General features: G+C 75.1%; 53 protein-coding genes and 1 tRNA gene. 42 read left to right on the top strand and 12 right to left on the bottom strand.

What is annotated here, in order from left to right; translation table 11 throughout:
- Nucleotides 1-583: 583 nt before the first annotated feature.
- Entirely contained in the window at nt 584-1,834 is a 1,251-nt protein-coding gene (locus BLT39_RS22625) for a tetratricopeptide repeat protein (RefSeq protein WP_091069394.1), read from the top strand.
- A gap of 84 nt (nt 1,835-1,918) precedes the next feature.
- Nucleotides 1,919-2,299: a single-stranded DNA-binding protein gene (locus tag BLT39_RS21685; RefSeq protein WP_091069391.1), complete on the top strand. Its 381-nt coding sequence runs from the start codon at nt 1,919-1,921 to the stop codon at nt 2,297-2,299.
- A gap of 5 nt (nt 2,300-2,304) precedes the next feature.
- Here the strand turns inward: BLT39_RS21685 and BLT39_RS21680 are convergent, their stop codons facing one another.
- A complete protein-coding gene (locus BLT39_RS21680; protein WP_091069389.1) occupies nt 2,305-3,570 on the bottom strand; it encodes a DUF1015 family protein in 1,266 nt (421 codons plus the stop codon).
- A gap of 60 nt (nt 3,571-3,630) precedes the next feature.
- On the opposite strand from BLT39_RS21680, the gene BLT39_RS21675 reads away from it, so the two are divergent.
- Nucleotides 3,631-4,722 carry an HAD-IIA family hydrolase gene (locus BLT39_RS21675; RefSeq protein ID WP_242658613.1) on the top strand — a complete coding sequence of 364 codons (1,092 nt, stop codon included), beginning with the start codon at nt 3,631-3,633 and terminating at the stop codon, nt 4,720-4,722.
- 79 nt (nt 4,723-4,801) lie between these two features.
- Here the strand turns inward: BLT39_RS21675 and BLT39_RS21670 are convergent, their stop codons facing one another.
- The gene (locus tag BLT39_RS21670; protein ID WP_091069385.1) at nt 4,802-5,140 is read right to left on the bottom strand and encodes an SCP2 sterol-binding domain-containing protein; all 339 of its coding nucleotides are present in this window, start codon (nt 5,138-5,140) and stop codon (nt 4,802-4,804) included.
- A 411-nt stretch (nt 5,141-5,551) separates the two neighbouring features.
- Here BLT39_RS21670 and BLT39_RS21665 point away from each other — a divergent pair, with 411 nt between their 5' ends.
- From BLT39_RS21665 to recN, 3 genes are read left to right on the top strand one after another with little or no spacing between them, the layout of a single operon-like run.
- Entirely contained in the window at nt 5,552-6,349 is a 798-nt protein-coding gene (locus BLT39_RS21665) for a TlyA family RNA methyltransferase (RefSeq protein WP_091069382.1), read from the top strand.
- Nucleotides 6,346-7,383 (top strand): NAD kinase, encoded by a 1,038-nt coding sequence (locus tag BLT39_RS21660; protein WP_091069378.1) that lies wholly within the window; start codon nt 6,346-6,348, stop codon nt 7,381-7,383. Before BLT39_RS21665 ends, BLT39_RS21660 begins: the two co-directional genes overlap by 4 nt.
- A complete protein-coding gene (gene recN, locus BLT39_RS21655) occupies nt 7,370-9,169 on the top strand; it encodes a DNA repair protein RecN (RefSeq protein WP_091069431.1) in 1,800 nt (599 codons plus the stop codon). Before BLT39_RS21660 ends, recN begins: the two co-directional genes overlap by 14 nt.
- 21 nt (nt 9,170-9,190) lie before the next feature.
- On the opposite strand, the gene BLT39_RS21650 is transcribed toward recN, so the two are convergent.
- Nucleotides 9,191-9,979 (bottom strand): TetR/AcrR family transcriptional regulator, encoded by a 789-nt coding sequence (locus BLT39_RS21650; RefSeq protein WP_242658612.1) that lies wholly within the window; start codon nt 9,977-9,979, stop codon nt 9,191-9,193.
- Nucleotides 9,980-10,293: 314 nt separating this feature from the next.
- Here BLT39_RS21650 and steA point away from each other — a divergent pair, with 314 nt between their 5' ends.
- Genes steA through BLT39_RS21610 form a run of 8 tightly spaced genes read left to right on the top strand, consistent with a single transcriptional unit; the run spans nt 10,294 to nt 20,733 of the window.
- Entirely contained in the window at nt 10,294-11,478 is a 1,185-nt protein-coding gene (gene steA, locus BLT39_RS21645) for a putative cytokinetic ring protein SteA (protein ID WP_091069369.1), read from the top strand.
- Nucleotides 11,475-12,452 (top strand): copper transporter, encoded by a 978-nt coding sequence (locus tag BLT39_RS21640; protein ID WP_091069365.1) that lies wholly within the window; start codon nt 11,475-11,477, stop codon nt 12,450-12,452. The genes steA and BLT39_RS21640 overlap by 4 nt, the downstream gene beginning before the upstream one ends.
- Nucleotides 12,452-13,282: a hypothetical protein gene (locus BLT39_RS21635; protein ID WP_242658611.1), complete on the top strand. Its 831-nt coding sequence runs from the start codon at nt 12,452-12,454 to the stop codon at nt 13,280-13,282. Before BLT39_RS21640 ends, BLT39_RS21635 begins: the two co-directional genes overlap by 1 nt.
- A 1-nt stretch (nt 13,283) precedes the next feature.
- On the top strand, nt 13,284-14,966 hold the full coding sequence (gene murJ / locus BLT39_RS21630; RefSeq protein WP_091069361.1) for a murein biosynthesis integral membrane protein MurJ: 1,683 nt from the start codon (nt 13,284-13,286) through the stop codon (nt 14,964-14,966).
- Complete coding sequence (locus BLT39_RS21625) at nt 14,963-16,090, top strand: glycosyltransferase family 4 protein (RefSeq protein ID WP_242658610.1); 1,128 nt, start codon at nt 14,963-14,965, stop codon at nt 16,088-16,090. Before murJ ends, BLT39_RS21625 begins: the two co-directional genes overlap by 4 nt.
- Nucleotides 16,087-18,447 carry a hypothetical protein gene (locus tag BLT39_RS21620; protein ID WP_091069357.1) on the top strand — a complete coding sequence of 787 codons (2,361 nt, stop codon included), beginning with the start codon at nt 16,087-16,089 and terminating at the stop codon, nt 18,445-18,447. The genes BLT39_RS21625 and BLT39_RS21620 overlap by 4 nt, the downstream gene beginning before the upstream one ends.
- The gene (locus BLT39_RS21615) at nt 18,431-20,155 is read left to right on the top strand and encodes a CTP synthase (RefSeq protein ID WP_278247028.1); all 1,725 of its coding nucleotides are present in this window, start codon (nt 18,431-18,433) and stop codon (nt 20,153-20,155) included. Before BLT39_RS21620 ends, BLT39_RS21615 begins: the two co-directional genes overlap by 17 nt.
- Nucleotides 20,155-20,733 carry an NUDIX domain-containing protein gene (locus BLT39_RS21610; RefSeq protein WP_091069354.1) on the top strand — a complete coding sequence of 193 codons (579 nt, stop codon included), beginning with the start codon at nt 20,155-20,157 and terminating at the stop codon, nt 20,731-20,733. Before BLT39_RS21615 ends, BLT39_RS21610 begins: the two co-directional genes overlap by 1 nt.
- On the opposite strand, the gene BLT39_RS21605 is transcribed toward BLT39_RS21610, so the two are convergent.
- Complete coding sequence (locus BLT39_RS21605) at nt 20,698-21,312, bottom strand: hypothetical protein (RefSeq protein ID WP_091069351.1); 615 nt, start codon at nt 21,310-21,312, stop codon at nt 20,698-20,700. The two genes, BLT39_RS21610 and BLT39_RS21605, sit on opposite strands and share 36 nt — an antisense overlap.
- 77 nt (nt 21,313-21,389) lie before the next feature.
- On the opposite strand from BLT39_RS21605, the gene xerD reads away from it, so the two are divergent.
- The 10 genes from xerD to BLT39_RS21555 all read left to right on the top strand — a co-directional run bounded on the left by xerD (nt 21,390) and on the right by BLT39_RS21555 (nt 29,010).
- Nucleotides 21,390-22,346, top strand: a complete 957-nt coding sequence (gene xerD / locus BLT39_RS21600) for a site-specific tyrosine recombinase XerD (RefSeq protein WP_091069346.1) — start codon at nt 21,390-21,392, stop codon at nt 22,344-22,346.
- Nucleotides 22,347-22,487: 141 nt separating this feature from the next.
- On the top strand, nt 22,488-23,402 hold the full coding sequence (locus tag BLT39_RS21595; protein WP_091069342.1) for a ParA family protein: 915 nt from the start codon (nt 22,488-22,490) through the stop codon (nt 23,400-23,402).
- Nucleotides 23,399-23,887 (top strand): hypothetical protein, encoded by a 489-nt coding sequence (locus BLT39_RS21590; protein WP_091069339.1) that lies wholly within the window; start codon nt 23,399-23,401, stop codon nt 23,885-23,887. The genes BLT39_RS21595 and BLT39_RS21590 overlap by 4 nt, the downstream gene beginning before the upstream one ends.
- A gap of 25 nt (nt 23,888-23,912) precedes the next feature.
- Nucleotides 23,913-24,743, top strand: a complete 831-nt coding sequence (locus BLT39_RS21585) for a segregation and condensation protein A (protein WP_091069335.1) — start codon at nt 23,913-23,915, stop codon at nt 24,741-24,743.
- Complete coding sequence (gene scpB, locus BLT39_RS21580) at nt 24,740-25,579, top strand: SMC-Scp complex subunit ScpB (protein ID WP_091069331.1); 840 nt, start codon at nt 24,740-24,742, stop codon at nt 25,577-25,579. Before BLT39_RS21585 ends, scpB begins: the two co-directional genes overlap by 4 nt.
- A 12-nt stretch (nt 25,580-25,591) precedes the next feature.
- Nucleotides 25,592-26,434, top strand: a complete 843-nt coding sequence (locus BLT39_RS21575; protein ID WP_242658608.1) for a pseudouridine synthase — start codon at nt 25,592-25,594, stop codon at nt 26,432-26,434.
- 45 nt (nt 26,435-26,479) lie between these two features.
- Nucleotides 26,480-26,842, top strand: a complete 363-nt coding sequence (gene aroH, locus BLT39_RS21570) for a chorismate mutase (protein WP_091069328.1) — start codon at nt 26,480-26,482, stop codon at nt 26,840-26,842.
- A complete protein-coding gene (gene cmk / locus BLT39_RS21565; RefSeq protein ID WP_091069324.1) occupies nt 26,839-27,519 on the top strand; it encodes a (d)CMP kinase in 681 nt (226 codons plus the stop codon). The genes aroH and cmk overlap by 4 nt, the downstream gene beginning before the upstream one ends.
- The gene (gene der, locus BLT39_RS21560) at nt 27,516-28,862 is read left to right on the top strand and encodes a ribosome biogenesis GTPase Der (RefSeq protein ID WP_091069321.1); all 1,347 of its coding nucleotides are present in this window, start codon (nt 27,516-27,518) and stop codon (nt 28,860-28,862) included. Before cmk ends, der begins: the two co-directional genes overlap by 4 nt.
- Nucleotides 28,863-28,936: 74 nt before the next feature.
- Nucleotides 28,937-29,010, top strand: a tRNA-Pro gene (locus tag BLT39_RS21555).
- Between the two features lie 646 nt (nt 29,011-29,656).
- Here BLT39_RS21555 and BLT39_RS21550 read toward each other — a convergent pair.
- Nucleotides 29,657-30,301: a TetR/AcrR family transcriptional regulator gene (locus tag BLT39_RS21550; RefSeq protein ID WP_165640366.1), complete on the bottom strand. Its 645-nt coding sequence runs from the start codon at nt 30,299-30,301 to the stop codon at nt 29,657-29,659.
- A 120-nt stretch (nt 30,302-30,421) separates the two neighbouring features.
- On the opposite strand from BLT39_RS21550, the gene BLT39_RS21545 reads away from it, so the two are divergent.
- The 7 genes from BLT39_RS21545 (at nt 30,422) to BLT39_RS21515 (ending at nt 38,169) form a co-directional block, all read left to right on the top strand.
- Complete coding sequence (locus BLT39_RS21545; protein ID WP_165640365.1) at nt 30,422-31,894, top strand: flavin-containing monooxygenase; 1,473 nt, start codon at nt 30,422-30,424, stop codon at nt 31,892-31,894.
- The gene (locus BLT39_RS21540; protein WP_091069311.1) at nt 31,891-32,742 is read left to right on the top strand and encodes a patatin-like phospholipase family protein; all 852 of its coding nucleotides are present in this window, start codon (nt 31,891-31,893) and stop codon (nt 32,740-32,742) included. The genes BLT39_RS21545 and BLT39_RS21540 overlap by 4 nt, the downstream gene beginning before the upstream one ends.
- A 24-nt stretch (nt 32,743-32,766) precedes the next feature.
- On the top strand, nt 32,767-33,240 hold the full coding sequence (locus BLT39_RS21535; RefSeq protein ID WP_091069308.1) for an SRPBCC family protein: 474 nt from the start codon (nt 32,767-32,769) through the stop codon (nt 33,238-33,240).
- On the top strand, nt 33,233-34,642 hold the full coding sequence (locus tag BLT39_RS21530) for an aldehyde dehydrogenase family protein (protein ID WP_091069304.1): 1,410 nt from the start codon (nt 33,233-33,235) through the stop codon (nt 34,640-34,642). Before BLT39_RS21535 ends, BLT39_RS21530 begins: the two co-directional genes overlap by 8 nt.
- A 228-nt stretch (nt 34,643-34,870) precedes the next feature.
- On the top strand, nt 34,871-35,500 hold the full coding sequence (locus BLT39_RS21525; protein ID WP_207508328.1) for an SDR family oxidoreductase: 630 nt from the start codon (nt 34,871-34,873) through the stop codon (nt 35,498-35,500).
- A 91-nt stretch (nt 35,501-35,591) separates the two neighbouring features.
- On the top strand, nt 35,592-36,551 hold the full coding sequence (locus BLT39_RS21520) for an alpha/beta hydrolase (RefSeq protein ID WP_091069301.1): 960 nt from the start codon (nt 35,592-35,594) through the stop codon (nt 36,549-36,551).
- A gap of 1,183 nt (nt 36,552-37,734) precedes the next feature.
- Complete coding sequence (locus tag BLT39_RS21515) at nt 37,735-38,169, top strand: VOC family protein (RefSeq protein WP_165640363.1); 435 nt, start codon at nt 37,735-37,737, stop codon at nt 38,167-38,169.
- 126 nt (nt 38,170-38,295) lie between these two features.
- On the opposite strand, the gene BLT39_RS21510 is transcribed toward BLT39_RS21515, so the two are convergent.
- Complete coding sequence (locus BLT39_RS21510; RefSeq protein WP_091069294.1) at nt 38,296-39,438, bottom strand: glutathione-independent formaldehyde dehydrogenase; 1,143 nt, start codon at nt 39,436-39,438, stop codon at nt 38,296-38,298.
- A gap of 375 nt (nt 39,439-39,813) precedes the next feature.
- Here BLT39_RS21510 and BLT39_RS21505 point away from each other — a divergent pair, with 375 nt between their 5' ends.
- The 6 genes from BLT39_RS21505 to BLT39_RS21480 all read left to right on the top strand — a co-directional run bounded on the left by BLT39_RS21505 (nt 39,814) and on the right by BLT39_RS21480 (nt 46,212).
- Nucleotides 39,814-41,931 carry a SpoIIE family protein phosphatase gene (locus BLT39_RS21505; protein WP_242658607.1) on the top strand — a complete coding sequence of 706 codons (2,118 nt, stop codon included), beginning with the start codon at nt 39,814-39,816 and terminating at the stop codon, nt 41,929-41,931.
- A gap of 293 nt (nt 41,932-42,224) precedes the next feature.
- Nucleotides 42,225-42,719, top strand: coding sequence for an ATP-binding protein (locus BLT39_RS21500; RefSeq protein ID WP_091069291.1), 495 nt, complete (start codon nt 42,225-42,227; stop codon nt 42,717-42,719).
- 200 nt (nt 42,720-42,919) lie between these two features.
- Entirely contained in the window at nt 42,920-43,150 is a 231-nt protein-coding gene (locus BLT39_RS21495; protein WP_131801541.1) for a hypothetical protein, read from the top strand.
- A complete protein-coding gene (locus BLT39_RS21490) occupies nt 43,147-43,869 on the top strand; it encodes a helix-turn-helix domain-containing protein (protein WP_091069284.1) in 723 nt (240 codons plus the stop codon). Before BLT39_RS21495 ends, BLT39_RS21490 begins: the two co-directional genes overlap by 4 nt.
- Before the next feature lie 296 nt (nt 43,870-44,165).
- On the top strand, nt 44,166-45,131 hold the full coding sequence (locus BLT39_RS21485) for a helix-turn-helix domain-containing protein (protein ID WP_091069280.1): 966 nt from the start codon (nt 44,166-44,168) through the stop codon (nt 45,129-45,131).
- Between the two features lie 151 nt (nt 45,132-45,282).
- Complete coding sequence (locus BLT39_RS21480) at nt 45,283-46,212, top strand: helix-turn-helix transcriptional regulator (protein ID WP_207508326.1); 930 nt, start codon at nt 45,283-45,285, stop codon at nt 46,210-46,212.
- A gap of 63 nt (nt 46,213-46,275) precedes the next feature.
- Here the strand turns inward: BLT39_RS21480 and BLT39_RS21475 are convergent, their stop codons facing one another.
- The 3 genes from BLT39_RS21475 to BLT39_RS21465 all read right to left on the bottom strand — a co-directional run bounded on the left by BLT39_RS21475 (nt 46,276) and on the right by BLT39_RS21465 (nt 50,275).
- The gene (locus tag BLT39_RS21475) at nt 46,276-48,924 is read right to left on the bottom strand and encodes an ATP-binding protein (protein ID WP_091069410.1); all 2,649 of its coding nucleotides are present in this window, start codon (nt 48,922-48,924) and stop codon (nt 46,276-46,278) included.
- 211 nt (nt 48,925-49,135) lie between these two features.
- On the bottom strand, nt 49,136-49,585 hold the full coding sequence (locus BLT39_RS21470; protein ID WP_165640362.1) for an ATP-binding protein: 450 nt from the start codon (nt 49,583-49,585) through the stop codon (nt 49,136-49,138).
- A gap of 84 nt (nt 49,586-49,669) precedes the next feature.
- Complete coding sequence (locus BLT39_RS21465) at nt 49,670-50,275, bottom strand: TetR/AcrR family transcriptional regulator (RefSeq protein WP_091069273.1); 606 nt, start codon at nt 50,273-50,275, stop codon at nt 49,670-49,672.
- A 49-nt stretch (nt 50,276-50,324) separates the two neighbouring features.
- Between BLT39_RS21465 and BLT39_RS21460 the strand changes: the two genes are divergently transcribed.
- Nucleotides 50,325-51,770, top strand: coding sequence for an MFS transporter (locus tag BLT39_RS21460; protein WP_091069270.1), 1,446 nt, complete (start codon nt 50,325-50,327; stop codon nt 51,768-51,770).
- Between the two features lie 104 nt (nt 51,771-51,874).
- Nucleotides 51,875-52,543, top strand: coding sequence for a TetR/AcrR family transcriptional regulator (locus BLT39_RS21455; RefSeq protein WP_165640361.1), 669 nt, complete (start codon nt 51,875-51,877; stop codon nt 52,541-52,543).
- On the opposite strand, the gene BLT39_RS22615 is transcribed toward BLT39_RS21455, so the two are convergent.
- The 3 genes from BLT39_RS22615 to BLT39_RS21440 all read right to left on the bottom strand — a co-directional run bounded on the left by BLT39_RS22615 (nt 52,522) and on the right by BLT39_RS21440 (nt 55,537).
- Nucleotides 52,522-53,970, bottom strand: a complete 1,449-nt coding sequence (locus BLT39_RS22615; RefSeq protein ID WP_091069263.1) for a hypothetical protein — start codon at nt 53,968-53,970, stop codon at nt 52,522-52,524. The genes BLT39_RS21455 and BLT39_RS22615 overlap by 22 nt on opposite strands.
- Nucleotides 53,967-54,500, bottom strand: a complete 534-nt coding sequence (locus BLT39_RS21445) for a SigE family RNA polymerase sigma factor (protein WP_091069405.1) — start codon at nt 54,498-54,500, stop codon at nt 53,967-53,969. Before BLT39_RS21445 ends, BLT39_RS22615 begins: the two co-directional genes overlap by 4 nt.
- Nucleotides 54,501-54,661: 161 nt before the next feature.
- On the bottom strand, nt 54,662-55,537 hold the full coding sequence (locus tag BLT39_RS21440) for an oxidoreductase (RefSeq protein ID WP_091069260.1): 876 nt from the start codon (nt 55,535-55,537) through the stop codon (nt 54,662-54,664).
- Between the two features lie 117 nt (nt 55,538-55,654).
- On the opposite strand from BLT39_RS21440, the gene BLT39_RS21435 reads away from it, so the two are divergent.
- The 3 genes from BLT39_RS21435 to BLT39_RS21425 form a co-directional block, all read left to right on the top strand.
- The gene (locus BLT39_RS21435; RefSeq protein ID WP_091069257.1) at nt 55,655-56,101 is read left to right on the top strand and encodes a winged helix-turn-helix transcriptional regulator; all 447 of its coding nucleotides are present in this window, start codon (nt 55,655-55,657) and stop codon (nt 56,099-56,101) included.
- A 72-nt stretch (nt 56,102-56,173) separates the two neighbouring features.
- A complete protein-coding gene (locus tag BLT39_RS21430; protein WP_207508324.1) occupies nt 56,174-57,103 on the top strand; it encodes a helix-turn-helix transcriptional regulator in 930 nt (309 codons plus the stop codon).
- 108 nt (nt 57,104-57,211) lie between these two features.
- Nucleotides 57,212-57,671: glycosyltransferase (locus tag BLT39_RS21425; protein WP_165640360.1), on the top strand; the 460-nt coding region annotated here is incomplete at its 3' end.

Raw genomic sequence — 57,671 nt, 5'->3', positions numbered from 1 at the left:
TGGCGGCGATGGCGGCGGATGGCAGGGCCGCGGTGCCGGCGGGCATTCCGGAGGCCGACCCGCCCCGGCCGGTCGGCGCCCGGGTGGTCCCGATCGTGGGGGTGACCGGCCGAGCTGGCAGGACCGCGGTGCCGGGCGTCCCGGAGGCGGTGGGCAGGACCGCGGCGCTGGTCGTCCCGGTGGGGGTGACCGGCCGAGCTGGCAGGACCGTGGCGCCGGGCGTCCCGGTGGGGGTGACCGGCCGAGCTGGCAGGACCGTCGTCCGGGCGGGCCGGGTGCGCGCGGTGCGGGACCGCAGGGTGGCGACCGCCGTCCGGCGTCCGGTGGTCGACGCGACGACCGGCCCCAGTGGCAGGACCGCCGGCCCGGCGGCCAGCGGACGGACGGCCCGCCGTCCGGTGGGGAGCGCGGTGACCACCGGTCCGGTTCCGGTGCGCCGGCTGCCCCGCGGTCGGGTGGACGGCCTGCCTGGCAGGACCGTCGCCCGGAGCGTCCCGCGGGTGAGGAGCGACCGGGCGCTCGGGAGCGCGCCCGGCTCAGCGGCGAGTGGACCCCGCGCTACGGCGCAGGCGCCCGGCCTCGGGTGGACGAGCCGACCGGTGGGTCCGGCCGCGACCGTGGTGCCCGCCCGTCGTGGCAGGACCGGTCGCCGTCCGGCGGTGGCCGTCCCGACCGTGGTCGACCGGAGCGCGGTGGGCGCCCGGAACGGGGCGCCGACGAGCGGCCGGTCGGTCCGCCGATCCCGGAGTGGGCCGACCCGAAGCAGCTCGACGGTTCCGTCCGGCGGGCGCTGAAGGGTCTCGAGCCGCGGAACGCCGGCGTCGTCGGGCAGCACCTCGCCGCGGCCGGCGGGCTGCTCGAGGAGGACCCCGCCGCAGCCCTCGTCCACGCCCAGGCAGCCCGGGGCCGCGCGTCGCGGATCGCCGTCGTGCGCGAGGCCGTCGGGGTGGCCGCGTACCACGCCGGTGACTACGCGGAGGCCGCTCGCGAACTGCGCGCCTACCGCCGGATGAGCGGGGACGAGTCCTACCGCGCCGTCCTCGCCGACTGCGAGCGCGCGCTGGGGCGACCCGACGCGGCCCTCAAGCTCGTCACCGAGGCGCTGGCCGCGGGTCCCGACGAGGACGAGACCGTCGAGCTGCGGCTGGTCGAGGCCGGCTCCCGGCAGGACCTCGGCGAGCTGCCGGCAGCGGCACTGGTGCTCGAGGCCGCCCTGGGTGGCCGGCCGGACCCGGCCGACCTGCGGACCGGTGACACCGGTCAGCTGCGCCTGGCCACCGCGTACGCGGACCTGCTGGAGACCCGGGGCGACGTCGCCCTCGCCCAGCAGTGGTTCGAGGCGATCATGGACGCCGACCCGGACGACGAGACCGGCGTCGCCGCCCGCTTCGACGACGTGGACGACGACACCGATCTCGGGGACGACGACACCGTCGACGACGAGGTCGAGTTGCCCGACGAGGTCGAGTTGCCCGACGAGGTGGAGCTGTGCGACGAGGCCGAGCGGCCCGAGGACGAGCAGGAGGCCGAGCTGGCCGACGGCTCCGACGACGCGGTCGGAGGCGACGCCACCCCCGAGGTCGCGGCGGCCGACGACGAGCTCTTCGCGGACGGGCTCGCCGGCGACGCCGACCTCGCCGAGTACGACCCCGACGAGCAGGACGTCGAGGAGGAGGTGGCCGAGCTGCTGGGGGAGATCCCCGTGCCCGGCTTCTCCGACCCGCAGACGACCGATGTGGCCGTGCAGCCCACGCGTGGTCCGCTGCCCGACCGGTCGGAGATGTTCGCGGCACCGGGTGAGCGCGGCGAGGAGCACGAACCACCGACGACCTGACGCTCGTCGTCCACATCCGCCGGGCCCGTCCACAGATCGTGGGCGGGCCTGGTGGCGTCCGGGCGCCGGTCGGACGCTGCTGGCATGAGCCTGTCCGTCATCGACCGCAACGACGTCGCCCTGCGTGGGCGGCTGGCCGCACCCGTGGAGCTGCGCGAGCTGCCCAGCGGGGACACCCTGCTGGTGTTCCGGCTGACCGTCCGCCGCCCGGCGCCCCGCTCCCGTGAACCCCGCTCCCGCGAGCCCCGCCAGGACACCATCACCTGCGTCAGCTTCACCCGGGCCCTGATCACCCGGTCCTCCGGCTGGCAACCGGGTGACCTCTTGGAGGTGGAGGGCTCGCTCCGCCGCCGGTTCTGGCGCACCCCCACCGGCCGGGCGGTCGCCCACGAGGTCGACTGCCGGCGGGTGCGCAAGTGCCGGGTACCGGTCCGCCGGCCCGAGTCCGAGCTCGACGCCGGGTGAGGGCCTCAGTGCGGCCGGAACACCAGCCCGGTGCGCGGCTTCGGCACGAACAGGGTGGACTTGCGCGGCATCCGCGCTCCCGCCCGCGCGACGGCGGCGACGTCGGCGGGCGAGGAGGACCGCAGCAGCAGGGCCACCCCGCCCGTCCCGCGCGCCAGCCGGAACGCCTCCTCCAGGTCGTGCGCCACCAGCACCGCCGCCGGGTCGTCGGGCAGCCCCCACGACCCCGACAGCAACCCGTGGTGGGCGAGCACCACGTCCAGCGACCGCCAGGCCGCGGGTGCCTCGCCGGGGATGCGCGCGCGGGCGGCGGCGGAGGGCTCGGACAACCGCGCCGTCCGGTGGCCGTCGGTGACCAGGAAGCAGGCGCTGCCCGGCTCGCCCACCCATGCCTCGGCGACCTGCTCGGCCGGACCGCCCAGGCGCTCGACGGCGAAGTCGCGCTCGGCCAGGCCGGTCGCCCGCTCGAGGTCCAGGCCGGGCACCACCCGGTGGATCGCGTGCACCCGCAGCCCGCCCGGGCCCATCGGGGTCAGCAGCGCGAGCACCCGGCCCGGTGCGCCGGCGGCATGGGCCCGGGCCGCGGCGAAGCGGTGGTGGCCGTCGGCGATCACCGCGCGGGTCTGCGCCAGGCCGCCGACCACCTGCTCGACGTCCGGCCCCGCAGCCACCCGGCGCAGCTCGTGCCGCACCCCGTCGGTGTCCACGACGACCAGGTCCGCGGGCCGTTGCAGCACCCGGGCGGTGGCCTCGGTGACGGCGTCGTCCGGGTCGTGGGCCAGCACGATGGGTTCCAGGTCGGTGCCGGTCGCCGCGAGCAGCAGCCGGCGGCCCTCGACCGCGGGGGCGAAGACGTCCTCGTGGGGCAGCACCGCGGTCGACCCCGGAGCGGGCAGCTGCACCGCCCCCAGCCAGCCGGTCGTGACCGAGCCGGCCGGGCCGGCCATGCGGTAGCACCACAGGGCGGGGGCGTCGTCGTGGACGAGGACCCCCTCGTCCCGCCACGCGGCCAGCGTGCTGGCCGCCTGGGCGGCGGAGCGGGCCGCGCGGTCACCCGCTGGCTGCCCCGGGGCGGCCGGCACGTCGGGCAGGATCAGCCGGACGACGTTGTGCGGGTCGGCGGCCGCCAGGCGCTCCCGGCCGCCCGAGGTCACCAGGTCGTAGGCCGGGGAGCTCACCCGGGCCAGCTGCTCGGGGGACCGCGCCGCGTAGGTCAGCGCGCGGAAGGGGTGCACCTGCAGCCCGGGGTCGGCGGAGCTGGGCGGGGGCACCCCGCGATGGTAGGAGCCACGGGACGGGCGCCCGCCGGGCCGCTGTGGTCGGATTCCCCGGTGACCTCCGAGCACCCCTCGCCGCCCCCGCTCGCCCGGGGCGCCGCCCAGGCACCCGACACCCTGCACGACGTCGCGCTGCTCGACCTCGACGGCGTGCTCTACGTCGGCCCCGATGCGGTGCCCGGCGCGGCCGAGGCCCTCGAGCGGGCCCGGGCGGCCGGCATGCGACTGGGGTTCGTCACCAACAACGCGGCCCGCACACCCCAGGAGGTGGCCGCGCACCTGACCGACCTGGGCATGCCCGCCGACGCCGGCGACGTCATCACCAGCTCCCAGGCGGCGGCCACCGTGGTCGCGCAGCGGTTCGGCGACGGTGCTGCCGTCCTGCCCGTCGGGGGACCCGGCGTGGCGGCCGCGCTGCGGGACGCCGGCCTGCGCGTGGTCGACAGCGCCGAGGACGACCCCGTCGCGGTCGTGCAGGGCTACGGCCGCGACGTCGGCTGGACCCAGCTCGCGGAGGCCGTCGTGGCCGTCCGCGGCGGCGCCACCCACGTGGCCACCAACGCCGACGCGACGATCCCCTCGCCGCGCGGCGTGCTCCCCGGCAACGGCGCCCTGGTCGGCGTGGTCAGCACCGTCACCGGCCAGCAGCCGCTGGTCACCGGCAAACCCGACCCGGCCATGCACGCCGAGTGCGTGCGGCGCACCGGGGCCCGCAGCCCCCTCGTCGTCGGCGACCGGCTCGACACCGACATCGAGGGTGGCCGCCGGGTCGGCGCGCCCACGCTGCTCGTGCTGTCGGGGGTCACCACACCGGCCGACCTGCTCGCCGCCGGTCCCGAGGCGCGGCCCGACCTGCTCGCCGAGGACGTCGGGGGCCTGGACCGCCCCCACCCCGGTGTCCGGGCCGAGGGCGAGGCCTGGCGGTGCGGAGCCTGGGTGGCGACCGCGGGCGACGACGGTCTGGAGCTGCGCCGGACCGACGACGCGGCGGACGGCGGCCCCGAGGACGACGGGCTGGACGGCCTGCGCGCGCTGTGCGTGGCGCACTGGGCAGCCACCGTCGACCGGGGCGCCCCGGCGGACGTGCGGGCCGCCGACGACGCGGCGCGGGAAGCCCTCGGCCGGTGGGGCCTGGCGGGCCGGTGACCGCGGCGGACGGCCCGGGAGCGGTTACGGACCCGAGCCGGTTCCCCGGCCGGGTGCTCGGCCAGGTCCCCGGCCGCGGTCAGAGCAGGGCGCGCAGCCGGAGCATGTCGCGCAGGCCGGCCTCCAGCTTGACCCGTCCCGAGGCCCACGCCGACCCGAAGCCCAGCTCGCCGGTGGTCAGCGCCACCAGGTCGTCGCTGGCCGTGGTGATGCGGATGTCGGCCTTCGGCACGCCGGGCCCGTCGGGCACCGCCGCCATGCCCTGGGCGCTGCCGTTCACCAGCCGGCCCTGCACGACCTGGCCGAGGTCTGTCAGCCGACAGGACACCGAGCGGTCCAGCCCGGCCAGCGCGGGGTTCGCGGCCAGGTCGCCGACGAAGCCCTTCAGGGCGGTCATGCACTGCTCGAGCGTGGCCACGGTCGGCTGCCTCCTGGGCGCGTCGGGTGCGGGGTCGCGGGCACGCTACCGCGCCCCCGGACCCGGGCCGGTCGGGTCCCGGCGCCGCCGTGCGGTCCGCCGCCGGCCGGTAACCTCGCAGGGGCGACCGGCGCCCGGCCCGGAGCGCCCGACGGCGGGAGGAGGCGGCACCTGTGAGCACCTCGGGGAGACCTCGACCGGGGGCGTGGCTGCGTCCCGCGCCGGACGCGTCCCCGACGGCACCCGCAGCGCCCGCGGCCCCCGCGGTGGAGGACGACCTGGCCGCCCGCCTGGCGCGGCTGCCGGTGGGGGAGCACGCCGAGGTCCTGACCGCCGAGCACGAGCGGCTGCACCGGCTGCTGGCCACCGTCGACCAGCTGTGAACCCACCTCGTCGCCCGGGGCCTCGCTGATGGCCCGGCGTGCCCGGCTGGACGCCGAGCTCGTCCGCCGCTCGCTGGCCCGCTCGCGCGAGCACGCGCAGTCGCTGATCGCCGAGGGCCGGGTGAGCGTCGCGGGGCAGACCGCGACCAAGCCGGCCACCGGGGTCGAGGCCGGCACGCCGGTGGTGGTCCGGGACGACCCTGGGGCGCCGTCCTGGGTGTCGCGGGGGGCCCACAAGCTCATCGGCGCGCTCGACGGTCTCGGCGTCGACCCGGCCGGCCGCCGGGTCCTCGACGCAGGCGCCTCCACCGGCGGGTTCACCGAGGTGTGCCTGAGCCGCGGGGCGCGCGAGGTGGTCGCCGTCGACGTCGGCTACGGCGAGCTGGCCTGGTCGCTGCGCACCGACGATCGGGTCGCCGTCCACGAGCGAACCAACGTGCGCACCCTGACCCCGGACGACATCGGCGGGCCGGTGGACCTGGTGGTCGCCGACCTGTCCTTCATCTCCCTGCGTCTGGTCCTGCCCGCGCTGCTGGCCTGCACCGACCCGGCCGGTGAGCTGCTGCCGATGGTCAAGCCGCAGTTCGAAGTGGGCCGCGAGCGGCTCGGGGCCGGCGGCGTGGTCCGCGACCTCGGCCACCGGGCCGACGCCGTCCTGTCCGTCGCCCGGGCCGCCGCCGACGCCGGGTGGGGCACCGCCGGTGTCGTCGCCAGCCCGCTGCCAGGTCCGGCGGGCAACGTCGAGTTCTTCCTCCACCTGCGCACCGACGCACCCGCGCCGGACCCCGCAGCCGTCGAACGAGCAGTCCAGGAAGGCCCCCAGTGACCGCCAGCCAGCCAGCCGACCGCACCGCCTGCACCCCGGCCGACGGCGTCCGGCGGGTGCTGCTCGCCGTGCACACCGGCCGGGCCGACATCATCGAGCTCGCCCGCGCCTCCGCCGAGCGGCTCACCCGCGCCGGGCTCGTCGTCCGCCTGCTCGACGACGAGGCGGTCGACCTGGGCATCGAGGGCGCCGAGGTGGTGCCCTTCGGGCCCGGCGCGGCCGAGGGCGCCGAGGTGGTCATCGTGATGGGCGGCGACGGCACCTTCCTGCGCGCCGCCGAGCTCGCCCGCGCCACCGACGCCGCGCTCACCGGGGTCAACCTCGGCAAGGTCGGGTTCCTCGCCGAGACCGAGCCGGAGACCGTCGAGGAGACCCTCACCGCCATCGAGCAGTGCGAGTACTCCGTCGAGGAGCGGCTCACCCTCGCCGTCGACGTCTTCGACGCGGCGGGGGAGCGGGTCGGCGGCACCTGGGCGCTGAACGAGGCGTCGGTGGAGAAGACTGAGCGGTCGCGGGTCCTGGACGTCGTGCTCGCCATCGACGGCCGCCCGCTGACCAGCTTCGGCTGCGACGGCGTGCTGGCCGCCACGCCCACCGGTTCGACGGCCTACGCCTTCTCCGCCGGCGGGCCGGTCGTGTGGCCCGACGTCGAGGCCATCCTGGTCGTCCCCACCAACGCGCACGCCCTGTTCGCTCGGCCGCTGGTCACGTCGCCGCAGTCGGTGCTCACCGTCGGGGTCCCGGCCGACGGCACCCGGGCGCGGGTCTCGGCCGACGGACGGCGGACCGTGGAGATCCCGGTGGGCGGACGGGTCGACGTCCGGCGCTCGGACCGGCCGGTGCGCATCGCGCGGGTGCAGCCACGCAGCTTCGGTGACCGGCTGGTCGCCAAGTTCGGCCTGCCCGTCCGGGGTTTCCGCGGCGCCCGCGGGCACGCCGGTCCCGGCCACGAGCTGCCGCGCGGCCGCAACGTGCTGCTGCGCGAGGACACCGCCGACCGGCAGGCGACCGGGGGTGCCGATGGCCAGGCGTGAGGCCCGCGCGGCGGCCGTCCCGCCCCGCCCCGCTGCGCCGGCCGGCCCGCCCCGCAACGGCGCGCTGACCGAGCTGCACATCCACGGCCTGGGCGCGATCGACGACGTGACCCTCGACCTCGACCCCGGGTTGACGGTCGTCACGGGGGAGACCGGCGCCGGCAAGACGATGGTGGTGACCGGGCTGAGCCTGCTGTTCGGCGGCCGGGCCGACCCCGGGCGGGTCCGGGCGACGGGCCGCGCGGGTGTCGAGGGCCGGCTGGCGCTGCCCGGGGACTCGCCGGTCTGGGCCCGGGCGGCCGACGCCGGCGCCGAGCCCGACGAGGACGGCACCCTCATCCTCGCCCGCACGGTGAACGCCGAGGGCCGCTCCCGCGCCCACCTGGGCGGCCGCAGCGTGCCGGTCGGCGTGGTCGCCGAGCTGGCCGAGGACCTGCTGGCCCTGCACGGCCAGACCGACCAGCTCCGGTTGACCCGGCCGGCCGAGCAGCGCCGCGCCCTGGACCGCTACGCCGGTGCCGCCCAGCTGGAGCTGGTGGAGCGGCACCGGCAGGCCCACGCCCGGTGGCGGCAGCTGGCCGAGGACCTGGAGCGCCGCCGCACCCAGACCCGTGAGCTGGCCCAGACCGCCGAGGTGCTGCGCCGGGGCCTGGAGGAGATCGCCGCGGTCGCCCCCGAGCCCGACGAGGACACCCAGCTCGACGCGCTGGCCGCCCGGCTCGGTGACGCCGACGCGCTGCGCGCCGCCGCCGACGAGGCCCGGCTGGCCCTGGTCGGCGACACCACCGGCGACCTGGGCGGCACCGACGACCTGCCGCAGGACGCCGTCACCGCGCTGGCGGCCGGGCAGCGGGCGCTGGCCGCGGCCGGGGACCCCCAGCTGCGCGCGCTGGCCGACCGGCTGGCCGACGCCGGCGCGGTGGTCGCCGACATCGGTGTCGAGCTGGCCGGGTACGTCGCCGACCTGGACGCCGACCCCGCCCGGCTGGCCGAGGTGATGGACCGCCGCGCGGCCATCACCGCCCTGGTCCGCGGCTACGCCGACCCCGCGAGCGGCGTCGGCGGGGTGCTGGCCTGGGCCCGCGACGCCGAGGAGCGGCTGGGCCGCCTCGACGTGTCCGACGAGGCCCTGGAGCGGCTGGCCGCCGAGCGCGATGCCGCCCGGGCGGAGCTGCGGTCGCTGTCGGAGCAGGTGACCGCCGGGCGGCTGGCCGCCGCCGACGGGTTCGCCGCCGACGTCGGGCGGGAGCTGGCCGGGCTGGCGATGGCCGCCGCCCGGGTCTCCTTCTCAGTCGACACCGACCTCGAGCACCCCGGTCCCGACGGCGCCGACGAGGTCGCGCTGCTGCTGGCCGCCCACCCCGGTGCGCCGGCCCGCCCGGTGCACAAGGGTGCCTCCGGCGGCGAGCTCTCCCGGGTCATGCTGGCCATCGAGGTGGTCTTCGCCGGGGCCGACCCCGTGCCGGTGATGGTCTTCGACGAGGTCGACGCGGGGGTGGGCGGCCAGGCGGCGGGCGAGATCGGCCGGCGGCTGGCCCGGCTGGCCCGCGAGCACCAGGTCGTGGTGGTCACCCACCTGGCCCAGGTCGCGGCCTTCGCCGACACGCACCTGGTGGTCGACAAGTCCGCCGACACCGCCGCCGGGGTCACCGCCACCGACATCCGCGCGGTGCGCGGCGAGGACCGGGTGCGGGAGTTGGCCCGCATGCTGTCCGGGCTCGCCGACAGCGACACCGGTCAGGCACACGCCCGCGAGCTGCTGGAGAAGGCCGCCGCGGGCCGCTGACCGGGCCTCTGACCTTCCCGGTCAGGCCGGGCGCTTGGCGTAGCTGGCCAGGCCGAACTGCAGCAGCGCCAGCCCCCGCTCGCCGGCGGCCCGCAGGTCGTCGGCCAGCCGGCCGGCCCGGTCGTCGCCGTCCGGGGCAGGTGCCAGCACCCGGTCGCGGGCCAGCTCCAGCAGCGACTGGTACAGCCCCAGCACCGCGTGCGCGGCCAGCCACGGCTCGAGCTCGCCGGGCGCCGCCCGGGTCTCCAGGGTGATCTGCTCGGCGAGGGCATCGGTGAGCTGGCCGAGGATCTCCCGTTCGCGCACCTGCAGCGTCCGGGACCCGCGGATGACCCGGGCCATCTCCGCCACGGCCTGCGCCGCGGCGGGGTCGCCCAGCCGGCTGCACGCCGCGACGATGAAGCTGCCGGCGGCCGCGGCCACCGACTCCCCGGCCGGACGGCGGCGCACCGCGTCCAGCAGCGCGGCCTGCATCGGCGGGTCGGCCTCGAAGACCAGGCCCTCCTTGACCGGGAAGTGGTTGAACACCGTCTTCTCCACCACGCCGGCGCGCTGGGCGATCTCCAGCACGCTGACGTGGTCGAAACCGCGCTCGGCGAACAGCGCGGCGGCCGCGTCGACGATGGCCTCCCGGGTCTGCTGCCGGCGCAGCTCGCGCAGGTTCACCCCGCGCCGGCGGCGCCGCGGGGCCCGGTCCTCGGCGACCGCGGGAGCGGGCTCGGGTGCCGGGACGGCGGCGGGCGCGGCGGGGCGGTCGGCCAGCGCGCGGCCCACCTCGTCGGCGGCCTCGACGCGGGCCTGCGCGGCCACGACGTCCTCGGGTCGTCCCGTTGCCGTGGCTGCAGCCGGCGCACCGTCGCGGACGACCTCGTGCACGGCGCGGCCGGGGTCGGGAGGGGTCGTCGGGACAGTCGCTGCAGCTCGCCCCGAGCGGGCCCCACCAGTCACCCGAGCCACGCTAGAGGGGTCTCCTGGAGGCCCCCGACGGGGTGCCCGGCCCGGGCCCGGCGTGTCGGCCGACCGCGGTGTCGGCCACTCTCCGTGAGCGGACGACTGCCTCTCACCGTCGCCCGGGAGCGCGTCGGGCAGGGGGCCGGTCGGGGCCACGTGCGACGATCGCGACCATGCGTATCGGTTCCCTGCGGCGCTCGCGTGCCACCGAGACAGCTCTCGGGGTCAGCGGGACCGTGCGGCTGGACCGCCGCACCAAGAACCTGACCAAGCGGCTGCGGCCCGGCGACATCGCCGTCATCGACCACGTCGACCTCGACCGCGTCAGCGCCGACTCCCTCGTCGCCTGCAAGGTCGCCGCCGTGGTCAACGCCGCGGCGAGCACCTCGGGGCGCTACCCGAACCTCGGCCCGGGCATCCTCGCCGCGGCCGGCATCCCGCTGGTCGACGGCGTCGGCCGCGAGGTCTTCGCCGCCGTGAAGGAGGGCGCCACCGCGCGGCTGGAGGGCAGCACCCTCTACGTCGGCGACGCGGAGGTCGCCTCGGGCACCGAGCAGACCGAGGAGACCATCGCCGCCTCCATGGCCGAGGCGCGCGCCGGGCTGAGCACCCAGCTCGAGGCGTTCGCGGCCAACACGATGGAGTACATGAAGAAGGAGCGGGCGCTCCTGCTCGACGGCGTCGGCGTGCCCGACGTCCGCACCGACCTCGAGGGCCGGCACGTGCTCGTCGTGGTCCGGGGCTACGACTACAAGGAGGACCTCGCGGCGCTGCGGTCCTACGTCCGCGACTACCACCCCGTGCTCATCGGCGTCGACGGCGGCGCCGACGCGCTGATCGAGGCCGGCTACCAGCCGGACATGATCATCGGCGACATGGACTCGGTGTCCGACGACGTCCTGCGCTGCGGGGCCGAGGTGGTGGTGCACGCCTACGCCGACGGCCGGGCCCCCGGCCTGCAGCGCGTGCTCGACCTCGGCGTCGACGCCATCACCTTCCCGGCCGCGGCCACCAGCGAGGACATCGCGATGCTGCTGGCCGACGAGAAGGGCGCCACCCTCATCGTCGCCGTCGGCACGCACGCCACCCTGGTCGAGTTCCTCGACAAGGGCCGCGGCGGCATGGCCTCGACGTTCCTCACCCGCCTCCGGCTGGGCGGCAAGCTGGTCGACGCCAAGGGCGTCAGCCGCCTCTACCGCAGCCGCATCTCGACCATCGCCCTCGTCCTGCTGGTGCTGGCCGCCCTCGTCTCCATCGGCGCCGCCCTGGCCGTCTCGACCGCGGGCCGCATCTACGTCGACCTGCTGGTCGACCAGTGGGACAGCCTCGTGTTCTGGTTGGAGAACCTCTTCTCGTGATCGACTTCCGCTACCACCTCGTCTCCCTGATCGCGGTCTTCCTGGCCATCGCCCTCGGCGTGGTCATCGGCACCACCGCGCTCAACGGCGGCCTGCTGGACAACCTGCAGACCCAGGTCAGCGGCCTGCAGGAGGACAAGCGCGGGCTCGAGGACACCAACCAGGGCCTGCAGGCCCAGCTCGACGCCACCGGCGGCTTCGCCGAGGAGGTCGGCCCCGCCCTGGTCGCGGACACCCTGGTGGGCCGCTCGGTGGTGCTGGTCATCGGCAACGAGGACGTCAGCGCACCGGCCGTCGACGAGATCACCGCCCTGCTGGGCGACGCCGGTGCCACCGTCACCGGCACGGTGCGGCTGACCCCGGCCTACAGCGACCCGGCCAGCGAGAGCAGCCTGCAGACCTACGTCACCGGGCCCGGGGCCCTGCCGCCCGGCGTCACGCTGCCCGAGGACGCCGGCGACACCGGCGCGCTGGTGGGCAGCCTGCTGGCCCAGGTCCTCATGGTCGCCCCGGGCACCGACGGCGGCGCCCCCGTGGTGCCGGCCACCACCGCGACCGCGCAGGTGCTGGCCGGGCTGTCCGCGCTGGGCGTGCTGACCCAGGAGAGCGCCAGCGTCACCGCCGCCGACCACGCCGTCTTCCTGACCTCGGGGTCGCTGTCCGGCGACGACGCGGCCCAGCGCAACGCCACCCTGGTCGAGCTGGTGACCGCGCTGGACCAGCAGGGCTCGGGCACCGTGGTCTCCGGCGACGCCGGTGCCGCCGCCGACGGCGGGCTGGTCGGCACCATCCGGGCCGACCCGACGGCCTCGGCCGCGGTGTCCACCGTCGACAACGCCAACGCCCCCGAGGGCCGGATCAGCACCGTGCTGGCGCTGTCGGCCGAGGGCGAGGGCACCTCGGGCAAGTACGGCACGGGCGAGGACGCCCAGCCGGTGCCGCCGGTGCCCTCCCTGCCGGGGGCGGGCGGCTGATGGCCGGCCGGCTCGCGCTGGCCGCGGCCGGCGCCGCGCTGACCACCGCCGGGCTCGCCGCCGCGCGGGCGGCGGCGGGGCGCCCCGGCGCCGTCCGCTGGCGACGCACCAACTACGCCGGCCGCCCGGTCACCCTGCTGGGCGGGGCCGCGCTCGCGACGTCGGCGACCCTCACCGCCGCGGCGGGCGCGCCGGCCGGCTTCGGTCCGGCCGCGCTGCTGGTCGGCGCGGTCAGCGGGGTCGTGGGTGGCTACGACGACCTGGCCGGTGCGCGGCCGGACCAGGCCCGGGACAAGGGCCTGGCCGGCCACCTCGCGGCCTTGCGCGCCGGCCGGGTGTCGGCCGGGGCGGTCAAGGTCGCCGGCATCGGCGCGGCCGCGGCCGGCGCCGCCCTGCTCACCCGCCGCGGCACCGGGGCGGGCGCGGTGGCCGACGCCGTGCTGACCACCGGCCTGGTGGCCGGCACCGCCAACCTGGTCAACCTGCTGGACCTGCGGCCGGGCCGGGCCGCCAAGGCCGGCGCCCTGCTGGCCGGCACCACCCTCGCCGGGCCGACCGGGGCCCTCGTGGCCGGCCCGCTCGGGTCGGCGCTGGCCGTGCTGCCCGACGACCTCGGCGAGCGGGTCATGCTCGGCGACGCCGGCGCCAACGCCCTCGGGGCGGTCCTCGGGCTGCGGCTGGCCGCCGGGCGCTCCCGCGGCGCCCGAGTCGCCGTCCTCGGGGTCGTCACCGCCCTCACCCTGGCCAGCGAGAAGGTCAGCTTCACCCGCGTCATCGAGGCCACGCCCGGCCTGCGCGAGCTGGACCGGCTCGGCCGGCGCCCGGCCTGAGGTGACCCGGCAGCAGGCCGTCCGCGGGGTCGCCGGGGCCGCCGCGCTCATCGCGGTGCTCACGGTGCTGTCCCGGGTCGCCGGGTTCGGCCGCACGGTGGTGTTCACCAACACCGTCGGGGCCGGGAGCACCGCCGACACCTACCTCGCGGCCAACAACGTGCCCAACATCGTCTTCGAGGTGGTGGCCGGCGGGGCGCTGGCCAGCCTGGTGGTGCCGATGCTGGCCGGCGGCATCGCGGCGGGTGACCGCGAGCAGGTGCGGCAGACCGCCTCCGCGCTGCTGGGCTGGACCCTGGTCGTGCTGGTGCCGCTGGCCGCGGTGCTGGCGCTGGCCGCCCGGCCGATCGCCGAGGCCCTGCTGGGCGCCGACGCCGCCGACCCGGCCAAGGCCGAGCTGGCCGCCCGGTTCCTGCTCGTCTTCTCCCCGCAGGTGGTGCTGTACGGCATCGGCATCGTGCTCACCGGCGTCCTGCAGGCCCACCGCCGGTTCGCCGGCCCCGCGCTGGCCCCGCTGCTGTCCTCGGTCGTGGTGGCCGCGGCCTACCTGACCTTCGCCGGCATCGGCGGTGGCCGCGCCGTCGGCGAGCTGTCCCGGCCGGCCGAGCTGGTCCTGGGCGTGGGCACCACGCTCGGTGTCGTCGCCCTGGCCGGCTGCCTGCTCGTGCCCCTGCGCGGGCTGCGGCTGGGCCTGCGCCCCCAGTTGCGCTTCCCGGTGGGCGCCGCGCCGCGGGTGCGCCGGCTCGCCCTCGCCGGCGTGCTGACCCTGCTCGGGCAGCAGCTGGTGGCGGTCGTGGCGATCCGGCTGGCCAACGCCGGCGGGGTGCCCGACGGCACGCAGACCGTCTACTTCGCCGGCATGACGCTGTTCCTCCTGCCGTGGGCGGCGCTGGCGGTCCCGCTGGCCACCTCGGCCTACCCCGGGCTGTCCGAGCGGGCCGCGCAGGGCGACGACGCCGGGTTCCGCCGGCTGCTGGCCCCGGTGACGGTGCTGGTGGTGACCCTGTCCGCGGTGGCGGTCGCCATCCTGGTCGCCGTCGCCGGCCCGGTGGCCCGGATGTTCTTCGCCACCGACCGGGACGCCGCGGCCCTGCTCGCCCCGACGGTGGTGGCCTTCGTCCCGGGCCTGCTCGGCTACGGCCTGGTCGCGGTGCTGACCCGGGCGCTGTACGCGCGGGGGCTATGGCGCTCGCCGACGGTCTGCGTGGCGGGGGGCTGGCTGGTCGCCGTGGCCGCCGACCTGGCGCTGGCCGGGTGGCTGCCCGAGGAGGACCGCTCGGTCGCACTGGCGCTGGGCCACACCACCGGGGTCACCGTCGCCGGGGTCGGCCTGCTCGTCGTCACCGCGCGGGTCGCCGGGGCCGGTGCGCTGGCCGGGCTGGGTCGCCTCGGGGTCCCGGCGCTGGTCGGCGCCGGGGCCGGGGGAGCGGCCGGCGTGGCCGTCGCGCGGGCCCTGGGCGCCGACCCGGTGCCCCCCGGGGGCGTGCTCGCCGCGGTCGGCACCGGCGCGCTGGCCGGCGTCGCCGTCCTGGTCGTGGCCGCAGCGGTCATCATGGGGACCGCCCGCGGGCCGCTGCGGGCCGCGCTGGCGGGCCTGCGCGGCGGCGGACCGGGCGACGGCACGCAGCCGGGCGGGGAGCAGCAGGGCAGCGACGAGCACAGGACGACGGAGGAGGCCCGGTGAGTGCGGGAGACGGGGACGCCCCGGGCGGGGCCCTGGCGGGCCGGCGGGTCGCGCAGGTGCTGGCCACCAGCACCGGAGGGGTCGGCACGCACGTGCGGTCCCTGGTCGGGCCGCTGACCGCCGCCGGCGCACTGCTGCGGGTCTGCGGTCCGGCCGCCACCGACGACCTGTTCGGCTTCGCTGCCGCCGGCGCGGCCTTCCGCCCGGTGCAGATCTCGGCGGTGCCCGGCGACCCCCGGTCGGTGCTCGCCCTGGCCCGGGCCACCGCCGGCGCCGACCTGGTGCACGCGCACGGCCTGCGCGCCGGGCTGGTCGCCGCGCTGGCCCGGCCGGCCGCGGGCGCCCGCCGGCCGCTGGTGCTCACGCTGCACAACGCCCTGCAGCCCGGCGGCGGGGCCCGGCAGCCGCTGCTGGGCCGGGTCGAGGCCGCCACCATCCGCGCCGCCGACCTGGTGCTCGCCGCCTCCGCCGACCTCGCCGACAACGCCTGGCGGGCCGGTGCGCGCGACGTCCGGGTGGCCCCGGTGTCCGCGCCGCCGCTGCCCGCGCCCACCCGGGACCGGGCGGCGGTGCGGGCCGAGCTGGGCGTCGGTGACCGCCCGCTGGTGGTCGCCGTGGGCCGGCTGCACCCGCAGAAGGGCTACGGCACGCTGCTGGACGCCCTCGCCGCGGCGGGCCCGGACGCCCCCGCCGTGGCCATCGCCGGCGACGGGCCGCAGCGGGCCGAGCTGGCCGCCCGCATCGGCGCGGAGGGCCTGCCGGTCCAGCTGCTCGGCCGGCGCTCGGACATCGCCGACCTGCTCGCCGCGGCCGACGCCTGCGTGCTGCCCTCGGTCTGGGAGGCGCGCTCGCTGACCGCCCAGGAGGCCCTGCGCTCGGGCACCCCGCTGGTGGCCACCCGGGTCGGCGGCCTGCCCGAGCTGGTCGGCGACGCCGCCGAGCTGGTGCCGGCCGGTGACCCGGCCGCGCTGGGCACCGCGCTCGCCGCCGTCCTGGGCGACCCCGACCGGGCCGCCGGGCTGGCCGCGGCCGGGCGCGAGCGGGCGGCGCAGTGGCCCGACGAGGCCGGCACCGCCCGCGCGCTGGTCGCGGTGTACCGCGAGCTGCTCGGGCCACCCGGGTGAGCCCCGCGCGCCGCGCCGCCCTGGCCCTGCTCGCCGTCCTCGGGCTGCTCCTGGGGACGGCGGACCCCGCAGCGGCGGCCGACGGCACCGGGGACGGCACCGGCGGGGGCCCCGTCGACCGGGTGGTGGTCGTCGGCATCCCCGGGCTGACCTGGGCCGACGTCGACCCGGCCGGCACCCCGGCACTGTGGGAGCTGGCCGGCAGCTCGTCGATCGGCGCGCTGTCGGTGCGCGCGGCCCGCTCGACCACCTGCGTCCTGGACGGCTGGGCCACCCTGGGGGCGGGCAACCGGGCGCGCTGGGCCGGCCGGGTCGACCCGCTGCCCCCGGTGCCGCTGCCCGCGGACCGCACCGAGGGTGCCGGCGCGGCCACCGACCCCCCGGGGCTGTTCGACACCGTCCCCGAGGACACCACGCTGTCCTACTGCGGGCTGCAGGAGCAGGTGGCCGCCGTCGGCCTGGCCGACCCGCAGGCCGCCGTCGAGCTGATCGCGGCCGACCCGGCCACCGCCCGCTTCGGTGCGCAGCCGGCCGCGCTGTCGGACACCGTGGGCTGCGCCGTCACCACCGGGCGGGCGGCCACCGTGGCCGCGGCCGGGGCGGACACCCGGCTGACCCAGCTCGACGCCCTCCCGGCCGACCCGTCGGCCACGGCCTCGCTGCTGGGGAGCTGCCCGCTGTCGCTGGTGTCGCTGGACCAGCTGGTGGACGCCGGCACCCCCAGCGCCGCCGAGACCGACACCGGCACCGACCCGCTGTCGCTGCCGGCCGCGCTCTCGGCCGCCGACAGCGCGCTGGCCGGGCTGCGCGGCGTGCTCGACACCCTGCCCGGGCGCACCCTGCTGCTGGTCGAGGGCATCTCCGAGGTCAACGACGGCCGCCCGCAGCTGCACGTGGCGATCGCGCACGGGCCCGGCTTCGACGGCGGCTGGCTGACCTCCTCCAGCACCGGCCGGGCGCCGTTCGTGCAGCTCATCGATGCCGCACCCACCGCGCTGGCCGCGCTGGGCCTGGACCAGCCGGCCTCGATGAACGGCCAGCCGATGCAGGCCACCGGCCAACGGCCCGCCCTGGCCGACGCCGTCGACCAGCTCGACGTGGCCAACCAGCGCGCGGTCGTGCACTACCGCAGCACCGGCGACTTCTTCTGGGCCCTGGTGCTCGTGGGTGCCGGCGTCGTCGCCCTGGGCCTGGTCGGCCTCGGCGGCTGGCGCGCCCCCCGCCGCACGCCCGACCGCTGGCGGCGCTGGTTCGCCGCGCACCGGCCCGGCCCGGCCACCCGGGCCCGGCTGCGCCGGCTGCTGCGGCCGGTGTGCCTGGCCGCGGCGTCGCTGCCGGTGGCCACCTACCTGGCCTCGCTGGTGCCGTGGCAGGACGCCGGCTCCCCGCGGTGGGCGCTGGCCGGCTCGGTGGCGGGCGCGGCGGCGGTGGTCAGCGCTGCCGCGGCGCTCGGGCCGTGGCGGCGGCACCGGCTGGGCCCCCCGCTCGTCGTCCTGGTGGTCACCGCGGCGGTGCCGGTGGTCGACGTGGTCACCGGGTCGCACCTGGAGCTGGACGGCCTGCTGGGCTACGACGCGATCGTGGCCGGCCGGTTCACCGGGTACGGCAACCTCACCTTCGGTCTCATGCCGGTCGCCGCGCTGCTGGTCACCGCGGCGCTGGCCACCGCGGTCGCCCGCCGGGCCCGCGGGGACGGCCGGCGGCGGGCCCTGGTGGTCGTGCTGGCCGTCGCCGTCGTGGTGGTCGGCGTCATCGGCGCGCCGTTCCTGGGCCGCGACTTCGGCGGCGTGCTCGGCGCCGTCCCCGGAATCCTGCTGCTGGCCATGCTGCTGGGCGGCATCCGGGTCACCGTGCCCCGGCTGGTGGCGGTGCTGGGCGTGGCGGTGGTCGCCGTCGGGGCGGTGGCGGTGCTGGACTGGACCCGGCCACCCTCGCAGCGCAGCCACCTGGGCCGGTTCGTCGCCCAGGTCCTGGACGGCCAGGCCTGGACCGTGGTCAGCCGCAAGGCCTCGGCGAACATCGACATCCTGCTGGGCAGCCCGCTGGCCTGGGCGCTGGCCGTCGCCGCGGTGGCCGCCCTGTGGCTGGTCCGGCCGGGCGGGCCGCTGCGCAGCCGGCCCGGGCACCGGCCCGGCGGGCTGCCCCCGGCCGACCTCGCGGTGCTGCGGGCCGCGCTGCTGTCGGTGGCGCTCGGCCTGGTGGTGGCGGCCGCGGTCAACGACTCCGGCGTCGCGATCCCGGCGACGGCGGCCACCCTGCTGGTGCCGCTGCTGGTCTGGCTCGCCGCGGCGCCGGTCGAGGACGGAGGAGGGGACCCGGTGCGTGTTAGCGTGAGCGCCCGTGGGTCGACTGACTGAACAGCGGAACCTCCTCCCCAACTCAGCCCCGACGAAGTTCGTCTTCGTGACCGGTGGCGTCGTCTCCTCGCTCGGCAAGGGGTTGACCGCGAGCTCGCTGGGCGCCCTGCTGTCGGCCCGGGGTCTGCGGGTCACGATGCAGAAGCTGGACCCCTACCTGAACGTCGACCCGGGGACGATGAACCCGTTCCAGCACGGTGAGGTCTTCGTCACCGAGGACGGGGCCGAGACCGACCTGGACATCGGGCACTACGAGCGGTTCCTGGACACCGACCTGACCGGCCGGGCCAACGTGACCACCGGCCAGGTGTACTCCGACGTCATCGCCAAGGAGCGGCGCGGGGAGTACCTCGGCGACACCGTGCAGGTCATCCCGCACATCACCAACGAGATCAAGGCCCGGATGCTCGCCGGCGCCGAGGCGGCCGGCCGCGACGGCGACCCGGTCGACGTCGTGATCACCGAGATCGGCGGCACGGTCGGCGACATCGAGTCGCTGCCCTTCCTCGAGGCCGCCCGCCAGGTGCGGCACGAGATCGGCCGGGACAACTGCTTCTTCCTGCACATCTCGCTGGTGCCCTACATCGCGCCGTCGGGGGAGCTGAAGACCAAGCCGACCCAGCACTCGGTGGCCTCCCTGCGCAGCATCGGCATCCAGCCCGACGCACTGGTCTGCCGCTCCGACCGCGAGATCCCCGACGGGATGAAGCGCAAGATCAGCCTGATGTGCGACGTCGAGGCCGAGGGCGTCATCTCCTGCGCCGACGCACCCTCGATCTACGACATCCCCAAGGTGCTGCACCGCGAGGGCCTGGACGCCTACGTCGTCCGCCGGCTGGGGCTGCCCTTCCGGGACGTCGACTGGACCGTGTGGGGCGACCTGCTCGAGCGGGTGCACTCCCCGAAGCACACCGTGACCGTCGGCCTGGTCGGCAAGTACATCGACCTGCCCGACGCCTACCTGTCGGTCACCGAGGCGCTGCGGGCCGGCGGGTTCGCGCACCGCACCCGGGTGCAGATCCGCTGGGTGCCCTCCGACGACTGCCAGACCACCGAGGGCGCGGCCGCCGCGCTGGCCGGCGTGGACGCGGTCTGCGTCCCGGGCGGGTTCGGCGTGCGCGGCATCGAGGGCAAGCTCGGCGCCCTGCGGTACACCCGCACCCAGGGCATCCCGACCCTGGGCCTGTGCCTGGGCCTGCAGTGCATGGTCATCGAGGCCGCCCGGAACCTGGCCGGCGTCGAGGCCGCGAACTCCGCGGAGTTCGACCCCGCGACCCCCGACGCCGTGATCTCCACGATGGCCGACCAGGTCGACATCGTCGGCGGCAAGGGCGACCTCGGCGGCACCATGCGGCTGGGCAGCTACCCCGCCGCCCTGACCAAGGGGTCGCAGGCCGCGCTGGCCTACGGGTCCACCGAGGTGACCGAGCGGCACCGGCACCGCTACGAGGTCGCCAACGCCTACCGCGACCGGCTCACCGACGCCGGCCTGGTGATCTCCGGCACCTCGCCGGACGGCACGCTGGTCGAGTTCGTCGAGCTGCCCGCCGACGTGCACCCCTTCTACGTGGGCACCCAGGCGCACCCGGAGCTCAAGAGCCGACCCACCCGGCCGCACCCGCTGTTCGCCGCGTTCGTCAAGGCCGCGGTCGACCGGCAGGAGTCCGGCCGCATCCCGGTCCCCGAGTCCGTCGAGATGGGCATCTGATGTACGAGGTGCTGGCCAGCGAGCAGGTCTACGAGGGCCGGGTCATCTCGCTGCGCACCGACACCGTCGCCATGCCCGGCGGCGGGTCCTCGGTCCGCGAGGTGGTGACCCACCCGGGTGCCGTCGGCGTCCTGGCGCTGGACGACGACGGCGCCGTGGTCATGCTCAAGCAGTACCGGCACGCGGTCCGCGAGCACCTGTGGGAGCTCCCGGCCGGGCTGCGGGACGCCGAGGGCGAGCCCCCGCTGGAGACCGCCCAGCGCGAGCTCGCCGAGGAGGCCCTCCTCGCCGCCGACCGGTGGGAGCTGCTCACCACCTCGCTGTCCACGCCCGGGTTCTGCGACGAGGTCGTGGGCCTCTACCTGGCCGAGGGGCTGCACCCGGTGGACCGTCCCGAGGGCTTCGTCGTGGAGCACGAGGAGGCCGACATGACCATCGAGCGGGTGCCGCTGGACCGGGCGCTGCAGATGGTCTTCGACGGCACGGTGCGCAACGCGCTGGCCGTCATCGGCATCCTGGCCGCCGTCGCGCACCGCGACCGGTCACCGCAGGTGCGCCCGGTCGACACCGCGTACTGACCGCAGGCCCAGCCGCCGCAGCTCCAGGTCGGCCAGCGCCGCGGTCGCGCCCGGGTCCCCGGCCCGCCACGCCGTCCCGGTGCCCGCGGGCAGCCGGGCGAGGTCGGGCAGCGGTGCGGTGGCCACGGCCCGGGCGGCCAGCAGCTCGACGTCGAGCCCGGCCGCGGCGGTCGCCCGCCGCGCCCAGCCCAGCCGCCAGGACGCCCACCGGACCAGCGCCCAGCCGACCGGGATGACCACCAGGGCGACCGCCAGCACCCAGGCCAGCGTGTGCACGGCGTCCTGCAGGCCCTGCCCGGCACCGGCCACGCCGGAGCCGGACTCCCCGAGCGACCCGAAGGGCGCCGACAGCTCGTCGCCGACCAGCGGCACGTCCTCGGCGACCCCGGCCGCGTCGCCCATCGTGTCCGCGATCGAGCGACCGAGGGACTCGAGCTGGACCCCGGGCTCGGCCAGCACCAGGACGGCGGCGTGCACCACCCGGGCGACCAGCACCCACAGCACCGCCCACGCCACCAGGAGCAGGTCGGCGGTGAGCTGGCGGGTCCGCAGGGCTGGGCGGTCGGCGTAGAGACGCATGCGGGCGATCCTGACCGGCGGTGGCCGGGACGGCGTGTCAGCCACTCCGGCCACGGGTGATCGGGTGGAGTGGCACGGTGACCTCGCTGACCGCGCGCGCCCCCGGGCCGCCGGTCGGGCGCGTCGTCACCGGCTACCTGGACCACCTGACGGTCGAGCGGGGGCTGGCGGCCAACACGATCAGCTCCTACCGGCGGGACCTGCGGCGCTACACCGCCTTCCTCGAGGCGGCCGGCGTGCGCGGGTTCGGCGAGGTGGGGGAGAGCGACGTCGCGGCGTTCCTGGTGGCGCTGCGCACCGGCGACGAGGAGCACCCGCCGCTGTCGGCGTCCTCGGCCGCGCGGGCCGTCGTCGCCGTCCGGGGGCTGCACCGCTTCGCCCTGCTCGACGGGCTGGTCCCCGACGACGTCGCCGCCGAGGTCCGCCCGCCCACCCCCGACCGCCGGCTGCCCAAGGCGGTCACCGTGGAGCAGGTCGAGGCGCTGCTGGCCGCGGCCGGCGAGGGCGAGGGCCCGCGGCCGGTGCGCGACCGGGCGCTGCTGGAGGTGCTCTACGGCACCGGGGCGCGCATCTCCGAGGCGGTGGGGCTGGACGTCGACGACCTCGACGCGGGAGCGGGCGTCGTCCGGCTGGCGGGCAAGGGCGGCAAGCACCGGGTCGTGCCGGTCGGCAGCTACGCCGTGCGGGCCGTGCAGGACTACCTGGTGCGGGCCCGGCCCGCACTGGCCACCGGCCGGTCGGTGCGCGGCGCGCTGTTCCTGAACAGCCGGGGCGGGCGGCTGTCGCGGCAGTCGGCCTGGGCGGTGCTGCGGACGGCGGCCGAGCGCGCCGGGCTGGCCGAGCTCGCCGACCTCTCGCCGCACACCCTGCGGCACTCCTTCGCCACGCACCTGCTCGACGGCGGGGCCGACGTCCGCGTGGTGCAGGAGCTGCTGGGCCACGCGTCGGTGACCACCACCCAGGTCTACACGCTGGTGACCGTCGACCGGCTGCGCGAGGTCTACGCGACCAGCCATCCCCGCGCGCTGCGCTGACCACGACGTTGTGACCCGTGGGGCACGGGGTGCGCAGCGGGGTCACGGCACCGGCGAGAACTGCCGATGGATGGGTCGGAGGACGACAAGTCGACAAAGCGCCCTCCGCGCACCTGCACCCGACCGGAAGAGGCACCGAGGATGGCGACACCCGTCGTGACGAGCTCCGCCGTCGCGCACCCGTACGCGGATGCGGAGGTGGAGATGGGCGCCCCGGCCGGCCGGGTGGACCCGGCGAAGGCCCGGCAGCGTCCGCTGCCCACCCCCAAGCCGCTGGACCGGCACGGGCCCGCCCGCATCGTGGCGATGTGCAACCAGAAGGGCGGGGTCGGCAAGACCACCTCGACCATCAACCTGGGTGCCGCCCTGGTCGAGCACGGCCGCCGGGTGCTGCTGGTGGACCTGGACCCGCAGGGCGCGCTGTCGGTGGGCCTGGGCATCCAGTCCCAGCAGCTGGAGCGCACCGTCTACAACGCGCTGATGGAGCGGCACACCACGCTGCGCGACGTCATCGTGCGCAACGTCGGCCACGTGCGCGGCCTGGACCTGGCGCCGTCGAACATCGACCTCTCGGCCGCCGAGGTGCAGCTGGTCAGCGAGGTCGCCCGCGAGCAGTCGCTGCTGCGCGTGCTGGCCGAGGTGCGGCAGGAGTACGACTACGTGCTCATCGACTGCCAGCCCTCGCTCGGCCTGCTGACCGTCAACGCGCTCACCGCGGCGCAGGGCGTGATCATCCCGCTGGAGTGCGAGTTCTTCTCGCTGCGCGGCGTGGCCCTGCTGGTGGACACCATCGACAAGGTCAAGGAGCGGCTGAACCCCTCCCTGGAGGTCGACGGCATCCTCGCCACCATGTACGACTCGCGGACCGTGCACGCCCGCGAGGTCTTCAGCCGGGTCGTCGAGGCCTTCGGCGACACGGTCTTCCAGACCGTCATCACCCGCACCGTCCGCTTCCCGGAGACCACCGTCGCCGGGCAGCCCATCACCACCTGGGCGTCGACCTCCACCGGTGCGCAGGCCTACCGTGACCTGGCCAAGGAGGTCCTGGCACTGTGACCCGACGCCCCGTCCTCCCCGGCGCGAGCGAGCTGTTCTTCCGGCGCACCGACGCCGCCGCTGCCGCCGAGCCCGCGGAGACCGCCCCGGTCTCCCAGCTGCCCACCCTGGCCGCCGCCGCGGCGTCCCCGTCGCTGCGCGGCAACGCCAAGCGGGCCGCCGAGCCCGTGCTGCCCCCGCAGGACGCCGTCCCGGTGACGCCGTTCCAGCTGATCCACGGGGAGGCCCGCGACGAGCTGGCCGCCCTGCGCACCCTGCCGACCAGCGGACGGGGGCGCACCCGGGTCAAGCACGAGGAGAAGATCACCGTCTACTGCTCGGCCGAGGAGCTCCTCGCGCTGGAGACGGCGCGGCTGGCGCTGCGCGCCGACCACGGCGTGGTGGCCGACCGCGGCCGGATCGTGCGGGAGGCCATCGCCGTCCTGCTGGCCGACCTCGACGCCCACGGCGAGGCCTCCGTGCTGGTCCAGCGCCTGCAGAAGTGATCTCGACGGCGATAACCTCGCCTGCGTGACCAGCCTGGCGGAACCGCCCGTCGCCGATCCCGGCGACGGGCGGTTCCGCGTCCGGCTGACCAACTTCGAGGGGCCGTTCGACCTGCTGCTGCAGCTGATCGGCAAGCACCAGCTCGACGTCACCGAGATCGCGCTCTCGCAGGTGACCGACGACTTCATCGCCCACCTGCACGGCCTGGGCGACGAGCTCGACCTGGACCAGGCCTCGGAGTTCCTGCTGGTCGCGGCCACCCTGCTCGACCTCAAGGCCGCCCGGCTGCTGCCCGCCGCCGAGGTCGACGACGAGGACGACCTGGCGGTGCTCGAGGCGCGGGACCTGCTGTTCGCCCGCCTGCTGCAGTACCGGGCCTACCAGCAGGTCACCGGCTTCCTGCGCGAGCGCGAGACCGAGGCCGCCCGCCGCTTCCCGCGGGACGTCGCCCTGGAGCCCCGGTTCGCCGCGCTGCTGCCCGAGGTGCTGCTCGGCGTGACCCCCGAGCAGTTCGCCGACCTGGCCCGGCAGGCGCTCACCCCCAAGCCGCCGCCGACGGTGGACACCACGCACCTGCACACCTCCACCGTCGACGTCGGCCAGCAGCTGCTGCTGGTCCGCCGCCGGGTCGCCGAGCGGGGCCGGGTCACCTTCGCCGCGCTCACCGTCGACGCCGCGCACACCCTCGAGGTGGTCGCCCGGTTCCTGGTGCTGCTGGAGCTGTTCCGCCAGCAGCTGGTGGACGTCGAGCAGGCGACCCCGCTGGGCGAGCTCACCGTCACCTGGACCGGGCCCCGGCTGGTCGGCGGCCGGCTGCCGGGGGAGACCGCCGACCCCGTGGTGGACGACCGGTGAGCGAGCGGGACCCAATCGCCTGGGACCGGCTGGCCGCCGAGCTGGCCGCCGCCGACGAGGAGGCACCCACCGCCGAGCACGACTGGGACGCCGTCGCCGCCCAGCTCGCCCGCTCCTTCGAGACCGCACCCGCACCCGAGCAGGCCCCCGCCGACCCGGGGGAGTGGACCGAGCCCGAGGCGCCGCCCGCCGCGCCCGCCGCCGTCCCGCCGGTGGACCTGCCCTCCCTGGACGACGTCCCCGTGGACGAGCCGGTCGCGACCGAGGACGACGACGAGCCGGCCGCCGACCCCTGGGCGCTGCGCGGCGGGCTGGAGGCGCTGCTGTTCGTCGTCGACAGCCCGGTCGAGGAGGCCGTGCTGGCCGCCGCCCTGCGCTGCACGCCCGGCCAGGTCCGCGACGCGCTGCGGGAGCTCGGGCAGGAGTACGACGCCCGGGGCGCCGGGGTGGTGCTGCGCCGGGTGGGGGAGGGCTGGCGGCTCTACACCCGGGAGGACCACGCCGCGGTCGTCGAGCGCTACCTCACCGACGGCCAGCGCAGCCGCCTCACGCAGGCCGCGCTGGAGACCCTCGCGGTCATCGCCTACCGCCAGCCGGTCACCCGGGCGCGGGTCTCGGCCATCCGCGGGGTCGGCGTCGACGCGGTGGTGCGTACATTGGTGTCCCGGGGTCTGGTGCACGAGTGCGGGACCGACCCCGACAGCGGTGGGGGGCTGTACGCCACCACCCCGCTCTTCCTCGAACGGCTGGGCCTCACCGGGCTCGACGAGCTCCCCGAGCTCGGTCCGCTGCTGCCCGAGACCCGCGCCGTGATCGCCGAGCGACCCGATTCGTAGTAGAAGGACCCGATGACCGACAGCACCACCGACCACCCCGGCCAGGGCGACGAGCACGGCGTCTGGTCCGAGGACATGGAGCTCGCCCCGGCGCACCCCGGTGACCGGGAGGCCGCCGAGGTCGAGCCCGGCCAGGGCGAGCGGCTGCAGAAGGTGCTGGCCCGCGCCGGCGTCGGCTCCCGCCGGGTCTGCGAGGACATGATCGACGAGGGCCGGATCTCCGTCGACGGCAAGGTCGTGCTCGTCCAGGGCATGCGGGTCGACCCGCGGACGGCGCACATCGCCGTCGACGGCGTGCGGATCGAGATCCGCAACGACCGGGTCACCTACGCCATGAACAAGCCCTTCGGCGTCATCACCGCGATGAGCGACGACCGCGGCCGGCCCTGCGTCGGCGACATGGTCGGCGACCTGGCCAAGGGCCTGGTGCACGTGGGCCGGCTGGACCAGGACACCGAGGGCCTGCTCATCCTCACCACCGACGGCGAGCTGGCCCACCGGCTGGCGCACCCGTCCTACGAGGTGCCCAAGACCTACCTGGCGCAGGTGTCGGGCACCGTCGCCCGCGACCTGGACCGCCGGCTGCGCACGGGCATCGAGCTGGAGGACGGCCCGGTGAAGGTCGACTCCTTCGAGCTGGTCGACCAGCACGCCGGGCAGTCCGTCGTCCAGGTCGTGCTGCACGAGGGCCGCAAGCACATCGTCCGCCGGCTGCTGGCCGAGGTCGGCCTGCCGGTGTCCCGGCTGACCCGCACCCAGGTCGGCCCGGTGGAGCTGGCCCGGATGCGGACCGGGGTCATCCGCAAGCTCTCCCGCGCCGAGATCGGTGCGCTGCAGGAGCTCGTCGGCCTGTAGGGCCTTCCTAGACTTCACCGAATGCCCACAGACAGGAGTGCAACCGTGGCCGTCCGAGCCATCCGGGGTGCGACGCAGGTCGACGCCGACGAACGCGAGCAGGTGCTCGAGGCGACCCGGGAGCTGGTGCAGACGGTCATGGACCGCAACGGCCTGGCGTCGGAGGACCTGATCAGCATCCTGTTCACCGCCACCCCCGACCTGGTCAGCGAGTTCCCCGCGCTGGCCGCCCGGGAGCTCGGGCTGGGCGACGTCCCGTTGATGTGCGCCACCGAGATCGCCGTCCCGCACGCCCTGCCGCGGGTGCTCCGGCTGATGGCGCACGTGGCCACCGACCGGCCGCGGTCCGACGTCCAGCACGTGTACCTCCGCGGCGCGGTCGCCCTGCGCAAGGACATCGCCCAGTGACGGCGTTCGCGGGTCAGGTCACCCTGGACGGCCCCTCGGGGACCGGGAAGTCCAGCGTCGCCCGGGCCGTCGCGCTGGAGCTCGGCGCGGCCTACCTGGACACCGGCGCCATGTACCGCGCCGCCACGGTCGCCGTCCTGGACGCCGGGGTGGACCTCGACGACGCCGACGGCATCACCCGCGCGGTCACCCAGGCCGCCATCGGCATCGGCACCGACGCGGCCACCGAGCAGGTCACCGTGGACGGCACCGACGTGACCGAGCGGATCCGCGGCACCGAGGTCACCCGCGCGGTGTCGCCGGTTTCCGCCGTCCCCGCCGTCCGCCGGCACCTGGTCGACGCGCAGCGCTCGCTGGTCGCCGACGCGACCGCGGTCGTCGTCGAGGGCCGCGACATCGGCACCGTCGTGCTGCCCGACGCGACCCTGAAGGTCTACCTGACCGCCGCCCCCGAGGCCCGCGCCGAGCGCCGGGCCGCGCAGCTGGGCGTCACCGACCCCGCCCGGATCGCCGCGATCGCCGAGGACCTGCGGCGCCGCGACGCCTACGACAGCACGCGCGCGGACTCCCCGCTGCGCCCGGCCACCGACGCCGTCACCGTCGACAGCACCCACTGGGAACGGCACCAGACGATCGCCCGCATCGTCGAGCTGGCCCGCGAGAGAGCAGAAGCATGAGCACCCCTCCCACCGCACCGCTGCCCGTGGTCGCCGTCGTCGGCCGCCCGAACGTCGGCAAGTCCACCCTGGTCAACCGGTTCATCGGCCGCCGCGCCGCCGTCGTGCAGGACACCCCCGGGGTGACCCGCGACCGCATCGCCTACGAGGCGCTGTGGAACGGCAAGACCTTCACCGTCGTCGACACCGGCGGCTGGGAGCCCAAGGCGTCGGGCATGGCCGCCTCGATCGCGCGGCAGGCCGAGTACGCGATGAAGACCGCCGACGTCATCGTGCTGGTCGTCGACGCCCAGGTCGGGGTCACCGAGACCGACCTGGCCGCGGCCCGGGTGCTCCGGCGCTCCGAGCAGCCGGTGATCCTGGTGGCCAACAAGGTCGACGACGAGCGCAGCGAGGCCGGCGCGGCAGAGCTGTGGTCGCTGGGCCTGGGCGAGCCGTATCCGGTCAGCGCGCTGCACGGCCGGTCCGCCGGTGACCTGCTGGACCTGGTGCTCGAGTCGATGCCCGAGGCGCCGCGGGAGTCCCTCGAGGTGGGCGGGCCGCGTCGCGTGGCGCTGGTGGGGCGGCCCAACGTGGGCAAGTCCAGCCTGATCAACCGGCTGTCCAAGCAGGAGCGGTCGGTGGTGGACTCCGTCGCCGGCACCACCGTCGATCCGGTCGACTCGATCGTGCGGCTGGACGGCGAGGACTGGAAGTTCGTCGACACCGCCGGCCTGCGCAAGCGCGTGGGGACGGCGAGCGGCACCGAGTACTACGCCAGCCTGCGCACCGAGGCCGCCATCGAGGCCGCCGAGGTGGCCGTCGTGCTGCTGGCCGCCGACGAGGTGATCAGCGAGCAGGACCAGCGGATCATCACCCAGGTCATCGAGGCCGGGCGGGCGCTGGTCATCGCGATCAACAAGTGGGACACCCTCGACGAGGACCGCCACCTGCAGCTGGAGAAGGAGATCAGCCGCGACCTGGCCCGCATCCAGTGGGCCCACCGGGTGAACATCTCCGCGCTCAAGGGCCGCGGGGTGCACAAGCTGGCCGACCACCTGCGGTCGGCGCTGGAGTCCTGGGAGTTCCGGGTGCCGACGGCGGAGCTCAACGGCTACGTGCGGCAGCTGGTGCAGGAGACCCCGCCCCCGCCCCGCGGCGGCCGCGCGCCCAAGATCAAGTACATCACCCAGGCCGATGTCCGTCCGCCGCGGTTCGTGGTGTTCTCCACCGGCTTCCTGGAGGCCGGCTACCGCCGGTTCCTGGAGCGCAAGCTGCGCGAGAAGTGGGGCTTCGAGGGCACCCCGATCGAGGTCTCGGTCAAGGTCCGCGAGTCCAAGGCCCGGGACCTGAAGAAGGGCTGACCCGCCCGTCGTCGTCCTGCCGGGGTCGGGTAACCTCTCCGACGCAGCTCACCGACGCCCCGGCGTCGCGAGCTCGGGCTGTAGCGCAGCTTGGTAGCGCACTTGACTGGGGGTCAAGGGGTCGCAGGTTCAAATCCTGTCAGCCCGACAGAGAAACCGCAGGTCAGAGGCGGGCCGTCCGATCCGGGCGGCCCGCCTTCTTGCGTTCGTGCAGCAACCGGTACAGCAACCAGCGGGGAAGACACTGCCCGACCGGCAGCGAACCGCTCCGCACGTGCACGGACGACCATCGCGATTCCTGAGTGCTGAGGTCGCTCACCCCGCGCTGCGGGCGGACCTGTTACCGACCGAGCTGTTTCTGCGTCGACGGCTGCCGGCGGGTCAGCGCAGCCCGCTACTCATCGGGGTCGTCGTCCGGCGTGGACCAGTCGACGGCACGGTCGAGGTGGTCGGCAGCCTCGCGTCGTCGTTCTGGGGAGACGTGCGTGTAGATGTCGGCAGTGATGGCGTACGAGGAGTGGCCGAGGTGCTCCTGGACCACTTTGATGTGTGCGCCTGCGTCGATGGCACCACAGATCAGATGTCACCTATTCGTGCATCAGTCCCGTCCACTGGTTCTCGGCCTACAGCGGTGTCCGGAACCCGTGGGCATCTCGACGGGGTGACAGAGGGCTGGCGTGCGGCGGCCTTGCACTGAAGTCCGCGAATCGTTGCTGCGGCGGTCTGTAGTCCGGACCGAGGACCCCACCGCATCGCATTCATTGATGCGGTGGGGTCGCGACTTGTGCGTGCGGCTACGAGCTGGCCATGAAGCGGGTGATGACGCTGTCCATGGTGGGCGGGTCGGGCGGTCGGGTCCCGTCGCCGATGCGTCGTCGCGTGGAGATGCTGTCGAGGAGGAGCTCGAAGAGTCGGTCGGAGTCGGGACGGGCGCTGGGGCCCAGCCGGGCGAGGGCTTCATTCGCGGCGCAGAACAGCAGGACGTCGTTGAGCCAGCGGTCCTCCCGGAACCGGCCTTGGGCCTTCGCGGCGTCGACGAGGGCGACCATGGCGTCGCGGAGGCTCCGACGGATGGTGTCCAGCTCCTCGTCCAGGCCGTTGGGGATGACCGCCAGCGACCGGGTGAGGGCCAGTTCGTCGGTGAAGTGCGTGTCGAAGACCCACCGCAAGTGCTCCACGAGGACCTGCCAAGGGTCGTCGACCGAGGTCAGGGCCGCATGGCGTTCGAGCTGCTCGCCCAGGCTGGCCCGGTAGACCTCGATGAGCAGGGCGTCGCGGGTGGGGAAGTGCCGGTACAGGCTGGCGCTGCTGAGCCCGGCCTGCTTGGCCACGGACTCGAAGGGTGCGTCCACGCCCTGGGTGCCGAAGACCTGCCGTCCGGCGGCGATCAGGGCGGCCCTGTTGCGCGCCTGGTCCTTGCGTGGATGCGAGGCCGTCACGGCCGTCGACCTTAGCTCCGGCATGAGGGACCCTTCGTGGAGATGAAACGGGGACAACCATACGTTTCAGGGGTATGGTGTGCGCCACAGGCAACGCGGCCTGGTCGAGAAGGAGCGCACATGCCCCCCGAGAACACCTCGATCGTGATCATCGGTGCCGGCCCCGCCGGTATCGGGATGGCGGTGGAGCTGCTGCGCCGAGGCATCACCGACTTCACCGTGCTGGAGAAGGCCGACGCGGTAGGAGGCACCTGGCGGGACAACCGCTACCCGGGCGTGGCGTGCGACGTCCCCGCCCTGTACTACGGGTACTCCTTCGCGCCCAACACTGCCGCCCGGTCGACCTTCGCCTCGGGGGCCGAACTGCTCGACTACTTCCAGGGCGTCGCCTCGGCGAACGACGTGTTGCCGCACGTGCATCACGGCGTCGAGGTCGCCTCCGCGGTCTGGGACGGCACCGGCTGGGACGTGGAGAGCACGACCGGCGAGCGGTGGCACGCCGACATCGTGATCACCGCAGTCGGGCGGCTGCACCGGCCGCGCTTCCCCGACATCCCCGGGCTGGCGGACTTCACCGGCCTGCTCGCCCATTCCGCCCAATGGGACCCGACCACCGACCTGCACGGCCGGCGGCTGGGCATCATCGGCACCGGGTCCTCCGCCGTGCAGATGGTGGTGGGTGCCTCACCGGTCGTCGAGCACCTCGACCTGTTCCAGCGCACCCCGCAGTGGGTGTACCCGCTGGCCGACGAGCCGCTCCCCGAGCAGGTGCGCGCGCACCTGGCGGCATCCCCGGAGGCCGCGCGGGCGGCCTACGACGCCATCGAGAAGCAGATCGCGGCCGCTGCCGATGCCATGGTCAACGGTGACCAGGTGCGCATCGACGAGCGCGACGACGCGGTGCGGGCGGCGCTGGCCGGCGTTCGTGACCCCGAGCTGCGGCGCAAGCTCACCCCCGGCTACGAGATCGGCTGCAAGCGACTGGTCGTCTCCGGCAAGTTCTACGACGCCGTTCAGCAGGAGAACGTCGAGCTGGTCACCGAGGGCATCGAGCGGATCGAGGCCGATGGTGTCCGGACCGTCGACGGGGTGCTGCACCGGCTGGACACCCTGATCCTGGCCACCGGATTCCGGGCCGATGCCTTCCTGCGACCCATGCGGGTGGTGGGGGAGGACGGGGTCGACCTGGACACGGTCTGGGCCGACACGTTCACCAACTACAAGTCGGTCGCGATCCCGCACATGCCGAACTTCTTCACCATCAACGGCCCCTTCTCCCCGGGCGGGAGCCTGTCGATCCTGACCGTGATCGAGCAGCACATCGGCTACGTCCTGCAGCTGGTGGACACCATCCGCGCCCAGCGCGTCGCCGTCGTCCCCGACACCGACCGCACCCAGGAACTGTTCGACGAGGTGCGGGAGAAGGCCACGAAGACCGTCTGGTTCACCGGCGGCTGCCAGAGCTGGTACCTGGGTGCCGACGGCCTGCCGATCGTCGCGCCTCTGACCTTGGACCAGCTGCGGGAAGACATGCGCCGACCGGTCCTGGACGACTTCGACATCACCCCCCTCCCGGCAGGAGCGAGCTCATGACCGACCCGACCACCCCCGACCGTCCCCGCGTCGCCCTGGTCCTGGGCGCCGGCGGTGTGGCCGGCATCGCCTGGGAGACCGGCCTGCTCGCCGGCCTCGCCGACGCGGGCCTGGACCTCGTGGCCCGCGCCGACCTGCTCGTGGGCACCTCGGCCGGCGCGACCGTCGCCGCCCAGATCGCCTCGGGAACCCCGGTGACCGCCTTGCACGCAGCCCAGGTCGAGGGCACCGGCGCCCCCGAACCCCAGCTGGACGTCGACCTCGCCGCCATCGGCGCCGCCATCGGCGCGGCCATGGCCGAGGCACCCGACGCCCAGACCGGGCGACGTCGGGTCGGCGCGCTGGCCACCGAGACCGACCGGGTCCCCGAGGCCGAGCGGCGGTCGCTGATCGCCAGCCGGCTCGCTGACCACGAGTGGCCCGAACGGGGGCTTCAGCTGACCGCGGTGTCGACCTCCACCGGGGAGCTGGCCGTGTTCACCCGGGACTCCGGGGTCGACCTCGTCGACGCCGTCGCGGCCAGCTGCGCCATCCCGCTGGTCTGGCCCGCGGTGACCATCGGCGACGACCGGTACATGGATGGCGGGCTGCGCACCCCCACCAACGCCGATCTGGCGGCCGACCAGGACGTCGTGGTCGTGCTGGACGCCTACGGCGCGGGAGTGGCCGAGCTGTCCTCGGTCCAGGACGGCGTGCAGGTCGTGGTCATCGCACCCGACGAGGCTTCCCGGGCCACCATGGCCAACCTCCTCGACCCGGCATCCCGGACCCACGCAGCCAAGGCAGGTCACCTGCAGGCCCAGGCCGAACTGGCCCGGGTCCAGTCGGCCGGCCTCGCCTCACGCTGACCGGCGCGCACCGAGAGGACCCCCATGGGCACGATCACCGTCAGCTCCGAGACCGCCTTTGGCCAGCCGGCCGACCAGGTCTACGCCTTCGTCTCCGACCCCCGGAACTGGACGAAGGTCTACCCGGGGGAGGCCGACATCGCCGGTGTCGACCGACTGCCGCTGCAGGTGGGGGACACCTGGCTCGAAGGGTCGGCGCCGGCGGTGTTCACCTGGCGGTTGATCACCGCGGTGCCCGACCAGAAGTTCGTGTTCCAGTCGGTGGGCCTGCTGGGCCACGACCCCGACATCGAGAACAGCGGCTTCCAGGGGCTCATGACGATCGCCTACACCTTCACCAGCCCCGGCGAGGGAGTGACCTTGTTCCACCGTCAGATGAGCCTGGAGGTGCCCAAGCGCGCGGTCCTCCCCGAGGGCATGATCGCGGTCTTCGAGCCCCGGCACATCGACTCCTACCACGACGCCGTCGCCCAAGAATTGAGCCGGAGCCATGTCTGAGGCCATCGTGCCCACCACCGAACCTGCCACCTCAGGTGCCGCACCGGTCTCGGTTGTTGATCAGGTGCAGCGCGTGCGTGCGGTGTTCGATTCTGGGCGCACCCGCGACCTGGGATGGCGCCGGCGACAGCTGGAAGGCATGGTCCGGCTGCTCGAGGAGGGCAAGGAGGACCTGGCCCGCGCCATCCAGGCCGATCTGCGCCGCTCGGAGCTCGAGGCGGTCATGCTGGATCTCGTCGCCACTCGCAGCGAGGCGCAGCTGGCGGTCAAGCAGCTGGCGTCGTGGGTGAAGCCGCGGCGGGTGCGGACGCCGGTGGCTGCTCTGCCCGGGCGGTCCTGGGTGCAGTACGAGCCGGTGGGCGTGGCCCTGGTCATCGCGCCGTGGAACTACCCGGTCCATCTGGCGCTGGCGCCGATGGTGGCCGCGCTGGCTGCTGGCAACTGCGTGGTGCTCAAGCCCTCGGAGATCACCGCCCACGTCTCGGCCGTGCTCGCCGACCTGGTGCCGCGCTACCTGGACCCCGAGGCGGTCGTCGTGGTGGAGGGCGGTGCCGAGGTGACCCAGGAGCTTCTTGCCCAGGGATTCGACCACTGCTTCTTCACCGGCAGTCCGGCCGTGGGCAAGGCTGTGATGCGGGCTGCCGCCGAGCATCTGACCCCGGTCACGCTGGAGCTGGGCGGCAAGTGCCCGGCCGTGGTGACGGCATCGGCCGACCTGGCCGTGGCGGCCCGGCGCATCGCCTGGGGGAAGGTGGCGAACTCCGGGCAGACGTGCGTGTCGCCGGACTACGTCCTGGTCGACGCTTCGGTGCGGGAGGAGTTCGTCGGCGAGCTCACCGGCGCCCTGCGCACCTTCTCCGACGGGCAACCGCTGCCCATCGTGAACAACCGGCACGCCTCGCGCCTGGCCGGGCTGCTGGGGGACTGCGGGGGGCAGGTCGTGCTGGGCGGGGTGGTCGTCGTCGAAGCCGCGCGAGCCGAGCCCACCGTCGTCCTCGACCCGGACCCGGGCTCGCCCATCATGGCCGAGGAGATCTTCGGACCGCTGCTGCCGGTGGTGACCGTGGCGTCCCTGGACCAGGCCATCGCCCAGGTGCAGCGCGGTTCACGGCCGCTGGCCAGCTACCTGTTCAGCGCCGACCGAGGGCAGCAGGACCACTTCCTGCGCGAGGTCGTCACCGGCGGCGTGGTCATCAACCACGTGATGCTGCACCTGTCGGTCCCCGAGCTGCCCTTCGGGGGCGTGGGCACCAGCGGCATGGGCCGCTACCACGGCAGGTGGGGGTTCGAGACCTTCAGCAACGCCAAGGCCGTGCTGCGCAAGCCGTTCCGCCCCGACCCCTCAGTGATCTACCCGCCCTACCGCGGGTGGAAGAAGAAGCTGCTCGAACGCGGCATGTAGCGGGCTCCGCCACCACGTCACCGTCGACAGGAGAAGAGAAGACATGAGTACTCGGCTGGAGGGCAAGGTCGCCCTCATCACCGGTGCGGCCCTTGGACAGGGACGAGCTCACGCCGTGCGCCTGGCGTCGGAAGGGCCGACATCCTGGCCCTCGACCTCGCTGGGCCGCTGCCCGGCGTCCCCTACGACTCGCCCACCCCTGAGGACCTCGCGGAGACCGTCCGCCTGGTGGAGGCCCTGGACCGGCGCATCATCGCGCGGCAGGGAGACACCCGCGACCTCCCCGCGCTGAAGGACTTCGTCGACACCGGCGTCGCGGAGCTGGGCCGGTTGGACGTCGTGGTGGCCAACGCCGGCATCTGCATCCCCGCGACCTGGGACCAGTCCACGCCGACGATGTTCCAGGACACGATGGACATCAACGTGACCGGCGTGTGGAACACGGTGATGGCCGGGGCCCCCCACCTCGTGACGGGCGGGGGCGGGTCGATCATCCTGATCAGCTCCTACGCCGGCCGGAAGATGCAGCCGTTCATGGTCCACTACACCACCAGCAAGCACGCCGTGACCGGGATGACCCGCGCGTTCGCCGCCGAGCTGGGCCAGCACCGCATCCGGGTCAACTCCGTCCACCCGGGAGCCGTCAACTCACCCATGGGATCCGGGGACATGATCGGTGCCCTGACACGGGCCGCCGAGACCAACCCCAAGCTGGCCACCATGGGCACGTCGTTCCTGCCCGAGTACTCGGTGGACTCCGAGGACATCTCCACGGCGGTGGCCTTCCTGGCCTCCGACGACGCCAAGTTCATCACCGCCGAGCACCTGTCCGTCGACCTGGGCGCCCAGCACTTCTGACCCCAGCGCCGGCCACGCCTCTGTCAGCCCCACCCGCGGGGGAGCTGGCAGAGCAAGCGAGGGGGCGCCCAGACCGACGACCGGAGCAACCATGTCCCGTTTCCACCCCGACCTCTCCATCGCGCGCTTCATACCCCCCATCACGATGGGGCCCCGGGTCTCGGCGCTGCTCCGCAAGCGCACACCGGAACCCGGGCCGGTCCCTGACGACGTCCTCGTCGAGGACGTCGTCGTCCCGGGGGCCGGTGACTGCGGAGGCGTCCCGCTGCGCCTGTACCGCCCAAGGATGCTGCAAGGGTCCGCACCGGCCCTGTTGTGGATGCACGGCGGCGGGATGATCATCGGGCACCCGCTGCAGGACGAGCCCACCCTCCTCTCCTTCGCCCGCACCCTGGGGATGACCGTGGCTGCCGTCCGCTACCGGCTCGCACCCGCCCACCCGGCTCCCGCGGCGCTGGAGGACTGCTACGCGGCCCTGCGCTGGTTGGCCGACCACGCCCACGAACGGGGCATCGACGCCGATCGCATCGCCATCGGCGGAGCCAGCGCCGGAGGCGGGCTGGCCGCCGGCCTCGCACTGCTTGCCCACGACCGCGCCCAAGTCACTCCCGCATTCCAGCTGCTGGTGTACCCGATGATCGACGACCGCACGGTGACCCGCACCGACCACCACGTGCCCGGAGTACGCATGTGGACCAAGGCCAGCAACCGCTACGGCTGGACGGCCTACCTCGGACAGGACCCCGGCGGCACCGACGTCTCGCCCTACGCAGCACCCGCCCGCCGGGACGACCTCTCCGGTCTCCCGCCCGCGTGGATCGGCGTCGGCACCCTGGACCTCTTCCACGACGAGGACGTCGCCTACGCACACCGCCTGCGCTCGGCAGGGGTCCCGTGCAAGCTGGACGTCGTGGACGGCGCCTTCCACGGGTTCGACGCCGTCTTGCCGAACCGCACTGTCTCCCGCGATTTCCTGCGGACGCAAACGGCGGTTCTGCAGCGGGCGCTCTTCCCGGATGCCCCATCCGGCGCCCGTCTGGATCGTGAGTAGGGGTCGGCAGCGTTTGGCCAGCCACGACGTCTCGTTCTGAATCGGCTCCCGGATGGGACCGTCAGCCGTTGGGCGAGAGGCAGGGGGCTTGCAAGCCAGCCCACGGGTTGATCTGAAGTCAACTCAGGTCAACCCGGCCCGGATTAACAACAACACCAGGTCTCGGCCCCACGCCTCCCCGGACTCCCCTGGGGATGCACCCGGGTCGCGGTCAATGACCAGAAACCACCGTTTGTGACCTGACAGGACGCATGTTCCATATCAGCCGCGAACGTGCTGGTCGCGATGGGCGGCGGTTGACCGAAACCCGTTCCGGAATCAGAGGACCACAAACCCCCTCCGTCCGAGTTGTGAACCGACGCAGCCCGCAGACGCTCAACTGCATCGTGGGCTCGACCGCAGGGGTCAAGGGACCATGTGGGGTGGAGCTCGGCCTGTGGCGAGCCCGATCAGAAATACAGCAACCGGTACAGCAACGCGGTCGGGACGGCGGCGGATTCGCTCGGACGACCGCGTACGTCATTCGCCTCTGACTTGCGTAAACCGGACTGTGCCGGACGTCGGTGAACGGCCCGCGCCTAGCTGGGGGTCAAGGGGTCGCAGATCTCGATCCTGGCAGCCCGACAGTGAAACCGCAGCTGAGAGGCGGGTCGTCCATCTGGACGCCCCGCTTTCCTGTGTCCGGTGATCCTGTGACAAGGGGTCGCTCCGAGCTCCAGCCCATCCTCGAGGCGGTGGACGCCGGGGACGGCGCCCGCGCCGGAGCGCTGCTGGCCGCGCACGCCGGCGACTCCGGCATCCGGGTCAGCTCAGCAGAACCGGCACGCTGACCCCGGCCAGGTGCTGCAGCCCACCCTGGACACCGGCACCGGGGTCCTCGTCGTCGCCGCCCTTGGCTGGCACCCACCGAGTGACCGCCCGTCAGGGACCGTCGTCGCCCGGGTCGCCGGTGCGACGGGCGTGGGAGGCGTCGAGGTCCTAGCGGATGCCGATCAGCTGGACGGCGGAGCAAATCGTGGCCCCGCCGACCCCAGCCGCCGGGGCGCTGGACCCCCGACCGCGACAGCAACCGTCGCAGCGACGCGGCTTCGACGATGGCGTACGGCCACGAAGCCCGCGGTGCCGCTGGGTGGAGACTCCTCCTCGGCGTCAACGAGGAGGTGGACATGGGGGCGTTCCCCTGGTGGAAGACGTGGCCCACGTCGGGTTGACCGTGCCCGATCTCGAGTCCGCGCTGACGATGTGGTGCGACGACCTCGGCTTCACCCTCGAGCGCACCTTCGACCTCGACGAGTCCGTCACGGTCGGCACCACCGGCGTCCGGTCGTCGAGCATCCACGCCGCGACGGTCGTGCTCGGTGCCCACCGCATCGAGCTGCTGGAGTACCGCCCGTCGGCGTCCGGCACGGCTCGGATCAATCCTTCGCAGCACGGTGCGACCCACATCGCGCTAACCGTGACCGACATCGACGCCGTCCTCGCCATCTGTCGCGACCACGGTTGGACTGCGGTCGGGACTCCCCACCGCCTCTCCACCGGAGCGCGCGCGGGGACCGCCATCGTCTACCTGCACGGCCCGGCGGGCGGCACTCTCGAACTCATCTCCCCGCCCCGCTGATGCCGCCGCACCTCGCGACCTGGTACAGGTCCGGGGTGCGCCAGCACCGCGAGCACGCTGGACCGCCGTCCACCGAGCGCGTCGGCTGGGCCGCGCCACGCCCGTGACGCGGCCCCGTCGACCGCCTCAGCCCTTGGTGGGGTTCAGGACGACCTTGGTCCAGCCGTCGTCGCGGGCGTCGAAGTGCCGGTAGGCGTCGGGCGCCGCGTCCAGGCCCAGGTTGTGGCTGACCAGCATGGAGGGCGTGGCCCGACCGGTGTGGATCAGCTTGGCCAGCGCCCGGTTGTAGTTCTTGACGTTGGCCTGGCCGTTGCCGACGGTCTGGCCCTTGAACCAGAACTTGCCGTAGTCGAACGCCAGCTGACCCTTCTTCGCGAGCTCGTCGGAGGCGCCGGGGTCCTCGGGGAGGAAGAGCCCGACCACACCGATGGTGCCGGTGGCCTTCACGACCTCCACCAGCCCGTTCATGGTCATGTTGGGCTGCTCGACGCCCTGGCTGTCGTGCGCCTGGTAGCCGATGGCCTCCACACCGCGGTCGGTGCCGCGTCCGTGGGTGGCGTCCTTGATCTGCTCGATCGGGTCGCCCGTGGATGAGTCGACGCCGATGGCACCGAACTTCTCGGCCAGCGCCAGCCGCTCGGCCAGGTGGTCGATGACGTAGACCTCGCTGGCCCCCTGCAGCACGGCCGAGTAGGCGGCCATCAGGCCGACCGGGCCGCCGCCGTAGACCGTCACCGTGTCGCCGGGGGCGACCTTGGCCAGCCGTGTGCCGTGCCAGCCGGTCGGGAAGATGTCGGCCAGCATCACGTAGTCGTTCTCCTTCTCCACGCTGTCCTCGGGCAGCTGGAGGGCGTTGAAGTCGGCGAAGGGCACCCGCAGGTACTCGGCCTGGCCACCGGAGTAGCCACCCATGCCGGCGAACCCGTAGGCGCCACCGGCGACCCCGGGGTTGACGGTCAGGCAGAAGCCGGTGCGGCCCTGCTCGCAGTTCTCGCAGAACCCGCAGCCGATGTTGAACGGCAGCACGACGCGGTCACCGATGCTGAGCTTGGCGATGCCCGAGCCCACCTCGACGACCTCACCGAGGTTCTCGTGGCCGATGACCATGCCGGTCTCCAGATCGGTCCGCCCTTCGTACATGTGCAGGTCCGAACCGCAGATGTTGGTGGCGGTGATGCGGATGACGGCGTCGGTGGGCTGCTCCACCGCGGCGTCGGGGACCTGCTCGACCGCGACCTCACGGGGGCCCTTGTAGACCAGTGCGCGCATGGATGTCCTCCTGATCGGGTGCATGGAGCGTCCGGGAGGTCGCTCTCGGCGACATCGCCCCCGGCGCATGTGGTGCACCACCGGACTGCCCCCGACCCCGGGGGGCTCAACCCTTCTGCCTGCGGGGGTGCGGCCCACCATCGCCACCGTCCCTGCGACGCCGGGGCAGGCTGCCCATGACCGAGCCGGGCCCCGGCGGGCAGCTCGGCAGCGCCGATCCGGACAGCACCGACGACGTCGACCGGGTCGTGACCGGCGGCGTCCTCCGTGAGCAGCGTGACGGAACTCTCCGGGCCGACCCGCGATGGACCTCGACGTGGTCGCGCCGGACCGGTTGCGGGCGACGGTTCAGCGCTGCGGGATGATCCCTGCTGAGTGCCCGCCGACGGGGAGGACGACGTGGACGACGCCGACGACCGCGGGCTGGTCGCTGCTCGCGAAGCCGACCGCCTGCGCGGCGAGCTGGCCATCGACGCCGCAGGCATCGGCACCTTCGACTGGGACCTCGTCACCGGACGCCTGGACTGGGACGACCGCCTGGTCGAGATCTTCGGCTACGACCCGGGCACCTTCGACAGCACGATCAACGGGTTCAACGACCGGCTGCACCCCGCCGACCTGGACCGGGTCACCGCGGACCTGCAGACCGCCATCGACACCGGCGCCGACTTCGCCTCCGTCTACCGGGTGGTGCTGCCCGGCCGGGACACCCGGTGGATCTCGGCTCGGGGCCGGCGGTTGTGCGGTACCGGCGGGCAGCCCGTCCGGCTGCTGGGCGCCGCCTACGACATCACCGACCAGCGCGACGCCGAGCTGGCCGTGACCCGGGTGCTGGAGGCCATGCCGGCCGGCTTCTACTCCCTGGACCGGCAGTGGCGGTTCACCCACGTCAACGCCGCGGCCGAGGAGCTCCTGCTGCGCAGCCGCGACGAGCTGATCGGGCAGGTCATCTGGACCGAGTTCCCCGCCACGGCCGGCAGTGTGTTCGAGGACAGCTACCGTCAGGCGGTCAGCACGGGGCAGCCGGTGAACTTCCCCGCCTACTACCCGCCGCCGCTGGACGGCTGGTACGAGGTCCGTGCCTGGCCCAGCCCCGACGGCCTGTCGGTGTACTTCTCCGACATCACCGCACGGGTCGAGGCCGACCGACGGGCCGGGCGCACCGCCGCCCGGCTCGCCCTCGTCGCCGAGGTCGCCCAGGACCTGGTCGCCGGCGACGTGCAGGACATGCTGGAGCGGCTGCCGGCGCTGGTGGTGCCCATGCTGGCCGACGGCTGCATCGTGACCGAGATCGGTGCCGACGGCCGCGCCCGGGACGTGAGCTCCTGGCACGCGCAGGAGCACCTGCGTCCCGTCCTGGCGGAGTACGCCGCGATCCGGCTGGTCGACCTACCGCCCCACGCACCGTTCGCGCGGGCAGTGCGCACCGGGGTCGCGGAACTGCTGACGGCCGAGACGATCGCCGCCGTGCCGGTGAACGCCCCCGCCCGGGTGCACCTGGACCGGCTGGGAACCCCACGCGGTTCCGTGCACCCGCTCCGCGCCCCCGGTGGGGTGCTGGGCGCGCTCACCCTGCTCAGCTCCCCGGACCGGCCCGCCGACGACGACGACGAAGCCACCGCCCAGGACATCGCCGACCGGCTGGGCGCTGCCCTGCAGGCCAGCCGCACGAGCGAGGCCCGCGCCCAGCTGGCCGAGGACCTGCAACGCAGTCTGCTCACCGATCCACCCGAGCCCGACCACGCCCAGGTCGTCGTGCGCTACCTGCCGGCCAGCGACGCCGGCCGGGTCGGTGGGGACTGGTACGACGCGTTCCTGCAGCCCGGCGGGTCGACCATGATCGTGGTCGGCGACGTCGTCGGCCACGACACGGCTGCGGCTGCCGCCATGGGGCAGCTGCGCAGCCTGCTGCGCGGGATCGCCGGCTACAGCGACGCCGGACCCGGTGAGGTGCTGCGCGGGGTGGACGCCACCATGCAGCTGCTGCAGATCGACACCCTGGCCACCGCCGTGGTGGCCCGGTTCGAGCAGACCCCCGACGAGGTCGATCGCGGCATCACCCGCATGCGCTGGGCCAATGCCGGCCACCCACCGCCGCTGATCATCCACCCCGACGGCAGCCACGCCCTGCTGGGGCCGGCCAAGGGCGACCTGCTGCTGGGCGTCGAGCCGACCACGGCCCGCACCGAGCAGGTCGTGGTGCTCGACCGCGACACCACCGTGCTGCTCTACACCGACGGGCTCGTCGAGCGCACGAACTCCGACCTCGACGCCGGACTCGCGCGGCTGACCGCCGCGGCCACGGAGCTGACCGGCACGGACCTGGACCAGCTGTGCGACGGGCTCATCGCCCGTCTCGTGCAGGGACGACCCACCGACGACGTCGCCCTCGTCGCCGTCCGCCTGCACCGCCAGGACCGGCCCCGCCCGCCGGAGGCCGGACAGCGACGCGTGCCCGACGGCGTACCCGAGCCGGCCCACCCGGCCCAGTGACACCGGCCCCCGACGTGCTTGTGCCGGACGCTCGACGGGTCCACCGGAGCGGGTTGTCGCAGTCCAGGGGGCACGCGGCGACCGCTGCGGCGTCGTCGGGGCGGTCCCGCGAGCCCACGTCGGGCCAGTACGGTCCCTCGTCGGACCGCTCCCGACGCCGACCTGTCCCGGCCCCCGAAGCCCGGACGAGCGGACCCCGCGGCGTCTCGCGGGTGAGGCCTGGGACATCGCACACCACCGTGTGGAGCCCTGCGCAGCCGGGCAGAGGACATCAGGCCGTACGAGATCGAGGGGTGGGCACCATCAGACGCGAGGACATGTCGGCGTACCAGCACGCCGCCGCGGCGTCGTCCTGGGCGCAGGACACCCCCGTCCCCGACCCGTCACCGACCGATCGGCTGGTCCTGGTGCTGGAGTCCCTCCGCTCGCTGGGGGCGGTCCGCCGACAGGTGCGCGGTTTCCTGACCGCCGGTCTGGCCCCCGCGGCAGGTGACGCCGGTGAGGACGCGGTCGAGAGCGCGGTGCTGGTCATCGACGAACTGACGTCGAACGCACTGCGCCACGGTCGCCCGCCGTCCCGGCTGCTGGTGACCGACGAGCCGGATCGATGGGTGGTCATCGTCAGCGACGGAGCGCCGGACCGGCCACCGACCCCGGCGGTGGAGCGACCCGAGGGCGCGGGCGGCTACGGCCTGCACGTCGTCGCGGACCTCACCGCCGAGCACGGCGTGCACTACGAGACCGACCACAAGCTGGTCTGGGCCTGCCTGCGCAAGCCGTCCGGCTGACCGTCACCGCAGTCCGGGAAGCAACCGAGCGGAGCCCCACGGGTCTGCGCACGAGCCCGAGCACCTCGCCGACGGGACCCGACGCCTCGCCGACGCGACGACTGCGGCCTGGTCGGACGAGCGGGGCCGAGGTGGGCTCTGCCCGCGCCTGGTCATGCCGGGTGGACCACCACGAGGCCTGGGAGGGATCATCCTTGGCCATGACCGGTCCCGACGTCCGGGTGGAGCGGGTCGTCCACACGTCGAGCAGCGCCGACGAGGCCTGGGAGGTCCTCTCCCAGGTGTACATGCGGGTCGAACCGCACGCCGACTCAGCCGAGGCCTCGGTCGAGCTCGCGACGGCGGTGTCGCCCGGGCTCGCCGTCGACCGGGCCGGGTCAGTGCCGCCCGGTGCCGCTTCGACGCCAGCCCCGGTCTGCTCAACCTGTTGACCGTCGAGGCGGGACGCATCGCCCTGGATGCCGGTCGCGGAGGCCGCGTCGAGGCCGGCCCCGGGGAGTGCGTCCTCTACCCGCACGACCGTTCGGCCGACGTCCAGTGGGACGACCTGGTCCTGCTCCCGGTCCGGTTGCCCCAGCAGGAGGTCGCGGTGCTGGCGGCCGCCGACACCGGTCTGCCCGAGGAGGCGTTCCGGTTCCTGTCCGCACGTCCGCTGTCCCCGCAGCTCGGACAGCTGTGGGTCCACACGACCGGGCACCTGCGGGACCAGCTCCTGCTGTCGCCCGGTGAGTCGGTGAACCCCTTCGTCCACCGCGGCCTGGTCGTCGCTGCCGCAGCTGCTGCGTTCCAGGTCTTCCCCAACACGGCCATGACCTGCGATTACGTGCCGGACGCAGGCGACGTCCGCCCGGCTGCGGTCCGCCGCGCGGTCGCCTTCATCGACGCACACCTGTCCTTGCCCATCACCATCTCCGACGCCGCCGACGCAGCTCGGACGACGCCGTACGCGCTGCGTGCCGGTCTCCGCCGGCACCTGGGCACGACCTTCAGCGCCTACCTGCGGCGAGCACGGTGCGACGCGACCCGTCACGACCTGGCCCGGGCGGCGGACGTCGACGCAGCGGTTCTGGGCGATGTCGCGACCAGGTGGGGGTTCGCCGACGCGACCCAGCTCCGCGCGGCACTGGGCGGGCACGACGGCAACAGCTGAGGACGGTCGACACCGCCGGGCCGCGCGCCGGACTCGGCGGCCGCCAGGGCGCGGGGTGCCCGGTCCCGGCGGGTCGGCTCGTCCGAGGCGCGATCGACCCGCACAGGTGTGCTCCGCGTCGTGCCGCACCCGTACAGCGCGGATGGTCGTGACACCTGCGTTCCGTAGTGCCCCGGCGTGCGGTGGCGTCGGCAACACCTCATTGCCTAGCCTGGACGCTGGACCCGGAGCTCGGTCCCCCACGGACCGACGAGCGGGCCGCGGCGGCATGGAGGACGAGCCGAGGGGGTGATGTCGTGGCGTCGCCACCGGACGTGCCCGTCACCCGGACGGCCTTCGAGTCGACCAGCTCCGACGACGCGTGGGACGCCCTCTCCCGGATGTACAGCCGGGGCCGACCCCACCTCGAGTCGGGTGCCGCCTCCGTGCGGCTCTCGACGGCTGCGACCCCGGCCATGGACGTCGACACCGCGACGCTGACGCCGGCAGGGGGCGCGTTCGACCCGAACCCCGACCAGCTGAACATCATCACCGTCCTGGACGGGTGGGTGACCCTGGACCACGGCCGTGCCGGCACCGTCACCACGCACGCGGAGAGCGCCTACCTCCACCTGCCCGACCACCGGGCCGACCTCCGATGGGGCCAGCTGGAGGCGCTGCCGGTCAGGTTGCCCACGTCGCACGTCGCGCGCGTCGTGGCCGAGCAGACGGGCATGCGGCCCGAGGACCTGCGCTTCACCTCGGCCCGTCCGCTGAGCGACGAGCATGCCCGGCTCTGGGTGAGGACGGCCCGGGCGCTGTTCCGGGAGCTCGGGGACCCGGCGGTGTCGTCGGTCAACGCGCTGGTGCACCTCGCTCTGGTGGACCTCGCCGCCGCCGCCGCCGCGGAGGTGTTCCCGAACACCGCCATGACGCGTGGCTACGTCGCGGGCCCCGGGGACGTCCGCCCTCCGGCCGTGCGCCGCGCCGTGGCCTTCATGGACTCCCACGCGTCGTTGCCGATCACCCTGACCGACATCGCCGACGCAGCCGGCACCGTCCCGCACGCCCTGGTGCACGCCTTCCGCCGGCACGACGGCACGACCCCGTTGGACCACCTGGGCCGGGCCCGCCTCGCCGCCGCCCACGACGACCTCCGGCAAGCCGGTCCCGGAGCCGGGAGCGTCGACGTGGTCGCAGCTCGATGGGGGTTCCCGGGGCCTGCCGAGTTCCGGGTGGCCTACGCCGCCGAGTACGGCCACCCTCCTGCCCCGGCAGGGTGACCGGCACCGGTTCCCGGTCGCCGCCCGCCGGGCAGCACCCGACGGAGGACCTCCGTGCCGCACGGGGTGTCGGGGAACTGGCCGGACCGTTAGCCTGTGCACGCGGACGGGGCTGATGCGGACGACACCTACGCTGCCCGGGGAGGTCCACGTGACCCACCTGTCGCTCGAGGTCCGCGGTCCGGACCAGACCGCGGCCGTACTGGCCCAGCGGTACGCGGTGGTCATCGACTCGACCCTCGCCACGCCGGGCATGCGCCTGGAGCAGGACTCGGTCCCCGGTGTCGACCTGTCCCGGATCCGCTACGCGATGGACTTCACCGCGGCCGCCCACGAGCCCCGAGCCGCGACGTTCATCGCCCGGTTGCGCACCGGGGCCCTCGGTTACCGGTTCGCCCACCACGACAACCGGTGGGCCGCCGGTGACGTGTTCGTCGCGACCCCGGCCGGCAGCACGATGTGGGTCGAGGTCCACGACTGCGATGTCGAGTTCGCCGCCATCGCCCCCTCGGCGTTCGTCGCCGTCGCACAGACCGCCGCCGGTGGTCCACCCGCGCTGACGGGGTGGCGGCCGGTCTCGGGTACAGCGGGGCAGCAGTGGCTCCGCACCTTCGACTTCGCCCGTCGGACCGCGGCCGACCCCGGGACGCCACCGCTGATGGCCGGAGCCGCGGCGCGGCTGGTGGCCGCCACCGCACTGGCGACGTTCCCCAACGACGCCACGGTGGACCCGACCGTCGAGGACCGCCGCGACGCCCTGCCGCTCACCGTCCGGCGAGCCGTCGCCTTCATCGAGGCCCACCCGGACCGCGACGTCAGCGTGGTCGACATCGCCGCCGCCGTCCACGTCACCCCCCGCGCCGTGCAGCTGGCCTTCCGCCGGCACCTGGGCACCACACCCATGGCCTACCTGCGGCGCGTGCGTCTGGACCGTGCCCACGCCGAACTGCGGTCAGCCGACCCGGCACGGACGACGGTGACCGCGGTGGCCGGGCGATGGGGGTTCACCGACGCCGGCCGGTTCGCCCGCCGGTACCGCGAGACCTACGGCCGGCCACCGAGCACCACGTTGTACTCGTGATGCAGGGCGTGGGCAGGGGCACGACGCGCCGGGGTGACCGGACACCGCCCGGGGACCGCCGGGTCAGCGTCGGAGCCGAGCGCGGATGACGACGGTGGTGCCCTCCGCGCCGGGCAGCACGCTCACCTGCCCGACGGCCGCCATGAGCGTCGAGCCGCGGCCGCGGTCCATGCTCGCCACCCGCTCGCGCCACTGGCCGGTGTCCCGCACGGTGGCCACGACGCACTCCTCGTCGATCTCGACCAGCAGGTCCACGACCGGTTCGGTCGGGTTCTGCGCGTGCTCGACGGCGTTGGTCACCGCCTCGCCGATCGCCACGAGGAGGTCGTAGGCCTGGTCGGGGTGCACGCCGGCGTCGGCCAGCATCCTGCGCAGGTGCGCCCGGGCCTGCCCCGGTGCACGCTCCCCGGCCGCCAGGCGCCAGTGCGCCCGGTGGCTCGTCCCGTCGCCGGTCGGGCCGGTCACCGGGCCGACCGGGTCGACCGCGACCGACCGGGCGGGCGGTGCCACCGCGACGCCCCCGGCCGGCGCCGGGCGCGACCCGTCGTCGCCGTGGGCCGGCGGGCGCCGGTGCGACCGGGAGGCCAGGGCGGTCACGCGGGCGAGCAGCTCGGCGGACTGGAAGGGCTTGGCGAGGTGGTCGTCGGCACCCGCCTCGAGCATCTCGACGGCGGCCTCCTGACCGGCGCGGGCGGTGAGCACCAGGACGGGGACGTCGGCGACCGCGGGGTCCGCGCGCAGACGGCGCAGCAGGTCGAAGCCGTCGACCCGCGGCATCATCACATCGGTGACCAGGACGTCCGGGACGGCCACCGCCAGCTCCGCCAGGGCCTGCTCCCCGTTCGCCGCCGCGGTCACCGCGAAACGGGGGGACAGCAGCCGCGCCAGGTAGTCGCGCATGTCGGCGTTGTCGTCGACGACGAGCACCGACCCCCCGCCGCCGCCGTCCCGTTCCGGGGCCGCCGGTGCGGCGATGTCCCGTTCCCAGGCCGCAGCGGTCCCGCGCGCGGCTGCCGAGGGTGCCGGCTCACCGACCTGGCCGTCGGCGGTCGGCAGCTCCACCCGCACGGTGAAGGTGCTGCCGCTCCCCGGTGCGCTGTCGACGACGACGCTGCCGCCCTGCAGCTGGACGAGGTCGCGCACCAGGCTCAGCCCGATGCCGCTGCCCTCCCGGGTGCGGGCCTGGGCGTCGAGCACCCGGTGGAAGCGGTCGAAGACGCGCTCGTGGTGCTCGACGGGGATGCCGATGCCGGTGTCGCTCACCGAGAGCTGCACCGACAGTGCACCGGCGCCCTGCGGGGTGGCGCGCAGGACCACCTGGATCGTGCCCACGAAGGTGTACTTGACCGCGTTGGCGACCAGGTTGAGGACGATCTTCTCCCACACCCGTGCGTCGACCACGACCGCCGCCGGCAGCGGGGGGCAGTCCACGACGAGGGCGAGGCCGGCCCGTTCGGCCGCCGCCCGCAGCACGCCGGTCAGCTCGGCGGTGTAGGCGGCCAGGTCGACCGGTTGCGGGTCCAGCGCGACGGCGCCGGCCTCCAGCCGGACGACGTCCAGCACGTCGTCGACCAGCCGTTCCAGGCGCCGGCCGTTGCGCAGGGCGACGGCGAGCTCGTCGCGCACCGGTGCGGACAGCTGGGTGGCCGGGTCGGTGAGCACGTCGTCCAGGGGCCCCAGGAGCAGGGTCAGCGGGGTGCGCAGCTCGTGGCTGATGTCGGAGAAGAACGCGGTCTTGGCCCGGTCGAGCTCGGCGAGGGCCTCGGCGCGCCGTCGCTCGGCGCTGAACGCCTGGCTGACGGTCAGCGCGGCGGTGAACTGGCTCGCCACCAGGGAGAGGTGGTCGCGCAGGTCGGTGTCGAGCCGGCGTGCGGGGGTGACGGCGAGCAGCAGGGCGCCGGCCGGGCCCTCGGCGCCGGGGGTGTGCAGGGGCAGGACGACGGCGTCGCGCACGGGGTCGTCCCACCGGCCCCCGGTCAGGCCGAGGCCGGACACGTCGGTGGGCAGGTCGGCCAGGGTCGCCGTCGGGGGCAGGGCCGAGGCCGGGCAGCCCACCGTGGCGACGCGCCGCAACCGGCCCTCCTGGGCCAACCAGACGCCGGCGAAGGGGATGTCGAGGACGTCGACCTCCAGGGCGGCGCACAGCCTGGCGACGACGGCCTCCTCGTCGCCCAGCTCGTCGCCGGCCGCCGTCAGGGAGCGCAGCACCTCCTGGCGCCGCTCGGCCACCACCTCCGCGGTGACCTCGGTGCACACCGCGTGCATGCCGGCCACCGAGCCGTCGTCACCGAAGGCCGGTGCGTGCGAGACGGTGAAGTAGGTCTCCTCCCGGTAGCCGTCGCGCTCCAGCAGCAGGGGCAGCCGCGGCAGCCAGGACGCCTCGCGGGCGGTCATCGCGTGCTCGACCGGGCCCGCCAGCGCGTCCCAGCCCTCGGCGAGGGTGTCGCGGATGTCCTCGCCGATCGCCGGGTGCTTGGCCCCGATGAGCGGCGCGTAGGCGTCGTTGTAGAACTGCAGGAAGCCCGCACCCCAGGTGAGCACCATGGGGAACCGGGAGACCAGCACCGTGCGCACGGCGAACCGCAGGCTGGCCGGCCACTGCTCCACCGCGCCCACCTCGGTGGCGGCCCAGTCCGTGTTCGCCATCAGGCGGCCGGCCTCGCCGCCGCCCTCGAACAGCTCGGACGACGGCGCCGGGACGTCGTTCAGCATGCGGGCGTCGACCCCGTCCGGTGCGACCGCCCGGCCGCGGTCGATCGCCGGTGGGGGAGCCGATCCGTCCTGCACCCGGGCATGCCTGCGACGCACTCCTCCGACGTGGGTGCGCACCGGGGCTTGATGCGGTCAGCTGCATCGTCGCACCGGTGCGGTGCGTGCACACCTGCGAGGCCGGGCGGAGGCGCCGCGGCCGGCGACCGGGCGGTCAGGCGGCCGCTGCGCTCGGCATCAGCGACCACACGGTCTTGCAGTCGCCCTCCGTCGTCCAGCCGCAGGCCAGCGCGACGTGGGCGACCATGCCCAGGCCCATGCCGCCCTCGGACGGGTCGCGGGTCGAGGTCGGCCGCGGCGGGTTCTCGGTGTCGCGGTCGTGGACCAGGATCAGCACCCCACCGGGCGCGGCGCACACCTCGACCTCGACCGGCGGCCGCCCGTGCCGCAGTCCGTTGGACATCAGCTCCTCGAGCGCGAGCACGCACTGCTCGATGCGGTCCTCGTCCAGGCGGGGCAGCCGCGACCGCTCGGAGGGGTCGGTGATGTTGGCCCGGAACTGCCGCCTGACGTGCGCGAGGTCCTCGAGGCCGCGGGGGGACCACGACCAGCACTCCTCGGCCGGTGGCGGGGCGAGCTCGTCCCACGCATGCCCGGTTGGCACAGCTGTTGCCCTTCGTCGCGCCGCACCCCGACAGCGCAGATGGGCGTCCCATGCCCGACGTGGCCGGTCGTGACACCTGCACGCTCAGCCGGCTGCTGCCCGCAGTGCGGCGAAGAGCCGCTCGAAGCGCTCGCGGATGCCGTCCAGCTGGGCGTCGGGCTCCTCGCCGGAGGCCAGGGCCTTGCCGACCTCGGTCAGCACCGTGCCGTGGCCGGCGACGAAGAGCGCGGCCACCAGTGCCGGGTCCTCGGTCGGTGCCGGGTCGGCGACCAGCTCGGCCGCGAGGACCTGCTGCAGCTCGGCGCCGATGCCGCGGGCCCGGCCGAGGAGCGCCGGCGAGGCGGCGACGGTGGCGAAGAAGTCGGCGGCGCGGGGGTCGGCCCCGGTCAGCGGGTGCCGTTCGTCCAGCATCCGCAGGACGGCGGCGCGCAGACCGTCCACGACGTCGAGACCGGCGGGGCGGTCGCGCACGGCGGCCCGGAGCAGGTCGACCGCCTCGTCGGTGCGGTCGAAGAACAGGTCCTCCTTGCGCGGGAAGTGGTTGAACACGGTGACGCTGGAGACCCCGGCCGCCCGTGCGACGTCGGCGACCGTCACCCCGTCGAACCCGTGCTCGGCGAACAGCCCGGAGGCCGTCTCGGCGATCCGCGCCCGGGTCCGCGGGCCACCGCGCGCATCCGTCCTGGCCATCCCCACCCACTCCCTTGTGCGACTAAACTTAGCGACCTAACCTACTGGCATGACCTCGTCACCGCGCACCCTCCGGGAAGCCTGGATCGCCCTGACGGGGCTGTCCGCGGTCTTCCTCGTCGAGATGCTCGACACCTCCATCCTGACCGTCGCGCTGCCCACCATCGGCCGCGACCTGCACGCGAGCGCGGCCGACCTGCAGTGGGTCACCGGCGCCTACTCCGTCGTCCTGGGCGGGTTGATGATCGCCCTGGGCGCGGTCGCCGACCGGTACGGACGGCGACGCACCATGCTCACCGGCCTGGTCCTGCTCGCCGTGGCCGCCGCGGCCACCGCCGGCGTCGCGTCGGCCGGCGAGCTCGTCGCCGTCCGCGTGCTGATGGGCGTCGCGGCGGCGATGACGACCCCGGGCTCCATGGCGCTGGCCTTCCGGCTCTTCGACGACGACCGGCTGCGGGTGCGCGCCATCACCCTCATCTCCACCGTCGGCCTGGTCGGCCTCGCGGTCGGGCCCACCGTCGGCGGCCTGGTGCTGGCCGTCGCCCCGTGGCAGGTGCTGCTGCTGGTCAACGCCCCCATCGCGCTGCTGGCCCTGGTCTGCATCGGCCGCGGCGTCGCCGTCGACGACCCCGCCGAGCGGCACGGCGACCCCGTCGACGTCCTCGGCGCTCTGCTCGGCACCGCGGCCATCGGGCTCGCCCTGGTGGCGCCGACCCTGTTCGTGGCCGACGGCGCGACCGCGACCGCGCCCTGGGCGGCCACCGTCGGTGCCGTCCTGGCCGCCGTCGTCTTCGTGCGACGCCAGCGGACCGCGCGCCACCCGCTGCTGGACCTCGGGCTGCTCGCCCGTCCGCTGGTCTCGGCCGGCCTCGCCTACAAGGCCGCCGCCGGCGTCGCCACCGCCGGTCTGGGCTACCTGGTCACCCTGCAGCTGCAGCTCGACCTGGGGTGGACCCCCGCCGAGGCCGCCCTCGGCATGCTCCCGCAGGTGCTCGTCCTGCTCGCCGGCGGTGCCGTCGTCCCCCGCTTCGTCGACCGCGTCGGCATGGAGCGGGCCGCGTGGACCAGCGCGACCGCCGTCGTGGTCGGGCTGGCCGTCTACGGCGCCCTCGGCCGCACCGGCTACCCGGCCGTCGCCGTCGCCCTGGCCCTGGTCGCCGCCGGCCTGCGGGTGGTCGGCGTCGTCGCCGCCACCAACGTCATGCGGGGCCTGCCCGCCGGCCGCACCACCATCGGCGCCGCCCTCACCGACACCGCCACCCAGGTCGCCGCCGCTGCCGGACTGGCCGTCGCCGGCACCGTCCTGGCCGCCGTCCTGGGCGACCACCTCACCGGCACGGCGCCGGGGACGGCCGCCCTCGGGACCGCCGTCACCCTCGGCGGTCTGACCCTCGCCGGTCTCGCCGCCGCCCTCGTCGCCTGGGGTCTCCTCCGCTCCCGGACCGCCGGCAGCGGCGTCCCGGACGGCGCGGGGGCCCCGGCCGCCGACCACTGAGCCGGCGCACGCAGGCGCAGCCGACCGTCGTCCGGGTCCGGCGCCGTCGGGGGACCGGCGAGCTGCGTTCGCGAACCCACCCGGGACGGGTCAGCATGACCGGCGTGGCCCGCAGCGAACGGATGGACGGCCGCGCGGCCAAGCAGGCCCGCAACCGCCGGCTGATCGTCGCGGCAGCCCATGACCTGTTCGCCGAGCGGGGCTTCGCCGCCACCCCGGTGACGGTGATCGCGAGCGCGGCGGGGGTCGCCGCGCAGACGGTGTTCAACCACTTCCCGCGCAAGGAGGAGATGTTCTTCGACGGCCGCTGCGTGTGGCTGGAGATCGTCGACCACCTCGCCCGTCACCCCGACCGCCACACGTCGGGCCCCGCGCTCGTCGACCTGGTCAGCACCCTGGTCGCCGCGCACCTCGAACGGCTGGAGGAACCGGCGGCCCGGACGGCGCTGGCCGACCTCGCCGGCGACCCGGGCCTGCACCTGTGGGAGCGCGGCCTGCAGCAGCGGGCGGCGCAGGCCATCGGCACGCACATCGCGCGGCACGCCCCCGAGGCCGTCGCGGCGGCGGCCCAGCGGTGCGGGGCCCTGACCGTCGCCGAGGTCGCCGTCGTCGTCGAGGACCGCCGTCGCGCCCTGCTCGACCAGGGCGCATCCGCCCCCCGCACCAGCGCCGAGCAGGTCCACGCGCTGCTGGTGGACCGTCTCACCGACCAGCACGACCTGGTCGTCGCGCAGGTGCTGGTCTCCCCGGCTCACCGGGGGCCGGTCCCGTAGTCGTAGGGGTCGAGGTAGAAGTCGCCGTCCAGCACCGGCGCAGCGGGGGAGCTGCGCCCGTCGACGCTGACGGTGACCCGGTCGGTGGCGGGGTCGAGCTGCGGGTCGTCGGGGACGGTGCGTGCGGCGCCGTCGAGGACGACGGGTTCGCCCCGGCCGGTCCAGGTCAGCTGCACGGCGCCGGTCGCGGACAGCGGCGCGAGGGCGAGCAGCACCTGCTCGTCGGCACCGGTGTCGGTGGGCAGGCGGACGAGCTGGGCGCGGTCGGCCAGGGGAGCGGTGTCGTCGTAGGCGGCCCAGCCACCCACGGCGGGGGAGCCGCCGGCGGTGAAGGACAGCGCGTACGCGGTGGAGGCACCGCTGGGGGCCGTGATGCCCACGACGACACCGGTCGCGCTGCCCTCCCCGGCCAGCGGCCCGGCCCACAGCAGGGTCGGCTGCAGCTGCTCCACCGGCAGCTGCAGCGGCGTGGCCAGCGCGGCGAACATCGCCCACACCTGCGGCTGCAGGTCGGCCACCGCGGCACCCACGCCCCGGGGGTCGGCGTAGTCGACGGCCGGCGGGTCGGTGGCGAGCAGGCCCAGGGTGACGCTGCCGGTGGTCGGCGCACCGTCGGGCACGGACCGGGACTCGACGACGTCGTCGCGGCTGACCCGCACGCTCACCGCCCCGGCCCCGGCCGCGGTGGTGGGGAAGGCGGCCACGCCGTCGGCGACCTCGGTGCCGGGGACGTAGTCGCGCCGCACGGACCCGTCGGCGGCCAGGGTCGCGCGGTCGGAGAAGGCGATCTCGTCGCCGGGGGCACCCACGGCCAGCACCACCGGCTCGGCCAGGTCGGGGACGACGAGGGTCAGCGGACGGTCGCCCTGGGCCAGCGCGAGGTCCTGCGCGAGGGTCAGGTCGGCGGCCGGCGCACCGGCGGGGCCGGTGAGCCACACGCCCACCAGGTACTCCCGCTGCTCACCGGTCGAGGGGTCCAGGCCGGGTTCCTGCCCGACGACCAGGGCGTAGCGGGTGCCGGCGACGTCGCCGAGGAACACGACCCGCCGGGTCGCGTCGTCGGGGTCGCGTCCGGACCGCTCCGCGCCCGGGACGGCGGGAGGGATGTCGGGCCAGTCCAGGTCGCGGACGGCGTCGACCAGGTCGGTGTCGGCGGCCAGGGAGCCGCGGGTGCCCGCGCCGGTGACCGGGCCCGGGGACCCGGGGTCGGAGCCGGCCACGGCGCCCCGGTCGGCCCCGCCGAGGTCGGTGACGACCGGGACGGCGACCGCGACCAGTGCTGCGGCCAGGACGGCGACGCCGGCCCCGACCCTGCGGCGACGGCGGGTGCGCCCGAGGGCGTCGACGCGGTCGAGCAGGTCGGCCGGCGGGGGACCGGCGAGGTCGGCGTCGATGCGCAGTGCGTGCTCGATGTCGGCGTGGTTCACGGCAGGTCCTCCCGGGTGGTGGTGACCGAACGGCGGGGTGGTGCTGGGGTGGGGTCGAGGTGCTCGCGCAGGCGGGCCAGCCCGCGGGAGGCCTGGCTCTTCACCGAGCCGAGCGAGCAGCCCATCGCCTGGGCCGTCTCGGCCTCGGTCAGGCCCTCGTGGAAGCGCAGGACCACCGCGGTCCGCATGCGCGGGGGCAGGTGCGACAGCGCCGCGAGCGCCTGACCCGCACGGGGCGGCCGGGGCTCGTCGTCCGCGGCCACGTCGGGCCAGGTGTCCACGAGCACCTCGGTCACCGCCCGGCGGCGGCGCCAGGAGATGTGGGTGTTGACCATCACCCGCCGGACGTAGCCGTAGGCCATCTGCTGGTCGGCCAGGTGCCGCCACCGGCGGGACACCTTCTCCAGCGACGACTGCAGCAGGTCCTCGGCCAGCCCCCGGTCGCCGGTGAGCAGGAACGCCACCCGCATCAGCGGGGGCGACCACTCCTGCACGAAGGCCGTGAAGCTGTCCCTGTCCTCGGCGCGCACCGACACCCCTCACCCGTCCTGGCCGGCACCGGTGCACCGCCCTACCCACCAACACGCCACAACCGGCGCACAGGTTGAGAGGCGACCACACGGACCACCGGCGCGCGGTGGAGGACCGGAGGCCGTGGGCGCCTCGGGCAGGTGCACCTGCCCACCGGACCTCAGCGACGGACGGCGATGCCGTCCAGCTCGGCCACGTCCCCGGCGGTCAGCGCGAGGCCGGCACCGGCGACGTTCTCCCGCAGGTGGGCGACCTTCGAGGTGCCGGGGATGAGCAGCACGTTCGGCGACCTCTGCAGCAGCCAGGCCAGGGCGACCGCGACGGGCGTCGCGCCCAGGCGGTCCGCGACCGAGGTGAGGGCCTCGGCCTGCAGGGGGGTGAAGCCGCCGAGGGGGAAGAAGGGGGTGTAGGCGATCCCCGCGGCCGCGAGGTCGTCGACCAGCTCGTCGTCCCCGCGGTGGGCCAGGTTGTACATGTTCTGGACGGCGACGACGGGGGCGATGGAGCGGGCCTCGGCGACCTGCTCCGGCGTCGCGTTGCTGAGGCCGAGGTGGCGGACCAACCCCTCCCGCTGCAGCTCGACCAGCGCGCCGAAGGCCTCGGCGATCGAACCCGGCTGCGGTCCGGTGGCGTCGCCCACCCGCAGGTGGACCAGGTCGAGGGCCGCCACGCCGAGGTCCTGGACGTCGGCGTGCACCTGCTGGCGGATGTCCTCGGGACGGCGGGCGGTGGGCCAGCCGCCCTGCTCGTCGCGGACCGCGCCCACCTTCGAGGCCACGACCAGCTCGGCGGGGTAGGGGTGCAGCGCCTCCCGGACGAGCCGGTTGGTCACCCGGGGGCCGTACGCGCCGCTGGTGTCGACGTGGGTGATGCCGGCGTCGACCGCGGCGCGCAGCACGGCCAGCGCGCCGGGGCGGTCGGACGGCGGGCCGAGCACCCCCGGGCCGGCCAGCTGCATCGCGCCGTAGCCGAGGCGGGTGACCGGGCGGTCGCCGACGGTCCAGGTGCCGCCGGGCAGGTCGGTGGTGGTGTGCATGGTCGTGCCTCTCGTCCGCGCCGGGGTGGTCCCCGGCGGCCAGGACCACCCTGCGCGACTTACTCTCCGACGGGAAGCAGGCACCTCGAAGTGCGTAGCACGCCAGGAGGAGACCACGTGGCCACGAGGACCAGGGCCCAGGAGCGCACCGAGGCCGCGGTGGCCTACAACGCCTTCCTGGCCGTCTGCCCCAGCCGGCAGCTGCTCGACCGGGTCGCCGACAAGTGGGTGGTGCTCGTCGTGTGCGCGCTCGGCGGCGGGGCGGGGGACGGCACGCCGCGCCCGATGCGCTACTCCGAGCTGTCGCGGTCGCTGGCCGGGGTCAGCCAGAAGATGCTCACCCAGACCGTCCGGTCCCTGGAGCGGGACGGGCTGCTGACCCGCACGGTCACCGCGACCGTCCCGGTCACCGTGACCTACGAGCTGACCGACCTGGGCCTGTCCCTGCACCGGCTCACCCAGGAGCTCCGGGTCTGGGCGCAGGACCACATGGGCACCGTCGCCGCCCACCGCGAGCGGTACGACGCCACCGCCGGCCCCCCGGCGACGACCGGTCTCGGGTGAACCGGACTTGCTCGGTAGCGTATTCGCCACGGCGGCCACGGACGGCGACCGGAGTGCGGGTGGGAGGGTGCAGTGGAGCACCTGCTGGTGCAGACCTCCGACCCGGAGGTGGCCGACGCCGTCCTGCGCGAGCAGTACACCGTGCGGATCGACTCCGCGGGCCCCGGGGTCAGCCTCCGGCTGGAGCAGGACACCATCGGCGGGGTCGACCTGGCGTCGATGACGTACGGGATGGAGCTCACCGCGTCGACCGAGGAGCCGGTGGCGGGCACCTGCATCACCCGCCTGGCCCGCGGTGAGCTGTGCTACCGGTTCGGCCGCCGGGAGAACCGCTGGAACGCCGGCGACGTCTTCGTCGCCGCCCCGGCGGGGGCGGAGTTCGAGGCCACCGTCCACCGCGCCGCCGGGGAGATGGTGGTGCTCGGCCCCGCCGTCCTCGCCTCGGTCGCGCAGACCGTCGACGGGTCGCCCCCTGCGCTGACCGGATGGGCGCCGGTGTCGGCCGAGGCCGAGCGGCGGTGGCTGGAGGCCTGGCGGTTCGCGCGGCGGACCGCGGCCGACCCGGACGTGCCCCCGCTGGTGGCTGCCGCCACGGGCCGGCTGCTCGCCGCGGCGGTGCTGACCGCCTTCCCCTCCGACGCCTCGGCCGACCCGGCCGCCACCGAGCGCCGCGACGCCCGGCCACGGGTGGTGCGGGTGGCCGTCGAGCACATCCGGGCCCACCCCGAGCGGGACCTCACGGTGGCCGACCTGGCCGCCGTCGCGCACGTGACCCCGCGCGCCCTGCAGCTCGCCTTCCGGCGGCACCTGGGCACCACGCCGACGGCCTACCTGCGGCAGGTCCGGCTGGACCGCGCCCACCACGACCTCCAGGTGGCGGACCCGGGCGCGACGACCGTGACCGAGGTGGCCCGCCGGTGGGGGTTCGCCGACGCCAGCCGCTTCGCCCACCGCTACCGCGAGGTCTACGGGCGGCCACCGAGCAGCACGCTCGACACCTGAGCCGGGGCACCACCGGCCCCGCTGTGCGGTCCCGGTGGTGCGGCTGTGCTCAGCCGCACCACAGCGTCTGCCGTCCCGCCGGACAGCGGGCCCGCCGACGGTGTGCTCGTGCCGACCCCACCAGACCCGTCCGCAGGACACGGCGAGCGCACCGCTGCCCCGGTGCTCGACGTCGTCGTCCCCGTGCACGACGAGGAGGCCGACCTCGAGCAGTGCGTCCGCCGCCTGCACGCCCACCTGGGCACGCTGCCCTTCAGCTCCCGCATCACCATCGCCGAGAACGCCTCCACCGACGCCACCCCCGCCATCGCCGCCCGCCTGGCCACCGAGCTGCCCGGCGTCGTCGTCCGCATCGAGACCGAACCCGGCCGCGGCCGCGCCCTCAACCGCGCCTGGGCCGCCAGCGACGCCGCCGTCCTGGTCTACATGGACGTCGACCTGTCCACCGACCTCAACGCCCTGCTGCCCCTGGTCGCCCCCCTGATCAGCGGCCACTCCGACCTGGCCATCGGCACCCGCCTGGCCGACTCCTCCCGGGTTGTGCGCGGGGCCAAGCGGGAGTTCATCT

The sequence above is a fragment of the Klenkia brasiliensis genome, from assembly GCF_900100695.1.
Lineage (GTDB): Bacteria > Actinomycetota > Actinomycetes > Mycobacteriales > Geodermatophilaceae > Klenkia > Klenkia brasiliensis.
The sequence above is the reverse complement of the archived record's forward strand: the minus strand, read 5'-3'. Positions and strand labels throughout refer to the sequence as shown.

Coding starts and splice junctions, on each gene's coding strand:
- BLT39_RS21685 (WP_091069391.1), top strand. CDS start 1,919: ATGAGCCTGTCCGTCATCGACCGCAACGACGTCGCCCTGCGTGGGCGG.
- BLT39_RS21665 (WP_091069382.1), top strand. CDS start 5,552: ATGGCCCGGCGTGCCCGGCTGGACGCCGAGCTCGTCCGCCGCTCGCTG.
- recN (WP_091069431.1), top strand. CDS start 7,370: ATGGCCAGGCGTGAGGCCCGCGCGGCGGCCGTCCCGCCCCGCCCCGCT.
- steA (WP_091069369.1), top strand. CDS start 10,294: ATGCGTATCGGTTCCCTGCGGCGCTCGCGTGCCACCGAGACAGCTCTC.
- BLT39_RS21635 (WP_242658611.1), top strand. CDS start 12,452: ATGGCCGGCCGGCTCGCGCTGGCCGCGGCCGGCGCCGCGCTGACCACC.
- BLT39_RS21610 (WP_091069354.1), top strand. CDS start 20,155: ATGTACGAGGTGCTGGCCAGCGAGCAGGTCTACGAGGGCCGGGTCATC.
- BLT39_RS21605 (WP_091069351.1), bottom strand. CDS start 21,312: ATGCGTCTCTACGCCGACCGCCCAGCCCTGCGGACCCGCCAGCTCACC.
- BLT39_RS21595 (WP_091069342.1), top strand. CDS start 22,488: ATGGCGACACCCGTCGTGACGAGCTCCGCCGTCGCGCACCCGTACGCG.
- BLT39_RS21575 (WP_242658608.1), top strand. CDS start 25,592: ATGACCGACAGCACCACCGACCACCCCGGCCAGGGCGACGAGCACGGC.
- der (WP_091069321.1), top strand. CDS start 27,516: ATGAGCACCCCTCCCACCGCACCGCTGCCCGTGGTCGCCGTCGTCGGC.
- BLT39_RS21545 (WP_165640365.1), top strand. CDS start 30,422: ATGCCCCCCGAGAACACCTCGATCGTGATCATCGGTGCCGGCCCCGCC.
- BLT39_RS21540 (WP_091069311.1), top strand. CDS start 31,891: ATGACCGACCCGACCACCCCCGACCGTCCCCGCGTCGCCCTGGTCCTG.
- BLT39_RS21535 (WP_091069308.1), top strand. CDS start 32,767: ATGGGCACGATCACCGTCAGCTCCGAGACCGCCTTTGGCCAGCCGGCC.
- BLT39_RS21530 (WP_091069304.1), top strand. CDS start 33,233: ATGTCTGAGGCCATCGTGCCCACCACCGAACCTGCCACCTCAGGTGCC.
- BLT39_RS21520 (WP_091069301.1), top strand. CDS start 35,592: ATGTCCCGTTTCCACCCCGACCTCTCCATCGCGCGCTTCATACCCCCC.
- BLT39_RS21510 (WP_091069294.1), bottom strand. CDS start 39,438: ATGCGCGCACTGGTCTACAAGGGCCCCCGTGAGGTCGCGGTCGAGCAG.
- BLT39_RS21495 (WP_131801541.1), top strand. CDS start 42,920: ATGACCGGTCCCGACGTCCGGGTGGAGCGGGTCGTCCACACGTCGAGC.
- BLT39_RS21475 (WP_091069410.1), bottom strand. CDS start 48,924: ATGCTGAACGACGTCCCGGCGCCGTCGTCCGAGCTGTTCGAGGGCGGC.
- BLT39_RS21465 (WP_091069273.1), bottom strand. CDS start 50,275: ATGGCCAGGACGGATGCGCGCGGTGGCCCGCGGACCCGGGCGCGGATC.
- BLT39_RS21460 (WP_091069270.1), top strand. CDS start 50,325: ATGACCTCGTCACCGCGCACCCTCCGGGAAGCCTGGATCGCCCTGACG.
- BLT39_RS21440 (WP_091069260.1), bottom strand. CDS start 55,537: ATGCACACCACCACCGACCTGCCCGGCGGCACCTGGACCGTCGGCGAC.